This window comes from Intrasporangium sp. (assembly GCF_035280925.1).
Taxonomy (GTDB): Bacteria; Actinomycetota; Actinomycetes; order Actinomycetales; family Dermatophilaceae; genus Intrasporangium.
Genome location: NZ_DATEEY010000181.1, coordinates 56,340 through 107,964 on the forward strand (window position 1 = coordinate 56,340; position 51,625 = coordinate 107,964).

Genomic DNA, 51,625 nt, shown 5'->3' on the forward strand with positions numbered 1-51,625 from the left:
GCTGCGGAGACGAGCCCGCGATCCGAGCCGATCAGCCCCGTGGGTGGTGCCGGAGGCCCCGCGTCGGCCGCAGGCGGTCCCGGGCAGGCGGACCGTGAGCTCGAGGCGCTGAGGAGCGAGGTGCGCGCGCTGCGCGACGCGTCGCGGGCCACGCCGCAGCAGACTCGGGAGCTGGAGGCGCGCCTGAGCCACCTGCAGACCTCGCTGCAGTCCCTCTCCACGCAGAACGAGCGCCTCGTTCGCACGCTCAAGGAAGCCCGGGAGCAGATCGTCAACCTCAAGAAGGAGGTCGATCGGCTCGCGCAGCCGCCGAGCACCTACGGGCTCGTCCTCGACGAGCCAACGGAGGGGTCGGTCGACATCCTGACCGGGGGCCGCAAGATGCGCGTCGCCGTGAGCCCTTCGGTGGACTCGGCCGAGCTGGCCCTCGGGCGTGAGGTCATGCTCAATGAGGCGCTCAACGTGGTCTCCGTGCACGGGTACGAACGGGTCGGTGAGGTCGTCACGGTCAAGGAGAAGCTCGGCGACGACCGCGTCGTCGTCGTGACGCACGGCGACGAGGAGCGCGTCTGCCGGATCGCCACTCCTCTGCTGGGAGAGCGGATCCGGGTCGGTGACTCCCTGGCGCTCGACCCGCGTTCCAACTTCGTCCATGAGCTGATCCCCAAGCTCGAGATCGAGGAGCTCGTCCTCGAGGAGGTTCCGGACGTCGGCTACGAGGACATCGGCGGGCTCGCCGGACAGATCGAGCAGATCCGCGACGCGGTCGAGCTGCCGTTCCTGCACCCCGAGCTCTTCAAGGAGCATGCCCTCAAGCCGCCCAAGGGCGTGCTGCTCTACGGGCCGCCCGGGTGCGGCAAGACGCTCATCGCCAAGGCCGTGGCCGCCTCGCTGGCCAAGCAGGTGGCCGAGCGCTCCGGCCGTGAGACCGGGAAGGGCTACTTCCTCAACATCAAGGGTCCGGAGCTGCTCAACAAGTACGTCGGTGAGACGGAGCGGCACATCCGGCTGATCTTCCAGCGGGCCCGGGAGAAGGCGTCCGAGGGAAGCCCCGTCGTCGTCTTCTTCGACGAGATGGACTCGCTCTTCCGCACCCGCGGCTCCGGCATCTCGAGTGATGTCGAGACGACGATCGTGCCCCAGCTTCTGGCCGAGATCGACGGGGTCGAGCGGCTCGAGAACGTCATCGTCATCGGCGCCTCGAACCGTGAGGACATGATCGATCCGGCGATCCTGCGACCGGGCCGGCTCGACGCGAAGATCAAGATCGAGCGACCCGACGCCGAGAGCGCCCGCGACATCTTCAGCAAGTACCTCACGACATCGCTTCCGCTTCACCAGCACGACCTGGCCATCCACGGCGGGGACCGGGACGCGACGGTGGAGGCGATGATCACGGCAGCCGTCGAGCGGATGTACTCCGAGATGGAGGACAACCGCTTCCTCGAGGTGACCTACCAGGGTGGCGACAAGGAGATCCTCTACTTCAAGGACTTCAACTCCGGCGCGATGATCCAGAACATCGTCGACCGGGCCAAGAAGCTCGCGATCAAGGACTTCCTGACAACCGCGCAGAAGGGGATCCGGGTCGAGCACATCCTCGCCAGCTGTGTGGACGAGTTCAAGGAGAACGAAGACCTGCCCAACACGACCAACCCGGACGACTGGGCCCGCATCAGCGGCAAGAAGGGTGAGCGGATCGTCTACATCCGCACGCTCATCAAGGGCAAGGACGGCACCGAGCCCGGCCGGTCCATCGCCACGGCCAACACCGGTCAGTACCTGTGAGTTCCTCGTGGGCTGCCTTGGCACCCAGGCAGCCCACGATGTGAACCCGGCTCAGCGGCATACCTGAGTTGATGCCGTATGCCGCTGGGCTCGCTCTCAGGGTCGCCCTGAGCGGGTGCCCACCCGGCTCGCGAGCGCGCGCCACCCGATGAGCAGCACCGCGAGCACACCCGCGGCCACGGCGAGGAAGGGCCAGGCGAAGCTGCGCAGCACGATGGCGCGCAGCACCATCCCGATGACCAGGGTCGAGAACCAGACGGTGATCCCCGGGCCGACCTCGAGCGGCCACGAACCGCGGCGGCCGCGGACCACGAGCCACCCGATCGCCGTGCCCACGAGGAACGGGCTCGCCGTGGCGAGGACTCCTGCGAGGCTGAGGCTCTCGGCGTGCGAGGACCTGCCGATGGCCGCGAATGCGACGACGAGGACGACGTCGATGACGAAGGCGACGGCGGGGGTGCGCCAGACGGGCGCTCGCCGGCTCATGCCATCGTCTCGAAGGGCAACCTGGGCTGTGGGGGTGCGTAGGTGGGGTCGACGCCCTCGAAGAGGGAGGACACGGAGCGGCCATGGTGGATCCGGTCGATCGCCTCGGCGAACAGCGCCGAGACGGAGCGGACCCGAAGCTCTGGCCAACCGGGTGGTGCCGGGACCGTGTCGGTGGTCACGACGTCCGTGACGAAGGGATGCCCGCGGAGGCGCTCGACCGCCCGGCGGGCGAAGAGCCCGTGGGTGCACACGATGGTGGCTTCGGTGGCGCCCGCCTCGCGGAGGCGGTCCATCAGCTCGACCATGGACCCCCCGGTGGCGATCTCGTCGTCGAGGATGATGACCCGGCGTCCCGCCACGTCGCCGACGATGGAGTCGACGACGACCTGGTCATCGGAGATGCGCCGTTTCGAGCCCGCCGCCACTGGCAGGCCGAGCAGCCGCGCGAACTGGGTCGCGACCTTGGCGTTGCCCAGGTCCGGACTGACCACGATGCAGTCCGCGAGGTTGGATCCGCGGAAGTGGTCGGCGAGGACGCCGATGGCCGTCAGGTGGTCGACCGGCATGGAGAAGAAGCCGTGGACCTGCGGCGCGTGCAGGGCCATGGTCAGGACCCGATGGGCTCCGGCCGTGCCGATCATGTCGGCGACGAGACGCCCCCCGAGTGAGATCCGGGAGGCGTCCTTCTTGTCGGAGCGGGCGTAGGCATAGTGCGGCATCACTGCCGTGATCTGGGCCGCCGACGCGCCCCGAGCAGCGTCGATCATGAGGAGCAGCTCCATCAGGTGCTCCTGGGTCGGTGGCACGAGGGGCTGGACGATGTAGACGTCGCGGAGCCGGCAGTTCTCCAGGAGCTGCGCCTGGAGGCAGTCGTTGGCGAAGCGCTTGATGTCGACGGGGGACCGAGTGACACCCAGATGCGCGCAGATCCGGTCGGCGAGGGCTGGATGGGCGGAGCCGCTGAAGACGACCACATCTTTCACGGGTGATCCCCTCTCGAGGTTCGCGTCACTGTCGACGATAGTCGACCTGGTCGCTCACGTCCCGCCCCGTGTGGTTAGGGTCTCGACCATGACGGTTCGCCGGATCATGGGCCTCGAGACGGAGTTCGGCATCTCCGTGCCCGGCGACCCGCTGGCCAACCCCATGTTCCTGTCCGGTCAGGTCATCAGCGTCTATGCGGCGGCACATGGCGTGCGCTCCAACCAGTCGAGCTGGGACTACGCCTTCGAGGACCCCCTCCAGGACGCCCGCGGGTGGCACGTCGACCGGGATTCCGCGGACCCGAGCCAGCTGACTGACATCGAGGATCCGACGCTGGCCAACGTCGTCCTGCCCAACGGCGCCCGCTACTACGTCGACCATGCTCACCCGGAGTACAGCTCGCCCGAGGTCACCGTGCCCCGGGCAGCCATTCGCTGGGACCGCGCCGGGGACGCCATCGCGCTCGAGTCGGTGCGGCTGCTCGCCTCCCGTCCGGGGCAGGCTCCCGTCAACCTCTACAAGAACAACACGGACGGGAAAGGTCAGTCCTACGGGACCCACGAGAACTACCTCATGCCGCGCCGGACGCCGTTTCCCGAGATCGTCCGGCACCTCATCCCGTTCTTCGTCACCCGACAGGTCGTGGTGGGCGCCGGGCGGGTCGGGGTCGGGGTGGACTCCCGAGGAGCCGGGTACCAGATCTCGCAGCGCGCCGACTTCTTCGAGACCGAGGTGGGGCTCGAGACCACCCTGAAGCGCCCGATCATCAACACCCGCGACGAGCCGCATGCCGTGGCGGATCGCTATCGCCGGCTGCACGTCATCATCGGCGACGCCAACCAGCTCGACGTCGCGAACCTGCTCAAGGTCGGGACCACCTCGCTCGTCCTCGGCATGATCGAGGACGGGCACCTGCGGGAGGACTGGTCGATCCGTCGACCGGTCGCCGCGCTGCAGGCCGTCTCCCACGACGCCACGCTTCGGACGACCGTCGAGCTCCAGGACGGTCGCACGATGACCGCTCTCGACGTCCAGTGGCTCTACCTCGAGGCGGCCCGCGGGTGGCTCGACGGACGTGGCGACGACCCAGTGCCGGAGGCGACCGAGGAGGTCATGCGCTACTGGGAGGACGTGCTGACCCGCCTCGGCAGTGATGTCATGACGGCGAGCGGCCTCGTCGACTGGGTCGCGAAGCTGCAGCTCCTCGAGGGGTACCGGTCGCGCGACGGGCTGGAGTGGGACGACCACCGGCTGGCGGCGATCGACATCCAGTGGGCCGACGTCCGCCCCGAGAAGGGCCTGGTCCATCGACTCCGGGACCGCGGGCGGATCGTCGAGCTGACCACCCCCGAGGAGATCCGCACGGCGCAGTCGGCGCCACCGGAGGACACGAGGGCCTGGTTCCGGGGAACCTGCGTCAGCCGGTTCACGCCGCAGGTGTTCTCGGCGAGCTGGGACTCGGTGGTCTTCGACGTGCCGGGACGACCGAACCTGCAGCGGGTCCCCATCCTCGAACCGGAGCGGGGCACACGGGAGCAGGTCGGGCCGCTGCTCGACCAGAGTCACGACGTCGAGTCGTTGCTGCGGGCCCTGGCCACTCCGGAGTGAACCGGGCTCCGAGCGGGGCTTGGGCGACGCGCAGGCGGCCGCAGCGTGGAACGTCAACGCAGCGAACGGCGTGACGGGTTAGGGTCGATGTACACGTGATTCACGTTTTGGAGGTAGTCATGGCCGGCCAGGAACACGCCCGACCGCAGCGCAGGGACGAGGAGCCGCCGGAGGCCCCCGACACCCCACCCCCGACACCGTCAGGTGCCGCCGTCAAGGAGAACCTGGACGACGACATCGACAGCGTCCTGGATGAGATCGACGGAGTCCTCGAGTCGAATGCCGAGGAGTTCGTGCGAGGGTTCGTCCAGAAGGGCGGCCAGTGACCGTCAGACCCGGCTCGCGGGCGCCCAGACTCGACGACGCGTTCCTCGCGAGCGGGTCGTCGTCCTTCACCGAGTTCGTGGCTGGGTACCGGCCGGAGCTGCTGCCCTCCGGCCGGCCGCTTCCTGTCGGCGCGAGTATCGAGGCGCCGCACGGGACCACGATCGTGTCCCTCCTGCACGGGGACGGCGCCATCATGGCCGGCGACCGGCGCGCGACCATGGGCAACTTCATCGCGAACCGCGACATGGAGAAGGTCTTCGCCGCTGACGGCTACAGCGTCGTCGGCATCGCCGGGACGGCCGGGATCGCCGTCGAGCTCATCCGGCTCTACCAGGTCGAGCTCGAGCACTACGAGAAGATCGAGGGCGCCATCATGTCCCTCGAGGGCAAGGCAAATCGGCTGGCCTCCATGATCCGGGGCAACCTCGCCCTGGCGATGCAGGGCCTCACCGTCGTGCCGACCTACGCCGGATTCGACCTCGATGAGGGTGTCGGGCGCATCTACTCCTACGACGTGACCGGCGGCTGCTATCTCGAGGGCGGGCATCACTCGAGCGGCTCCGGCTCGGTGTTCGCCCGGGGCGCGCTGAAGAAGCTGTGGCGTCCCGGCCTGAGTGAGGATGTCGCTGTCGCCGTCGCGCTCGAGGCGCTCTACGACGCGGCCGACGACGACTCGGCGACCGGCGGCCCGGACCTCGGCCGACAGATCTGGCCGACCGTGGCTGTCGTCGACCAGTCGGGTGCCCGTTTCGTGCCGGAGGACGTCCTCGAGAGCCATGTCGCCGCCATCGTCGAGTCGCGCCGCGGCAACCCCGGAGGTGCGCGATGACCATGCCGTTCTACGTCCCGCCCGAGCAGGTCATGAAGGACCGCGCGGACTTCGCGCGCAAGGGCATCGCGCGCGGCCGCTCGGTCGTCGTGCTGGCCTACGACAAGGGCATCGCCTTCGTCGCCGAGAATCCGTCGCGGGCGCTGCACAAGGTCTCCGAGATCTACGACCGGATCGCGTTCGCCGCCGTCGGCCGGTACAACGAGTTCGAGTCGCTCCGAGTCGCGGGAATCCGCTACGCCGACCTGCGTGGTTACTCCTACGACCGCACGGACGTGACGGCGCGCGCGCTGGCCAACACCTACGCCCAGACGCTGGGCGCCGTCTTCACGCAGGAGTCCAAGCCCTTCGAGATCGAGATCGTCGTCGCCGAGGTCGGACAGACGCCAGACGATGACCAGATCTTCCGACTGACCTACGACGGTTCGGTCGCCGACGAGCGTGGCTTCGTCGCCATGGGTGGAGCGAGCGAGCAGGTCGAGGCGGGCCTCGCCGAGCGTTGGCGGCCCGGCCTCAGCCTGGGCGAGGCGCTCCGCCTCGCGGTCGACGTCCTGGCCGTGGCGCCGGAGGGCGGCGAGCCCCGTGAACTGGGCCCGGACCAGCTCGAGGTCGCCGTCCTGGACCGGGAGCGCCCGCGCCGGACATTCCGCCGCGTCCTGGGAGGCCTGCTCGGTCGGTTGCTCAGTCCCGAGGATCCCATCGCGGACGCACCCGTGGACGAGGCGCACCCCGGGCACCCCGAGGTGCTGAGCGGCGAGCCGAACGACAGGGCTGCCGGGCAGGCGACCCCCTCGGCCGGACCCGACCACGCCGGTCCGCCTCACGACGGTCAGGGACGTGACGACGGGCCGACACAGCCGACGTGATCGGCGGTCCACCTGCATGACGATGCCGTCCGGCCCCTTGGGGGCCGGACGGCATTCGTTCGCAATACGGCCGGGACCGTCAGTTGGTCCGCACGGGCTCCTTCGAGGACGAGCCCTGGTCGGCGCGGCCCTCGTCCGACGCGTCCGCCCGGTCATCGCCGTTGGCGGGAATCGCCTGCATCACGATGGTGGCATCGGACGCTGACGGCTCGACTGCGGCAGCCTGCTGGGCGGACTGCTCCGGTTCGGTCGGGTGAGGCGGTGCGTGCCGCGGCTCATGCGACGGGGCGGGCTGCTGGGCAACCGGCGGCTGCTGGGCGGGCAGCGCGTCGGCGATGGCGCCCCCACCCAGGGTGGCCAGCATCTGGCGGACGTTGGCCAGCTGCGAGGTGATGGCATCGCGCTGCGCGGTCGAGGCGGCCAGCTCGCGCTCGGACTCCTCGCGCACCCGCGCTGCGTGGTCGCGAGCCTCGGCGACGATGAGGTCGGCCTGGGACTGGGCGCCGTTGAGGATCGCCTGGGCGCGCCCTCGGCGCTCGGCAGCGTCCTTCTCCGACCGTTCGCGCAGCTCCCGGGCCCGCCGGTCGATCTCGGCCAGGGTCGCCTCGAGGGCTGCACGACGCGTCTCGAACTCCTTGTCGGCCTGCTCACGCCGGTTGGCCAGCGTCGTCTCGAGCTCAGCGGTCGCGGCGCCGGCCTTGGCCCGGTGGGACTCGTACTCGGCCTGGGACTCCTGCCGCTGTGCGGCGGCGACACTCTGTGCCTCGGCGATGATCGCCTGTGCCTCTCGGTTCGCCTGCGCGATGACGCGCTGCGCCTCCTCCTCGGCGCGCACCTTTGCCTGCTCCGCATAGGCGCTGGTGGTCGCCTTGAGCTCGCCGGCGGCGTTGTTGGCTCGCTCGCGGATGTGGTCCGCCTCCACGGCGGCGCGGTTGCGCATCTCGGCGGCCTCGGCGTCGGCGAGGGTCAGGATCTGGCCGACGCGCTCGCCCAGCTCGGTGTAGGTCTGCGCCTGCGAGGGAGCCGACTTCTTGAGGTCGGCCATCGCACGGGTCTGCTGGCCGAGCTGGCCGCGCAGGTCGGCCATCTGGGCGTTGAGCTTGGTCAGCTCGACACTGCGCTCGGAGGCGTCCTTCTTTGCGGCCTGGAGGGTACGGTTCTGCGATTCGATGAACGCATCGACCTCCTCCGGCTCGTAACCGCGGCGGGAGAACTTGAAGTTTGGTCTGTCGATCATGGCCATCCAAGGGAGAGATGTGGAGGAGTGCGTAGGAAGAAGGGGCGGGGCCATTGTTACAGGCTCCACCAAATCGAGACAGGGGTGTCCAGCCTCAATCGGGTATCGAAAGCCCCTGCGCTGCCAGCGACTCGATCACCGCGAGCTCGTCGCCCCGGTCGAGCCCCGCCTTCGACCGCTTCCGAGCGGTGCCCAGAGTCCGCTCCCACGCCAGCGAGTCCGCCATGGTGTCCTCGAGCGGGCGGGACGTGAGCCCGGCCCCCGCCGCCGCTGACCCGCTGCGGTCCATGAACGCCCGCCACTCGGGGTCGCGCAGCCACAGCGGGAGTGACCGCGGGCCCATGAACTCCTGAACCTGCATCCGGCCGAGGGTCTCGGCATCCGCCCGGACGACCTCGCCCGAGAAGCCCGCCACCCGAGCCGCAGTGTCGAGGACGTGCTCGAGCGGCGCGGCGGAACCGACGGCGTTGTGCACCCCTGTCGTCCCGGACAGCCCTGCGGTCACCAGCCACCTTGCCAGGTCCACGACGTCGACCCACTGGACGCTCTGGTCTGGATGGTTGGGGACGAGCACGGCACCACCGTCCTGTGCCGCCTGCGCGAAGCGCCCCGGCCAGTAGCCGAATCGATCGGACGGGTCCCCGCCACCGACGATGAGTCCGCTCCTTGCGATGAGAGCCGCGCCGGCACGTGCCGCGAGCACGGCCTGCTCACAGGCCACCTTGCCCTCGCCGTACTGCTCCGGCGCGGCCTCGTCCGACACCAGCGCGGGAAGGAGTGCCGCGGACTCGTCCGCTCCGGGCTCGTCATGCCGGGCATAGACCGAGCACGAGCTGACGAAGGCCCAGTGCGCGGAGCGCCCAGCCAGGGCCGCAACCGCGCCACGGACATGACCGGGCTGGCGGGCGAGGTCGACGACGAGGTCCCATGAGTCCCGGGCCGGCAGAGCAGCATAGGCCGTCGGGTCCGTGCGGTCCATCCGCACCAGCCTGGCTCCCCGGGGTACCTGCCCCGACTCACCCCGTGCAAGACAGGTCACGTCGTGCCCGAGCGCAAGGGCACGGGCGGCAACCGCACCGCCGAGCCAGCTGGTTCCGCCGAGGACGAGGATGGAGGCCATGGGGCCCAGCACAGCACGGCCACCGCGCCACCGTCACGCTCCTTCGCTCACGGCATGGAGAACGGTGCTTAGAGTTGGTGCATGGAGCGGCGGATCTTCGGGATCGAGAACGAGTACGGCGTCACCTGCACGACGCAGGGCCAGCGCAGGCTCACTCCCGACGAGGTCGCGCGCTACCTGTTCCGGCGGGTCGTCGCCTGGGGGCGGTCGAGCAACGTCTTCCTCGGCAACGGCGCGCGCCTCTACCTCGATGTCGGTTCCCACCCCGAGTACGCAACGGCGGAGTGCGACTCGGTCCGCGAGCTCGTCATCCAGGACAAGGCGGGGGAGCGGATCCTCGAGGGGCTCGTCGAGGACGCGCAGGCTCGCTTGCAGGACGACGGCGTCGATGGGGAGATCTTCGTCTTCAAGAACAACACCGACTCCGCCGGGAACTCCTACGGCTGCCACGAGAACTACCTCTACGGCCGCACCAGTGACTTCCAGCGGGTATCGGACATGTTCATCCCATTCCTCATCAGTCGCCAGATCACCAGTGGCGCAGGCAAGGTCGTGGCCACCGCGCACGGCGCCAGCTACGCGGTAAGCCAGCGCGCCGACCACATCTGGGAGGGCGTGTCGTCCGCCACGACGCGCTCCCGGCCGATCATCAACACCAGGGACGAGCCGCACGCGGACGCCGAGCGCTACCGCCGCCTCCACGTCATCGTCGGCGACTCGAACATGTCCGAGACCACCAACCTGCTCAAGGTCGGCTCCGCGGACCTCGTGCTGCGCCTCATCGAGCACGGCGTCGTGATGCGGGACCTGGCGCTGGAGAACCCGATCCGGGCCATCCGCACCATGAGCCACGACCCCACGGGACGCGCGACGGTGCGTCTTGCCAACGGCCGCGAGCTCTCCGCGCTCGACATGCAGCGCGAGTACCTCGAGAAGGCGTCCGACTTCGTGGACCGCGAGGGGATGCCCTCACCGGACACCAAGCAGGTCATCGACCTGTGGGGCCGGACCCTCGACGCGATCGGCTCCGGCGACCTCGACGCGATCGGTACCGAGATCGACTGGGTGATCAAGCTGCGGCTGATCGAGCGGTACCGCGCGCGGCATGGACTCGGCCTCTCGGACCCCAGGATCCTGCAGCTCGACCTGGCGTATCACGACATCAACCGGTCCCGCGGCCTGTTCTACCTTCTCCAGAAGCGCGGTCACGCTGCCCGCGTGGCCTCGGACATCGAGGTCTTCCGGGCCAAGGTCCGACCTCCCCAGACCACGAGGGCGAAGCTCCGCGGCGATTTCATCCGCGCCGCCCAGGCGCACGGGCGCGACTTCACCGTCGACTGGGTTCACCTCAAGCTCAACGACCAGGCACAGCGCACGGTCCTGTGCAAGGACCCGTTCCGGGCCGTCGACGAGCGTGTCGAGCGCCTCATGGACACGATCTCCCGGTCCCCGGCGGTGCCCCGCTCGCTCTGACCCCATCGGCGGCTGTGCGCGCCAGGGGGACAGCGGTCACAAGATGTGGGGTTACAGTGACCGGGGCCACCGGCGGGTGGCTCCTGCACCAGACCACGACCCGAAAGCCCTACTGTGCGAATTCGATCAGCCGCGACGGCCGCCGTCGCCGTCCTCGGCCTCTCCGTCCTGTCTGCGTGCGGGCAGGCCCCGTCCGGCGGCTCCGCGCCTACCGGCACGAGTGCCGACGGAACATCCACGGCGACCTCGGCGCCGGCTCCCGCACCGGCTGACGACCCGAAGGCGCTCGCCGACGTCACGGCCGCGGGTACGGTGGATCTCAAGACCGCACCCAAGGTCGACCTCGGCTCGTTGCCGATCTCGACGACCTCGGTCCAGCGCAAGGTGCTGGTCCCCGGCACCGGTCCTGCGGCGACGAAGGAGCACACGGTCCGGATCAAGACCCAGATCTACAACGGCACGTCGGGCAAGCTGCTGGACGACGGCTACACGAAGGCACGCGCCGCGGAGGGCTACCGGCTCGGACGCACCGACGTCATCGCCGGCTTCACCGAGGGCCTCGTCGGCGCGCAGAAGGGCGGCCGGATCGCCTTCACGATCCCGCCCGCCAAGGGCTTCGGCGACAGCGGCAACGCGCAGCTCGGTGTCGCACCGACCGACACCATCGTGGTCATCGCGGACGTGGCCGACGTGCACAAGGGACTCACCGTGCTCGAGAGAAACGGCACGCCGAGTCCGGCCGGCTTTCCGACGGTCGAGTTCCCCAATGGCAACGCCAAGGCACCGAAGGTGACGGTGCCCAAGGGAGACGCTCCGACCGACACCAGGCAGGCGACCCTCATCGAGGGTGATGGCCCGGTCGTCAAGGCGAACCAGTTCATCGCCGCCCACTACCACGGCGTTCTGTGGAAGGACGGCACGGTCTTCGACTCTTCGTGGGAGCGCGGAGCGGCAGCCGACTTCCCGATCGGTGCCGGCGCGGTCATTCCCGGGTGGGACAGCACGCTCGTGGGCAAGAAGGTCGGCAGCCGCGTGCTCCTCGTCATCCCGCCCAAGGACGGCTACGGCGAGCAGGGCAACCCGCAGGGCGGCATCAGCGGCACGGACACGCTCGTCTTCGTCGTCGACATCCTCGACACGTACTGAGGGCCGGCTTGGGGGCCGCCCGCCAGCCTCGATGAGCAGCTGCTGACAGACTGGAGCCCGTGCCGTCCGGCACGCTTCGACGAAGGGAATCCCCATGGCACTCGACCCCAACCGGACCAAGCCGGAGATCGACTTCCCCCAAGGTGAGACGCCCTCCGACCTGGTCGTCGAGGACCTCATCGAGGGCGACGGCCGCGAGGCCAGGACCGGGGACACGGTGAGCGCTCACTATGTCGGGGTCGCCCACTCGACCGGCGAGGAGTTCGACTCGTCATGGAACCGTGGCGCTCCACTCGACTTCCGGCTCGGTGTCGGCATGGTCATCCCCGGGTGGGACAAGGGCATCGAGGGCATGAAGGTCGGCGGACGACGCAAGCTGACCATTCCAGCGCACCTGGCGTACGGGGACCGCGGAGCGGGCTCGGCCATCGGGCCGGGGGAGACGCTGATCTTCGTGGTCGACCTCGACGAGGTGCGCTGACCACGACGTATGCCGCCGGGCCCGTCCAAGCCGAGCGCCGGCCCCCGCCGATGCCGGCACCCATGAGAAGGTGTGCGGTGCGGGAGGTCAGTGGGGCTGGATGAGCGACGCGGCGTGCCGGCCGGCAACGGCCGCGGTGAGGAACGACAGGCGGTCGTCGTCGAAACCGCGTCCCATCGTCGACAGCGGCACCGGCGTGGCGCGGAGGGCGTCGTCAAGACCGTCGCACCCGACCTCGACCAGGGTGAGCCGCCCCCCGGTCGAGTCGCACAGGGCTCGTGCCTGGCTGTGGACGTACAGGGCGAGATCCTCCGTGAGGTCCGGGACGGGGACCGCTGCCGGAACGAGGGCGACCCGCCCGTAGGCGGTCGCGCTGTGGTGCGACAGACCACGGTGCCTCGGGCGCCGATCCGCCTCGGACACCCGCAGCGATGCGATGGGGCGGCCACCGAGGACGCCGGCCGCGTTGACGGCCTCACCGGCCGAGGTGCCGGAGAAGCCCCATCGGGTGCCGGTCCCCAGATTGCCCGGTCCCTGCGCGACCACGGCGACGTCGGCGCCGACGACGAGGTGCGCGGCCAGCAGCCCCGTGTGCACGTTGACGGCCTCCAGGTCACCACCGTAGGCCTGGCCCACCGTGATGCACGCCTCGAGCCACTCCGACTCCCGCAGCCCGGACACGGTGCGCGAGAAGTCGGCGGGGAGAGCGCCGCCGTCCGTCATGACGTAGGCCACCCTGGCGTCCGGAGCCGACTCCCGCAGCCCCGCGATGATGGCCGGCAGGGCGGAGTGGAGGTCCGCGACGACCACGGGCATGCCACCGAGGTCATCGGCGTCACGAAGTAGCTCGTGGTTGGGACTGCCCTGCTCGTCGACCCCGAGCACCATGGTCTGGCCCGGGGTGTAGCGCGCCTTGACGAGGTGGCCGTCAAACGCACGGACGTCCACCGGCTCCGGGAGGTGCTCCGGAGCCGCCACGACGATGGCGACGCCACCCGTGCCCAGGCCACGCTCGAGCGCGGTCGTGTTGAGCAGCACCCGGGCACCGGCCGGGAGGTCCCCGACGATGTCGGAGTAGCCCAGCGCTCGGACGGTGTCCCCGGAAGCCAGCTCAGCGGCATACTCCACCGCCCCGGCCCACCGCGAACGCACTCCTTCGATGACTGCCGGACGCCACTGGATCATGGAGGCGACCCTACCGACGACACCCGCGCCCTGCTCATGGAAGGGCGCGCTCCAGAGGGCCCGTCGTCGGGTAGCGTCGGACTGCGCCCGCGCGGGCGAACCCGGAATGGGAGGAAGGCGGCCATGAGTGCATCATCCGCGTCGGCGGAGAAGACCGAGCGGCTGCTCAACCTGATCCTCGCCCTCAAGTCGACGCGTCGCCCCATCCCCAAGGACCAGCTGCGCAGGTCTCTGCCGGCCTATGCGGATGCACCCTCCGTCGAGGCGTTCGACCGGATGTTCGAGCGCGACAAGGACGAGCTTCGTGAGATGGGTATTCCCATCACGACCACCGTGGTCGACGTGCTCTTCGACGACGAGGTGGGCTACCGCATCGACCCCAGTGAGACGTCCCTGCCCGAGATCAGCTTCGAGCCGGACGAGGTGGCCGCCCTCGCGCTGGCGGCGCGCACGTGGTCCACGGCGAGCATCTCCGGCACGGCCACCGCGGGACTGCGCAAGCTCCGCCTCGCAGGCGTGGAGATCGACGAGTCCCTCGCGGCAGGCGTCGAGCCGCGGATCCGGACGACGGAGCCAGCCTTCGACCCGGTCCGCGCCGCCCTCTCGGCTCGTCAGCCGATCACCTTCGACTACCGGAAGAACGACGGCACCGTCAGCACGCGCCACGTCCGGCCCTGGGCCCTCAAGCACTGGCACGGCCGCTGGTACCTCACCGGCCACGACGTCGACCGCGGGGCCGAGCGCGCCTTCCGACTCGGCCGGGTCGTGGGCCCGGTGCGAAAGAAGGGGCGAGCGGGCTCCTACGAGGTCCCGGCGGACCACGTCCCCGAGGTGTCCCTGGCAGCGCAGGCGCCGGAGCCGCAGGGATCCGCCGTCGTCCGGGTGCGCCACGGCCGCGGTCACGTCCTGCGCCAGGCGGCAAGCAGGACGCAGGACCTCGACCACCGGTGGGCCGAGATCGAGGTGCCCTATGAGCGCGGGCGCACGGAGCGTGACATCGCCGCGCTGGGCAGCCACGCGGTCGCCGTCTCGCCCCCCGAGCTCGTCGAGGGCGTCCGCGCGGCCCTGCTGCGCACCATCGAGACGCATGCGCCGGCAGCACACCAGGGAGGCAGTGCCGATGAGTGACAAGCGGGTGGCTGGCGACCGGGTGGCCGCGCCGAGCGGCGCAAGGACTTCCACCCGGTCCACGGCACGGTCCACCGCCGAGACCGCGACCCAGCGGCTCGGTCGACTCCTCGACATGGTCCCCTGGCTGCTGCGCCACCAAGGGGTGAGCATCGAGGAGGCCGCGAGGGAGTTCGGCCTCACGTCGGCGCAGATCGAGTCCGACCTCGAGCTGCTCTTCGTGTGCGGCACGCCCGGCTACACGCACGCCGAGCTCATCGACGCCCAGTGGGACGACGGCCACATCTACCTGGCCAACGCGGACGACATCGCTGCGCCGATGCGTCTCACCCGCGACGAGGCGGTGACCCTCACGGCCGGGCTCCAGGCGCTGGGCTCGACGCTCGTCAACTCCGAGGTTGTCGAGCGGACCCTGGAGAAGCTGCGCAAGGCAACGACGGCCGCCGACCCGGGTGGAGGTCAGATCGCCCTCGACCTCGACGACGGCAGCCAGCACTCGGTCATGACCCAGCTCAAGGAGGCACTCGGGGCCCGACGGCGCGTCCACTTGTCGTACTACGTGGCGACGCGCGACGAGACGACGGAGCGGGACGTCGACATCATGCGGATCGTCAACCTCGACGGGCAGTGGTACCTCGAGGGCTGGTGCCACCGGGCCGACGCGGTGCGCTTCTTCCGGGTCGACCGGATCGAGGCTGCAACCGTGCTCGACGAGGACGGCACGCCCCCTCCGGAGGCGACGCCCCGCGACCTCGACGACGAGATCTTCGTCCCCAGCGAGGGCGACCTGACCGTGGTCCTGGAGGCCGCCCCGCAGGCGGCGTGGATCGCCGACTACTACCCCAACGAGGGGATCGTCCGGGGCGCCGACGGATGGGTGCGGGTCACGCTCAAGGTGGCCGACCCGGCCCTGGTCCGTCGCCTCGTGCTGCGGCTGGCCGGCGACGTCCGGGTCGCCTCGCCGTCCGAGCTGGCCAGTGCAGTGGCCGACGAGGCGCGAGCCGCGCTCACTCTCTACGAGAGGGGCTGACGCCCGGCGACGTGGGACGCGGTCGACCGGTGGACCCACGGCCGCCTCGTTGTTCACGTCCGGCACGTATGCTGGTCACCTGCAGCGTCGATGCTGCCAGCGAACGGCCCCCAATGAATGCGGGTCCCTGACGTCCGAGGAGACGACACATGCCCAACCTGGGTGCCCCCGAGCTCATCATCATCGCCATCATCGTCATTGCGCTGTTCGGGTGGAAGAAGCTTCCCGACATGGCGCGAAGCCTCGGCCGCTCGGCCCGGGTCTTCAAGTCCGAGGTCGACGAGATGAAGAAGGACGGCAAGTCCCCGAGCGAGGCCTCGCAGACAACCGTTGCCGGCGACGTCGTCGACGGCGATGCGCCGCGCCGCGCCGCCGATGCGGAGGCCGAGGCCAGGTCTGCGGAGGCTCGCGCCCAGGAGGCGGAGACCCGCGCTGCCCAGGCGCGCGCCGACGCCGACCGGTTCCGGAGCGATCCCTCGCTCTGAGCGCTCCCGCTGAGCGCTCTGCCCTGAGACACCGCCCGACCGACCGAAGCCCGAAGCCACCCAATGCCGTCGTTGTTGCGCAAACGCAATCCCGAGGGACGCATGTCCCTCGCCGACCACTTCCGCGAGCTCCGCAATCGCGTCGTCGTGGCCGGGCTGGCCATCCTCGCCGGTGCCGTCGTCGGCTGGATCTACTACGACCCGATCATCAACCGGCTCATCCAGCCGCTCAAGGATGTCGCCGCCCAGCGCGGTGACACCGGTCTGGTCAACATCAACTTCGGGACGATGACGGATGCGTTCGCGATCAAGCTCACCGTCGCGCTGTTCGTGGGGCTCATCCTGGCCTCGCCTGTCTGGCTGATGCAGATCTGGGGCTTCGTCGTCCCGGGGCTGACGAAGAAGGAGAAGCGGGTCACCCGCCTGTTCGTCGTCGCGGCCGTGCCGCTCTTCGTCGCCGGTTGCGCCGCGGCCTTCCTCATGGTGCCCAAGGCCGTCGCGGTCCTGCTCGACTTCACCCCGGTCGGCGCCTTCAACATCCAGGACGCGTCCCTCTACCTGTCGTTCGTCCTGAAGTTCATCATCGCCTTCGGGTGTGCCTTCCTGCTGCCCGTCTTCCTCGTCTGCTTCAACATCATCGGGCTGCTGTCCGGGCGTGCCATGCTCAAGGCGTGGCGGCCCGCAGTGATGGTGATCTTCCTCTTCGCCGCGATCATGACCCCGACCCCTGACGCGTTCACGATGCTCTTCATGGCCTCGCCGATGATCCTGCTCTACTTCGCGTCGGTCGGGATCGCCTTCCTCTTCGACCGCAGGAAGCGGGAGAGCCTGCCCGGCTGGCTCGACGTGCCCGACGACCAGGCGTCCGCCCTGTAGCGTTCGGGTGTGTCCGAGCGCGTCGCCCTGATCGTCAATCCCACTGCCGGAAAGGGAGCTGGGCGGGCACTCGGCGAGGCGACTCGTCGGCTCCTGCTGAGCCGCGGACGGGACGTCGTCGACGTGTCCGGCCAGACGTGGTCCGAGGCGGGCGCGCGCGCGACGGAGGAAGTCCGCCGCGGCGTCGACGCGCTCGTCGTCGTCGGGGGAGACGGCCTGGTGCACCTCGCGGTCAACCTCGTCGCCGGTTCCGCCACGCCGATCGGTGTCGTCGCCGCCGGCACGGGCAACGACTTCGCCCGCAACCTCGAGCTTCCCATCCGCGACGCGGCCCGCGCCGTGGACGTCATCACACAGGGCACCGTCCGCACCATCGACGCGGGCCGGGTGACCGGACCCGGCGGCGAGACGAAGTGGTTCGCCGGCGTCCTCGGAGCCGGTTTCGACGCGATCGTCAACGCCCGCGCGGCGCGCATGCGCTGGCCCAGGGGCCAGATGCGCTACAACCTCGCGGTGCTCCGCGAGCTCCCCGTCTTCAAGCCGATTCCCTACGTCGTCGTGCTCGACGGCCGACGCACCGAGACCAGCGCGATGCTCGTCGCGGTGGCCAACACGCCCTCCTTCGGAGGCGGCATGCGAGTCTGCCCCGACGCGGATCCCACGGACGGGCTCCTCGACGTCCTCGTCGTCAAGGCGATCTCGGTGCCGGCGTTCCTCCGCGTGTTTCCCAAGGTCTACCGGGGGGCACATGTCACCCACGAGGCGGTCGAGATCCACCGTGCGACTCGGGTGCGGTTGGAGGCACTGCACATCCCGTCACAGGCTGACGGCGAGCCGTTCACGGCTCTGCCCCTCGATATTGACATCGTGCCGCAGGCCGTGCGGGTGCTCGCGCCGGACAAGGATGAACAGCCATGACGTCGCCAGACGCGGAGAACCGCAGCGGGCAGGCGCTGCGTGAGTTCGCTGGGGAGCTCGACTTCCCGATGGACGACTTCCAGGTCGAGGCGTGCCGGGCCGTCGAGGACGGTCGCGGTGTTCTCGTGGCCGCACCCACAGGGGCCGGCAAGACCGTGGTGGGCGAGTTCGCCGTGCACCTCGCCCTGAAGGCGGGGCGGAAGGCCTTCTACACCACGCCGATCAAGGCGCTGTCGAACCAGAAGTATGCCGACCTCGTCCGACGGCACGGCGTCGGGCGCGTGGGGCTGCTCACCGGTGACGCGTCGATCAACGGAGAGGCGCCGGTCGTCGTCATGACGACCGAGGTCCTGCGCAACATGATGTATGCCGGCTCGAGCACGATGGACGGGCTCGGCTGGGTGGTCATGGACGAGGTCCACTACCTCGCGGACCGGTTCCGCGGAGCCGTCTGGGAGGAGGTCATCATCCACCTGCCACCCGATGTCAGCGTCGTCTCGTTGTCCGCCACCGTGTCCAACGCCGAGGAGTTCGGGGCGTGGCTGGAGGAGGTGCGCGGAGACACGGCTGTCATCGTCTCGGAGCACCGCCCCGTGCCGCTCTGGCAGCACATGATGGTCGGCCAGTCGCTCTTCGACCTGTTCGTCGAGGAGACGGTCGCGCGGCGCGGCAGCGCTGCGGCCGCACCGGAGTTGAGTGTCAACCCTGATCTGCTGCACGCCATCCGTGGCGCCGCGGGTCGAGGCGCGTGGGACTCGCACTGGTCGGGCGACGGCCGCGGCCGGTCGCGAGGTCGCCGGAACGGGAGGGGGAACGGCCGGGCTGACGACTGGGGAGGGCGGGGGCGGCGCGGTGAGTCGCGTGGGCCCGGCACCGGCGACCCGGCTCGAGGGTTTGCCCGTGGCGGGCGCCCCGGCGGTGGCGCGACCCGGGCCGAGGTCATCGACCGCCTGGACCGGGAGGGCCTCCTTCCGGCCATCACGTTCATCTTCAGCCGGGCCGGGTGCGAGGCGGCCGTCGGTCAGCTGCTCGCCACCGGGATGCGCCTCGTCACGGACGCGGAGGGTGGCGCCAACCGGCGGTTCGTCGAGGAGCGGGTCCAGGGCATCGCGGAGGAGGACCTCGCCGTCCTCGGCTACCGGGACTTCGTCGAGGGCATCTCGCGGGGCTTCGCCGCCCACCATGCGGGCATGCTGCCGACGTTCCGCGAGATCGTCGAGGAGCTGTTCACCCAGGGGCGGGTGCGCGCCGTCTTCGCAACCGAGACCCTGGCCCTCGGGATCAACATGCCGGCCCGCACCGTGGTGCTCGAGAAGCTGGTCAAGTTCAACGGCGAGAGCCACGTCGATGTCACTCCCGCCGAGTACACCCAGCTGACCGGGCGAGCCGGCCGCCGCGGCATCGACATCGAGGGACACGCCGTCGTCATCTGGAACCGGGGCCTCGACCCCGAGAGCGTTGCCGGCCTTGCCTCGACTCGGACGTATCCACTCCGTTCCAGCTTCCGACCCACGTACAACATGGCCGTGAACCTCGTGCGCCAGTTCGGACGGGGCAGTGCCCGGGAGATCCTCGAGACCTCCTTCGCGCAGTTCCAGGCCGATCGTGCCGTGGTCGGCCTGGTGCGGACCGTGCGACGCAACGAGGAGGCGCTGACCGGTTACGCGGAGGCGATGACCTGCCATCTGGGTGAGTTCTCCGAGTACGCCGCCATGCGCAACGAGATCCGCACCATCGAGAAGGAAGGCGCGAAGGCGCGCTCCGCCTCGATGCGCGCGGCGGCTGCGGTGTCGCTCGAGAACCTCAAGATCGGCGACATCATCCGCATCCCCAGCGGGCGCCACAGCGGCCTGGCCGTGGTCGTCCTGCCCAACCGTGGCGGCGGACGTGGCGACGCCCCGTCGCCGGCGGTCGTCACCGAGGACCACCACCTGCGGCGCCTGACCCTGCATGATGTCCCGTCGCCCGTCGAGCCGCTCGGCACCATGCGGGTTCCCAAGCACTTCAACGCCAAGAACCCGAAGGCTCGCCGCGACCTGGCGGCGACCCTCCGGTCGACCCTGCCGCACGACCCGCCACGCAGTCGCCGCATCGTGGAGGAGGACGCCGCGGACGAGCGCATCGACGAGCTGCGCCGTCGCCTCCGCGCACACCCGTGCCACCGGTGCCCCGACCGCGAGGACCATGCCCGCTGGGCGGAGCGATGGTGGCGGCTGCGTCGCGAGACGGACGGGCTCCAGCGGAAGATCGAGGGCCGCACCAACTCCGTCGCGAAGACGTTCGACCGGATCTGCGACCTCCTCGTCGACCTGGCCTATCTGGCTGACGGCGGGGAGCGCGTCACCGAGCACGGGGAGCGGCTGCGCCAGCTCTACACCGAGAAGGACCTGCTCGCCGCCGAGTGCCTCCGTGAGGACGTCTGGCGGACCCTCGACCCGCCGTCGCTCGCCGCCGTCGTGTCAACGCTCATCCACGAGCCGCGGCGCGAGGACGCCGGCCTGGCGCCTCGATGGCCGAACGACGACGTGCGCGAGGCCCACGACCGCATGCTCGCCATCTGGTCGGACCTCGAGGACGCCGAGGGTGCGCTCGCGCTCCCGACGACCGGCGCGCCGGATCCCGGGATCGCGTGGGCCGTCCACCGCTGGGCGAGCGGCCGCCCCCTCGAGGAGGTGCTGCGGGGCACCGAGCTCGCGGCCGGTGACTTCGTGCGACGGTGCAAGCAGGTCATCGACCTGCTGGGCCAGCTGACCGACGCCGGCGACCGCGACCTCCAGCGGGTCGCCAGGAAGGCGAGCGTCGCCGTCCTGCGTGGCGTCGTCGCGGCCGACCGACTGGACTGAGCCAAACGCCAAGATCACGTATGCCGCTCCGCCGGCTCAGCGGCATACGTCACCGTTTGTGGGTGGCTCAGCCCATACCGAGGGCATCAAAGGCACTGACGACCCGGTCGAACGGGTTCGTCAGGCCGTGGTCGACCGCGAGCCTTGACATGAGGGCCGGATCGGCCACCCGGGTCGGCGCGCTGAGGTCGATCTCTCCGATGGGTGCGTCCCGGACGACCTCGACGACCCTCGGCGCGGCGTCCAGGTACTCGGCCCCCGCCTCGAGCCGGGCCCGCTGGGCACCCTTGATCGCCGGGTCGCCCGCGTCGATCGCCGCCCGGAGCGCCTCGAGCGACCCGTAGGTCGTGATGAGCTTGGCGGCCGTCTTCTCACCGATGCCCGCGACGCCCGGCAGGCCGTCGCTCGAGTCGCCCCGGAGTACAGCCATGTCCGCGTAGGCAGCGCCGCTCGGGATGCCGTACTTGTCGAGCAGGAACGCCTCGTCGACGACGTCCGGGTTGCGCACGCCACCGCGCGCCGTGTACAGGACCCGGATCTCGTTGTCATCGTCCACGAGCTGGAACAGGTCGCGGTCCCCGGTGACGATGTCGATCGGGAGCCGGCCGCGGTACAGCGTCGCGAGCGTGCCGATGACGTCGTCGGCCTCGTGCCCGTCGACGCCGACCCGGGCGACGCCGAGCGCCGTGAGCGCGTCGACGATGATCGGCACCTGAACGGCCAAGGCGTCGGGCACCTGTTCCTCGACGACCCCGTCGACGGTGCCGGAGACGCGGTGCGTCTTGTACGTCGGGATCGCCTCCACACGGAAGGCCGGCCTCCAGTCGTTGTCCCAGCAGGCCGCGAGGTGCGACGGGCGCGAGCGCTCGACGAGCGTGGCGATCATGTCGAGCAGGCCCCGGACGGCGTTGGTCGGGACGCCGCGCGGTCCGATGACCTCTGGGACGCCGAAGAATGCCCGGAAGTAGAGCGATGCCGTGTCGAGCAGCAGGAGACGTCCGGTCGTATCGGTGATGCGGGCCATGCGGGCCATCGTGCCATCTCGCAGGGACGGTCCCCACCGTGGAACGCCCGCCGTCGTCGAGGTCCGTGCGACTAGGGTTTCGAGCATGGAAGACCTCGACCGTCGGCTCGTCGGGCTGCTCCTCGCCGACGGGCGCATGAGCTTCACGAATCTGGGCCGGGCGACCGGCCTGTCCACGTCGGCGGTGCACCAGCGGGTCCGGCGACTCGAGGAACGCGGCGTCATCACCGGCTACTCCGCGACCGTGTCGCCAGAGGCACTGTCGCTACCACTGACGGCCCTCATCTCGGTCACGCCGTTCGACCCGAGCGCGCCTGACGACGTCCCGGAGAGGCTCAGGGACATCGGCGAGATCGAGGCCTGCTACTCGGTCGCGGGCGTCGAGAGCTACATCCTCACTGTGCGCACCTCGACGCCCGGAGCTCTGGAGGACCTGCTCGCCAGGATCCGAACCGCGGCGAGCGTCTCCACGCGGACCACGGTCGTCCTGTCCACGCCGTGGGAGGGTCGCAGCAGCGCTGCCGAGCGCCCGGCTCCGTGAGGCCCCGTGAGAGTCAGGCCCGTCTGATGGCGGCCCAGGAGCCAGCTGTGGCCCGGAGCAGGTCGTCGGGGGCCAACTCGACCTGGAAGCCACGGCGACCGCCCGAGACGTACACGGTGTCGTGGCTGGAGGCCGAGTCGTCGACCACGGAGGGCAGCCGTCGGCGCTGGCCGATGGGGGAGATGCCGCCCAGGACGTATCCGGTGCTCCGGGCGGCATCCGCTGGGTCCGCCATGCGAACCGCCTTGACGCCCAACGCCGCCGCCGTCCCCTTGAGGTCCAGCTGACCAGCCACCGGGACGACGGCGACGGCGAGGCCGTCGCCGGTGTCGACGAGCAGGGTCTTGAAGATGCGGTCCGCAGGGACGCCGAGCGCACGGGCGGCCTCGTCCCCGTAGGCGATCGCGGCGGGGTCGTGCTGGTAGGTGTGCCCGGTGTAGGCGATGCCCAGGGCGTCCAGGGCGAGCGTCGCCGGCGTGGTGGGTCCCGCCCCGGACCGCTGGCCGTCCCTCCGTGGTGAGCGGGCCACGCGGCTCAGGCCCTGGCGAGCGAGGCCAGTCCGTCCCAGGTCGTCGTGACGACGATCTCGGCCGCCTCCTGCGCCGACATGCCGGGGCTCTCACTGCGGTAGGCCGCGAGCCGCTCGATGCCTCCGATGATGACTTCGACGAGCGGTACGAGGCGCCGCGATGGAACCTCCGCGAAGCCAGGCAGCATCGTGATGCCCTCAGCGAGCGCCTTGGCGGTCTGCTGCCTGATGCGCTCCACCGACGCGGCCGCCTCGCCGATGAGCGAGCCCTCGGTGCGCAGGAGCGCAAAGCCCCGGTCGTGCTCGTCGATGAAGTCGAAGAAGGCGGTGATGACCGCGCGGACGCGAAGGCGCGGCGTCGCGTCAGGGTTCGACTCCCACGCCGTGATGACCTCGGCGAGGAGCTGGTGTCTCGCCCGCTCGATGGTGGCCGCGAGCAGGCCCTCCTTCGAGCCGAAGTAGTCGTAGATGAGCGGTTTGGTCACCCCGACCTGCTCGGCGATCTCGTCCATCGTCGCCGCCTGGAACCCGCGTGCACCGAAGACTCGCTCCGCCACCTCGAGCATCTGCGTCTCGCGTTCGGCGCGAGGCATCCGGGTCCGGGCGGGCGGCTTGGCGGTCACGAGCGCAGTCTAGGGGTGACGCGGACGGGCACACGGACGCCGCCCAGTGCCTGAGCCGATGGCAGGCGAGCCGCGTCAGACGAGCTGGGACTCGGCGGTGGCACGGCTGGCAGCAGCCCGCTCGGCAGCGGCCGCCATGACCGTGTCGTGGTCGACCGCGTCGCGCCACCACTGCTGCCCCGACTGGGGAAGCGTGTAGATCGGGTCGTAGTAGACGTACTCACGGGAGAGCGCTGCCGTGTCCTCTCCCTCGATGGAGGTCCGGTAGTTCTTGCGCCAGTACGAGATTCCCCGCTCGGTGTCGTACTCGTCCTGCTGGTGGACCCAGCGCTTGCCGACGAACGGCACGTCGCAGACGATCCGAGGGGTCGCGAAGCCGGGCAGGTAGCCCAGGATCGAGTGCTGCAGGTGCTGTGCCTCCGCGAGCGACAGCCTCCAGTGTTCGGCGAACGGGATCATGTCGCACATGTAGAAGTAGTAAGGCGTGATCATGGCGCCGTCCGTCAGGGCGAAGCACAGGTCGAGCAGCTGCTCGGTGGTGTCGTTGACCCCTCGCATGAGCACGCCCTGGTTGCGCACGTCGCGGACGCCGGCCTCGAGCATCGCCTTCGACGCCCGGGCCACCGAGGGGGTGATCGACTGGGCGTTGTTGACGTGGGTGTGGATCGCGAGCGAGACGCCGCGGGCCCGGGCCTTCGTGGCGACCCGGGCGACGCCCTCGACGACGTCCTCGGCGAACCAGTGCTGGGGCAGGCCCATGAGCGCCTTGGTGGCCAGCCGGATGTCGCGGATGTTCTCGATCTCGAGCAGCCGGTCGAGGAACGCCTCGAGGTTCTTCCACGGCATGTTGGCGACGTCGCCACCCGAGACCACGACGTCCCGGACCGCCGGGGTGTCGCGCAGGTAGGTCAGCATCGCGTCGTAGCGGTCGACCGGCTTGAGGTCGAACTTCAGCTTGTTCACCTGCGGCGTCGAGTTGCCGACGAGGTCCATGCGGGTGCAGTGGCCGCAGTACTGCGGGCACGTCGGCAGCAGCTCGGCGAGGACCTTGGTGGGATAGCGGTGCGTCAGGCCCTCGGCGACCCACATGTCGTGCTCGTGCAGCGAGTCACGGGAGGCATGCGGGTGCGACGGCCAGTCGGTGCGCCGGTCCGAGAAGACCGGCAGCATGTAGCGCCGGATCGGGTCGGCGTAGAACGCCTCCGTGAAGTCGTGGCCCGCCGCCGGCATCGGCGTGTCGGTGGAGGGGACCATGGTGTTGAGCATCTGCGGCGGCACGAGCATCGACATCGTCGCGCGCTCGGCCTGGTCCCTCTCGAGGTCGGCGTAGAACCGGTCGTCGAGCAGGTCGCCCATGAGCGCCCGGAGCTGCTTGAGGTTGCGTACGCAGTTGACCCGCTGCCACTGGGCGTTGTCCCAGTCCGCCTGGGTCACGCCCCGCCAGCCGGGGAGGCGCGTCCAGTCGGGCTCCACGAGCTCACGCTGCTGGTACACGTAGGGCTGTTCAACCATCGTCATGCCCTCACGATACCGAAATTTCGTTATCGAATCTTCTATGCTGCCGGAGGATCTTCTGTTCAAGCCGCTTCAGACCGAAGGATCGATCGTGAATCGTGACCTGCCCTCCTCGCCCGTCGGCCTGCACCGGGTGCTCGCCCCGAGTGGCGACGCGATCACGCTCCCGCAGGCGGCGCGACGGCTCGACACGCGACCCGAGCTGTGGCCGGACGAGGTCCGGATCGACGTGGACACCCTCAACCTCGACGCGGCCTCCTTCCGCCAGCTCGCCGAGAAGCACACCACGGAGGGCGTTCTCGACGGCGACGCGGTCCGGTCGGAGGTGCTCGCGATCATCGCCGACCGCGGGAAGATGCAGAACCCGGTCACCGGCTCCGGCGGCATGCTCATCGGCACCGTGGCGGAGGTGGGTCCCGAGAGTCGAGCCGGTCTGCAGGTGGGGGACCGCGTCGCGACGCTGGTCTCGCTCTCGCTCACGCCGCTCAGCATCGCTGACGGCCTTGCCCGATGGGACGGGCGCTCGGAGCAGGTCCCGGCCGAGGGCCACGCCATCCTCTTCGGCCGCACCATCGCGGCGCGCCTTCCCGATGACCTCGACCCGCGGCTCGCCCTCATGGTGATGGACGTGTGCGGAGCGCCGGCCCTCGTCGAGCGCGTGGTGGGGGAGTACATGCAGTCGTATGCCGCTGGGCCCCGACCGCTCACCGTCGCCGTTCTCGGCGGGGCGGGCAAGTCGGGCTCGTTGTCGCTCGCGGCGGCACGTCGCGCCGGTGCCGGGCGCCTGATCGCGGTCGTGCCCAGCGACCGGGAACATGAGCTGCTCGAGCCGACGGGGCTGGCCGACGAGGTCGTCGTGGCTGATGCCCGGTCCCCGCTCGGGTTGAGCCGTGCCGTGGAGGCCGCGGGCGGGCCGGCCGACGTGACGGTCGTGTGCGTCGACGTACCCGGGTGTGAGCAGCCCGCGATCCTGGCCACCGCACAGGGCGGGACGATCATCTTCTTCAGCATGGCGACCAACTTCGCGGCGGCGGCCCTGGGCGCCGAGGGCCTCGCGTCGGACGTGCGCATGCTGATCGGCAATGGCTTCGTACCCGGGCACGCCGAGCTGGCCCTTGACCTGGTCCGCCAGAACGCGGCCGTCCGCGACCTCTTCGAGCGGCGGCTCGCAGTCGACTAGTGGACGGCGCACCGGTGATGATCTTGCGGTCGGGAGGCATCGTGGCAGGAGGAACTTCGGCGTTGGCTAGGCTGACACCGTGACTTCTCCCGCCCGTCTCGAACTCGATCCCGCCGTCGTCCGCAGGGCCCGCCAGCTGGCCCGTCGGGCGGCAGGCCCGGTCGTCTCGATCGCGAAGCGGCACACCACGGTGTCCGTCGAACGGGCCACGCTCCGGCTCGCCGGGCTGGCGGGGGCGGACCACGAGCGAGTGCCCTGGGTCAACCACCTCGTCGAGGCAGTCCGCGACCAGGTCGGCCTCGAGCACGGCGTGACGACTCCGGTCCACGACGCGTTGCTGCGGGGGCAGGCCCCGGACCTGCCGACGCTCGCCCAGAAGGCCTCCAGCGGCAACGTCTCCTTCCGGCTCCCCGCCGGGCGCGAGGAGACGGCCGCCCGACGCGCCGCAGCCCGCGGCGTCTCCGTCGGCCTGAAGCGGATCGATGCGGCCCGACGGACCCGCGAGCGTCTCGTCGCCCGGCTCGGCGACCCGAAGCAGAACCCGTGGATCTACCTCATCGTCGCGACCGGGGACATCCACGAGGACATCCCACAGGCCCAGGCGGCCGCCCGGGAGGGGGCCGACGTCATCGCGGTGATCCGGTCCACCGGACAGTCGCTGCTCGACTACGTCCCGGAGGGTGCGACCCGGGAGGGCTTCGCCGGCACCTACGCCACGCAGGAGAACTTCCGGCTCATGCGCGCCGCCCTCGACGACGTGAGCAAGGAGCTGGGCCGGTACGTGCGCCTCACGAACTACGCCTCCGGCCTGTGCATGCCCGAGATCGCAGCGCTCGCCGGCATGGAGCGGCTCGACATGATGCTCAACGACTCCATGTACGGCATCCTCTTCCGCGACATCAACCCGATCCGGACCTTCGTCGACCAGCGCTTCTCCCGCCAGATCCACGCGCGGGCCGGGATCATCATCAACACGGGTGAGGACAACTACCTGACGACAGCGGATGCCGTGGAGGCCGCGCACACCGTCACCGTCAGCCAGCTGCTCAACGAACGGTTCGCCAAGGAGGCCGGCCTCGAGGACTGGCAGCTCGGCCTGGGCCACGCCTTCGAGATCAACCCGGACCTGCCCGACAGCTTCCGCCTCGAGCTCGCCCACGCCCTCCTGGCTCGCGAGCTGTTCCCCAGGGCTCCGCTGAAGTGGATGCCCCCGACGAAGCACATGACCGGGGACATCTTCCGGGGCTACCTGCTCGACGGCTTCTTCAACCTCGTCGGCGCGATGACCGGCCAGGGCATTCTCCTCGTCGGCATGATGACCGAGGCCGTCGTCACGCCCTTCCTCTCGGACCGGGACCTGGCCCTGCAGAACGTCCGGTACGTCATGAACGCCGCGGGCGGCCTGGCCGAGGACTTCCACCCGCCCCGTGACGGTTTCATCCAGACCCGGGCGAGGCAGGTCCTCGACGAGGCGGTCGACCTGCTCGAGCGCATCGTCCACGACTCCGACGCCGCCGGCGACCCAGCCCTCCTCGCCGCCATCGCGGACGGCACGTTCGGCCTGATGAAGCGTCCCGCGAACGGCGGCAAGGGCCTGGACGGGGTGGTCGAGCGAGCTCCCGGGTATGACAACCCCGCCATCTCAGCCCTCGATGCGGGCACGCCCAAGCCCGCCCAGCGGCATACGGCAGCGTCGGCAGTTCCCGCCAAGGAGGTCGTGAACCGTTGAGCGGCACCATCATTCGTCCCTACGGCGACACGACCGGCGATGGCATGGTCCAGCTGTCGTTCACCCTGCCCGTCCCGCACGACAAGCGCGCCGAGGGGGCCGCCCTGCAGCTGGCCCGGAAGATGGGCCTCGACCCGGCCCTCATCGTCCACACCAAGGCGATGGGCCCGGACTTCACCTTCTTCGTCGTCTATGGCAGCGTCCACCACCTCGTCAACCTCGACGACGTCCACGTCGTCGAGCGTGAGTACCCGCTGCTCACCGCCAAGGAGGCGAACGCGGCGATCAAGCGCACGCTGCGCCGCCCGCTCGTCGTGGTCGGGGCCTGCATCGGCACCGACGCGCACACCGTCGGCATCGACGCGATCCTCAACATCAAGGGGTTCGCGGGGGAGAAGGGCCTCGAGTCCTACTCCGAGATCACGGTGGTCAACCTCGGAGCCCAGGTGCTCGTCCCGGAGCTCGTCGCCCGTGCGAAGGAGGAGAAGGCCGACGCCGTCCTCGTCAGCCAGGTCGTCACCCAGAAGGACGCGCACATCCACAACACGATGCAGATGTCGGCCGCGTTCCGCGAGGCGTCCCCCGCCGGGACGGTGCCCATCCTCGTCGCCGGCGGTCCCCGGTTCGAGGAGGGTTCGGAGGCTCCCTTGGGCATCGATCGGATCTTCGGGCGGGGGACCACGCCCTCGGAGGTCGCGAGCTACCTCGTCCACGAGATGACGACCCGAAAGGCAGGCAGGACATGAGCGAGCCAGCACGATCTTCACGGGCCGAGGTGGGCAGGCGGGTCACGCACCGGCGCTATGTGCCCTACAGCCACGCCCACTATGCCGGCAACCTCGTCGACGGCGCCTACTCGCTCGCGGCGTTCGGCGACGTCGCAACCGAGATGTGCATCATGACCGACGGGGACGAGGGGCTCTTCGCCTCCTACAGTGACGTCCAGTTCAAGGCCCCGGTGCGAGCCGGCGACGTCATCGAGATCTCGGCGGAGATCGTCCGGGTCGGCAGCCGCAGTCGCGAGATGGCCTTCGAGGTCCGGGTGGTGGGACGGGGCAGCTCCGACCGGGGCCCGTCGGCCGCCGACCTGCTGGACCCGCCCATCGTGGCAACCACGGCGCGTGGCGTGGTCGTCGTCCCCTGAGACCCAGCCCAGCGGCATACGGTAACCCCGTGCTGCGTCGCGTCGTGGGTGCCCTCGTCAGTGGGGGAGTGCTGTGCCTCGCCTTCCCGACCTTCGACGTCTGGGTCGCCGCGCCCGTGTCCTTGGCCCTGCTGGCGCTGGTCATCACCGGGGTCCGTCCCCGTGCCGGCTTTGGCCTGGGTTTCCTGGCCGGTCTCGCGTTCTTCCTGCCAACCCTGCACTGGGCAGGGGTCTACGTCGGCAACCTGCCGTGGATCGCCCTCGCGGCGCTCCAGGCGCTCTTCTTCGGCCTCGTCGGCGTCCTGTATGCCTGGCTGTCCCGGCCGGGCCACTCGGGCACGGTCCGACCTGTCGCGTTCGCAGTGGTCTGGGTCGTCGTCGAGGGCCTGCGTGCGAGGGCGCCCTATGGCGGCTTCCCGTGGGTCAAGCTCGCGTTCTCACAGGCGGACTCGCCCTTCGGGCACCTCGCGTCGCTCGGCGGAGCCCCCTTCGTCGGGTTCGCCCTCGCGCTCGCCGGTGCCCTTCTCGCCGTGGTCGCGTCTCGCGCCCTTGGCCGTATGCCGCTCAGCTCGCTCGCGCTCCCCGCTGCCCTCGCCGTGGGGCTGGCTCTGTCGGGGTTGCTGGTACCGCTGCCGACCGAGGGGCCGACGGCGCAGTTCGTCGGTGTCCAGGGCAACGTGCCCCGCCCCGGCCTCGACTTCAACGCCGAGCGGCGCGCGGTGCTCGACAACCACGTCAACGCGACGCTCGCCGCGGCTGGCGAGGGCGCAGGCGGGCAGCCGACCCCCGACCTCTACGTGTGGCCCGAGAACGCGTCCGACATCGACCCGCTGCGCAACCTGGACGCCAACCAGCTGATCCGCAACACCGTGGACCGGATCGGCGTCCCCCTCATCGTCGGTGGCCTGCTGGAGGAGCCGGAGGGCTACGTCTCCAACGTCTCCCTCCTCTTCGAGCCGGGCAAGGGCGAGACGGACCGGTACGTCAAGCGCCACCCGGTGCCGTTCGGCGAGTACATCCCCAACCGTGCCTTCTGGCGCCTCTTCAGCGACCAGGTGGACCTGGTACGGCGCGACTTCTACCCCGGTTCGGAGGTCGGTCTCTTCACCGTCCCGACGGCGTCCGGCCAGACGATCCGGACCGGTCTGTCGATCTGCTTCGAGGTCGCCTATGACGACATCATGCGTGACGTCGTCGACGCCGGCGCCAACGTCCTCGTCGTCCAGACGAACAATGCCACCTTCGGTTACACGGCCGAGTCGCCGCAGCAGCTGGCGATCAGCCGACTGCGGGCGATGGAGTTCGGTCGGTCCGTCGTCCACGTGTCCACCGTCGGCCAGAGTGCCCTCATCACCCCCGACGGGACCGCACACCAGGTCACCTCCTTGTTCACCCGGGCCGTCGTCCGCGGCGACCTCCCACTGCGGGACTCGAAGACGCTCGCCACCCGGTTGGGCGAGGGCCCCGAATGGGCGGCCCTGCTGGCGCTCATCGTGATGCTCGGGCTGAGACAGCGATGGAACGCCCCCGGCCGGATGCGCGTTGACTCGACACGGGGACGCGACGGGGTCCGCCACGGTGGTGCGAGTGACGGGCGGGTGCGGCCCTACGATGACTGAGCCCCCGCTCCCGCGCTGCGGGTGGGGCACACCGAATCGAGCTTGGGAAGATCAAGCCAAGGAAGATCGAGCCAAGGAAATGGGATGACCTCGACGACACGTGAGCCGATTGGGCGAGTCGCGGTGCTCATCCCGACGTACAACGAGCGGGAGAACCTGCCGCGGATCGTCTCCCGCCTGCGCACCAGCGTGCCGGACGCCGACCTCGTCATCCTCGACGACAACTCGCCCGACGGCACGGGCGATGTCGCCGACACGCTCGCCGCCGCGGACCCGAGGATCCGGGTCCTGCACCGGGAGGGCAAGGAGGGTCTCGGGCGCGCGTATCTCGCTGGGTTCGCCCTGGCGATGGACGAGGGCTACGACGCTGCCGTCGAGATCGACGCCGACGGGTCGCACCAGCCGGAACAGCTGCCCGCGCTGCTCGCCGCGCTCCATGACGCGGACCTCGTCATCGGGGCTCGCTGGGTGCGTGGGGGAGCGGTCCGCAACTGGCCGGCCCGCCGCAAGGCCCTCTCGGTCGGCGCCAACGCCTACACGAAGGTGCTGCTCGGCATGCGGGTCAACGACGCGACAGCCGGCTTCCGCGCCTACCGCACCAGCGCGTTGCGGGCGATGGACCTCGAAGGCGTCGAGTCACAGGGGTACTGCTTCCAGATCGACCTGACGCTGCGCGCCGTCCGAGCCGGGCTCACGGTCGTGGAGGTGCCGATCACCTTCGTCGAGCGCGAGGTCGGCGTCTCGAAGATGGGCAAGGACATCGTTCGCGAAGCCCTCACCAACGTCACGAGGTGGGGCCTCGAGTACCGGACCGGGCAGGCCCGCTCGCTCGCGCAACGCGCCCTCGGACGGCCCGTCGAGCCGACATTGGGCGCGGAGCGGCAGCGATGAGCACCGCGCCGCGCCGAGGACGCCTGCGACCGACCCGGATCGCGGCACTGCTCCTGCTCATCGTCCCGATTCTGGAGGTCATGACCCTCATCGCGGTCGGGCAGGCCATTGGTGGCTGGCAGACGTTCTTCCTCCTCGTCGCCATCTCGCTCCTCGGCGCCTGGCTCATCCGGCTCGAGGGGGCGCGCGCCTGGGTCGCCCTGACGCAGGCGTTGCAGAGCGGGCGCATGCCGGCCCGTGAGCTGGCCGACGGCATGCTCATCCTCATCGGCGGCACCCTGCTCCTGACGCCGGGATTCCTCACGGACATCGTCGGGTTCGTCCTCGTCCTGCCGTTCACGCGGCCCGTGGCACGCCGGCTGCTGGAGACGGTCATCAGCCGTCGGCTCATCGCGCAGTCGCCCTACCTCGGCATGGTCTCCGGTTTCGGTGACCCGGGCGTCGGGCCCGAGTCAGGTCGCCCCGATGCACCTCGTCGTTCGCCCCCCTCCGGCGGCGACATCGTCGAGGGCGAGATCATCGACGAGTAGCGCAAAGCGTCGAGTGTGCAGACTCACCGTGGGGCGCACGAGCCGGCCCAGCGGCATACGGGGCGATAAAACGCCACGAGCCCACCCCCACGAACGGGGCGGGCTCGTCTGGCGACGCGGTGAGGGTCAGGCCGACTTCTTGCGGCGCGGCTTCTCACCGCGGGACTCGCGAAGGAGCGTCAGGCGCTCCTCGAGGAGCTCCTCGAGCTCGGGGATGGAACGACGCTCGAGCAGCATGTCCCAGTGGGTGCGCTGGTGCTTGACCGGCTTGGACTCCGGCTCCGGGCCACCCTGCAGACGGGCCTCGAGGCCGCAGCGGCACTCCCACGTCGCGGGCACCTCCGCCTCGACGGAGAAGGGCAGCTCGGTCCGGTGGCCATCGGGGCAGACGTAGACGGTGAGCATCCGCTCACTGGGGACGACGTTCTCGTCACTCTCGAAGCTGCGTGTGCCGAGGTTGGAACCTCGTAGTGCTCGATCTGCCATCTGGACCCCTCCCAAGAAGTCTGTTCTTGGCCTGTACCCCGCAGGTACCTACCCTCACAGACGCTTGAACGAGCCAGACGGTTGCGTTGTTCCCGCAATGTGATATCAGACGATGACCGGGACGGGGTTGCCGGCCTCCTCGATGCCACGGCGCATGTCCACCTTGGCGAGCAGCAGACCGCCCACGACAAAGAAGAAGATGAGCACGACGATCGCCCAGCGGTAGCTGTGAGTGAACTGGTAGACCAGCCCGAAGGCCAGTGTCCCGAGCCAGCTCGTGCCGCGTTCCATGGCCTGGTAGAAGCCGAAGAACTCGGCCTCCTTGCCGCGCGGGATGAGCTGGCTGTAGAGGGACCGGGAGAGAGCCTGGGTCCCGCCGAGCACGATGCCGATGAGGAAGCCGAGCGCGAAGAAGAGCGCAATGGCCTGGGCGGGGACGAAGAAGGCGATGATGACGACCAGGCTCCACAGGGCGATCCCGGCCAGCACCGACCGCCACGCACCGACCCGGGCGGCGGCGGCACCGAAGAGCCGCGCACCGAAGAACGCGACGAACTGGACGAAGAGGAACAGACCGAGCACCGTCTCCTGGGTGAACCCGAGCTCCCTCTGTCCATAGAGGCTGGAGTTGCCGATGACCGTCTGGATGCCGTCGTTGAAGAAGAGGTAGGCGAGCAGGAAGAGCATCGTCTGCGGGTAGAGGCGCAGCTCGCGGAAGGTGGTCGCGAGCTGCTTGAAGCTGCCGCCGACGACACCGGCCTTGCGGTCGACGGGCGTGCCGACCGTTCCGGTGAGGTGGGCCAGGCCGCGCACCGGGATGATCGTGAAGCCGGCCCACCACAGGCCCGCCATGAGCAGGCTGATCCGCGTCGCCATGACCGTGTCGAGGCCGAGCTGCTCCTTGAAGGTCAGCATCGCGAAGTTGATCGCCAGCAGGAGTCCGCCGCCGAGGTAGCCCAGGGCCCAGCCCTTGGAGGAGACCCGGTCCCGCTCGTTCTCGTTCGCGATGCGGTTGAGGATCGAGTCATAGATGACCAGGGAAGCGCCGAGGCAGAGGCTCGCCCCGATGGTCAGGACGACACCGAGCTGCCAGTTCGTCCCGGCGATGAAGAACATGAGGCTGCCGGCGAGGGCCCCCGCCCAGGCGAAGCCCGCGAAGAGCCGGGTGGGCCGAGGGCTGCGGTCGGCGACGGCTCCGATGAGCACGAGGAAGAGGGCGGACACAATCGTCGCGAGGGTCACGGTGTACGCGTAGACCGAGCCGGGGGAGATCGGGATGCCCAGGACGTCGAGGTTGGTGGTGCAGGCGGTGTCGTCCTCGATGCCCGGGCACACGCTCTGGGTGGCGACGTGGGTGAGGTAGGGGCCCATGAGGACCGTCGCGGTCGTCGTGACGTAGGCCGAGTTGGCCCAGTCGTACCAGTACCAGGCCCGCTGTTCCCTGGTCTCGGGGCGGGCCGCGTTGACGGGCTCGTTGACGGCGACGTCGGTCATGCGACGCACTCTCGCACACCGTCGCCCGGGCCTGGATGCCGGACACGTCACGTTTGCGCGACTGGGTCAGACCGTGACCAACGAGACGACCGCGACGACCAGCGTCGACACGACCTCGCCGATGCCGAGCTGCTTGGGAGTGAACCCCAGCCCGGGCACGACGGCGGCACGGACGGTCAGCAGGAGGAAGACCAGAGCGAGCCACGGGGAGAAGGTGAGGACGACCACGGTGGCCACCGCATGGGCGGCGATGCTGACACCGAGGAAACGCCGGTTGCCCCGCTCACGGATCGCCGACTTGACGTAGAAGACCGTTCCGGCGAAGTACAGGAACTGGGTCAGGGCCAGCAGCCAGGCGCGCTGCAGGTCGGTGCCGGGTCCCGCCGCGTAGGCGACGACCGTCATCAGTCCCGAGCCCACGACGGTCACCAGACCCGAGAGCAGCTCCCGCTCACGTCGAGCCGCCGCAGCCCACAGGCCCACGCCGAGAGGCACGATGAACAGCGGGGCCCAGGCGATGAGACTCGGCTGCACGGCCAACGTCACGAGGCCGAGCAGCGCCGCACCGGTGCCGTAGGCCCGAACCGGTGGCCAGTAGCGCGGACGTCGGCGTGCCTTGAGCCACAGGCTGGTCGCGAAGAAGGCGAAGTAGCCGACGAACCACAAGGCCGTGAGCGGCACGTGCACCCACGCCGGTCCGCCGGCGAGGATGCCGACGGCCAGGGGAGAGGCGAGCATGGCCCACGCGCCGTGCTGGTTGGGCACCCAGCCGGGACTGCGCGACCTGCTCACGCTTCGAGCCTAATCGTGGCGCGGACGGCTCCTGGCGCCGGTTACCCGTGAGTTTCGCCACCGCACGGCCGGCATCTCCCGTCGCGCTTGACACCGCGTCGTACGGTGGTGGCGCATGCCGTTTCACCAGTCCCGTCAGGTCAAGGTCCTCGGCGCCGTCGTCGCGCTCGTGGCCCTTCTCAGTGCGTGCGCTGCTGCCACGCCTGCGCCCCTCTCATCGAGCGACCGACGGACGTCCAGCCCGCCGGCCATGATGGCGACCACGGAGCCGACTCCCGCGCCGACGGTGACGACGCCATCCTCAGTCAGGCCCTCGAAGCGGATCGCCCGACCGTTCGATGCCTCCGCCGCCCGCGACCTTGTCGAGCGCCTGGCCGAGATCGGCCCCAGGGACGCCGTGAGCAAGGCCTACCGACGCGCTGCCAGCCTCGTGGCGGACGAGTTCACCGACCTGGGCTACACGGTGCGCCGGCAGGAGGTGCCCGTGCCTGCGGGCGTGTCCTGGGGCGTCAGGGTTGCGGGGGGCAAGACGGTGAACGTCATCGCGGATCCGCCCGGCTTCGATGCCCGGCGACCGCACGTCGTGCTCGGCGCGCACCTCGACACCGTGCCGCGGGCCCCGGGCGCCGAGGACAACGCGTCGGGCGTGGCGGTCATCGTGGAGCTCGCCAGAATGCTCCGCGAGCAGCCCGCGAGGCTCCCGGTGCGCCTCGTCGCGTTCGGTGCCGAGGAGTCCCGGGGATCGGGCTGGCAGTGGTATGCCTTCGGGTCGCGCCACTTCGTGGGCACTCTCGATGCCGCGCAGCGCAAGGCGGTCAGGGCGATGGTGTCCCTGGACCGCGTCGGGCGGGCCGCCACGGCCGTCCCGGTGTGCCACGGTGGCCGAGGGTCGACCGCGGTGGCCGACGACCTGCGGGACGCGGCGACCATCCGGACGAAGGCGTGCGTCAACCGGGCGAGCGACCACGTGTCGTTCGAGCGGGTCGGCATCGCCGCAGCCCGGATCGGGAGTGTCCCGTACGACCAGTACCACTCGTCGCGGGACGTCGCGGGCGTCGTCGACCCGGGCCAGCTCGGCCGGTCCGGCAGCGTCGTGTGGACTTGGCTGCACGTACTGTGACGGCCGTAGGGAGGTGCAGAGCCGGCCTCTGCACCTGTTGGACCTCGCATGGCCTGGCGCCGATAATCGACATTATGTCACTTCGGTGATCCGAGCGCGCTCATTCGCTCCCCTGATCGCGCCGGTCAGAGGTGCCGGAGGCTGCGCTTGCGGGCCAGCACGTCCGCAGGCATGCCCGGGCCGGGCTGGGCCCGCACCTCGGCGGGGTCCTCGACGACGCCGCACCGGGTGCAGCTGAGCCGGCTCGTGACTGCCTCGCCGCACGCCGTGTGGCGGTACTCGATCGGCGGTCCGTCCGGAGCGGACCACCGGTCGCCCCACTGCGTCAACGCGACGATCGCCGGGACCAGGTCGCGTCCCTTGGCCGTCACGACGTACTGCGGCGTCCCCGGATGGCCGGCGCCCGGCCGACGCTCCATGATCCCGGCCCCGACGAATCCCTCGAGCCGTGCCGCCAGGACGTTCGTCGCGATCCCGAGCGTGCGCTGGAAGTCGCCGAATCGCGTCGATCCCGCGAACAGCGCGTCTCGCAGGATGAGCAGGCTCCAGCGCTCCCCCACGACCTCCAGGGCGCGCGCCATCGAACACACTTCCGAGTCATACGTCTTGCCGAGCATGCGCCCAGTCTAGGCGCGCGACTTGCATGACGAAATCGCCTCGGGGCTACCCTTGGGCGCGATGCAGTGTGACTACTTCGACCGTGGCCGATGCCGCTCCTGCACGTTCATGGGCATGCCGTATGCCGCTCAGCTCGCTTCCAAGCAGGAGCGCTGCGCTGCCGCCCTGGCCGGGGTCGCCCCCGCCCTGACGTGGTTGGCTGCCGTGGCGGGACCCGACTCCGCTTTCCGGAACAAGGCCAAGCTCGTCATTGCGGGACGGGCCGGAGCCGTCACCCTCGGCATCCTCGACCATGCCGGGCGAGGCGTCGACCTCCGCGAGTGCGGCCTCTACGAGCCCGGCCTGACCCGGACCTTCCCCGTTCTGGCCGACCTCATCGACTCGCTCCGCCTCGAGCCCTACGACGTGGCCGCGCGTCGCGGCCAGCTCAAGCACCTGATCGTCACGCACTCACCCGACGACGAGCTGATGATCCGCTTCGTCCTGCGGACCGCCCACGAGATCCCCAGGATCCGCAAGGCCCTGCCGCGGCTGGTGGAGGCCCTGCCGGGCATCGCTGTCGTCTCGGTGAACCTCCAGCCCGAGCCCAAGGCCATCCTCGAGGGCGAGACGGAGCTCGTCCTGACCGAACGCTCCACCCTGCCCATGCGCGTCAACGACGTCGTGCTCGGCCTGCGACCGAACAGCTTCTTCCAGACGAACACCGCTGTGGCGGCCGCGCTCTACCGTCAGGCGCGCGAGTGGGTCGAGGACCGCTCCCCCGGCTCCGTGTGGGATCTCTACTGCGGTGTCGGCGGGTTCGCTCTCCACGTCGCCGGCCCAGGTCGTGTGGTCGTCGGGATCGAGCTGGCCCCTGACGCCGTCGACAGCGCCGTGGCCAGTGCGAGTGACCTGCGGGGGCAGCACCCGGACCTCGGGCCGATCCGCTTCGCGACGGCGGATGCCACGGCCCAGGTCGGCGCCGATCTGGCAGGGGTCGACCTGGTCATCGTCAATCCGCCTCGCCGGGGCATCGGGCCGGACCTGGCCGGTCGGCTGGAGGAGTCGGACGTGCGGGACGTCGTCTACTCCAGCTGCAACGTCGACTCACTGGCGCGGGACCTCGCCGCGATGCCCTCGTTCCGCGCGCACGAGGCTCGGCTCTTCGACATGTTCCCGCAGAGCAACCACCACGAGGTCATGGTTCGCCTCCACCGGACCTGAGACCCCAGTTCAACCCAATCGAGTGAACAGAAATCGGGCCACAAGTCCCCAGTTCTTGTTCACTCGATCGGGTGGTTGGGGTTGAGCCAGTCAGGAGTCACAGGGAGTCACCGGCTGCGACGTCCGAGGCCCGCTGCGTAACCGTCCAGGGCCTCGAGCACCTCAGGCGATCGGTAGACGCGATTGCGTTTCCACCCCGTCGATTCCACGAGGACACCGGCGTCCACGAGACGGGACAGCGCTGCGTGTGCGGTGGGCGCGGACACGTCGAGGTCGGCCATGACGAGCTTCGCCGTGACGACTGGCTGGCGCAGCAGCAGGTCGGCGATGGGCCACACGGCGGAGTCCGACCGGGCCTCCACGCGCCGGTCCCAGTCGCCCCGCACCTCCCGGAGGCGGTCGACGAGCGCCTCGCCCACCATGACCCCGGCGCGGGCGGCGTCTGCTACGCACCGAAGGATCGGCTCGGCATCGCCGGCTCGGTAGGAGCCGAGCGCCGCGAAGTACCGGTCCTTGGCCACGAGGAGGCCGGCCGAGATCGGGACGGTGACCCGGTGGATCACGCCGGTGCTGAGCAGGGACGCGTGGAGCAGGGCTCGGCCGGTCCTGCCGTTGCCATCCGCGAAGGGGTGGATCGTCTCGAACTGCGCATGGGCGAGTGCCCCGAGGGCCAGCGGCGGCACGTCGTCGCGGTCCAGGAACGCCACGAGATCGTTCATCAGGTCCGGGACCTCTGCGGCCAACGGAGGCACGAACTCGGCGTCACCGGGATGCAGGCCGGTCCCGCCGACCCAGACCTGCTCCTCTCGCCAGCGCCCGGGCCGGAGCCGCTGCTGACCGGTCATCAGGGCGCGGTGCATCGACAGGATGGATGCCACGTCCAGATCCCCCGCCAGGTCCATCGCAGCCTGCATGGTGCGGACGTTCGCGAGGATGGCGACCGCGTTGGTCCGGTCGCCTGCTCCGATCGCCGCCTCGGCCAGGGCTCGTGCCGACGAGGTGAGGTTCTCGATGTGCGAGCTGGCCGCGCTCTCCGAGCGGAGCAGGATCGCGGCAAACGGTGCCACCTCACCCGCTCCCCCGGCATCGAAGGCGGTGAGGAGTCTGGTCGCGTCGTCGAGGTCGGCCGCCACGTCCCCCGGCAGCTCGACCGCCACCGTGGCGATCTCCGGCACGACCGCCGGCTGGTAGTCCGTCGGAATGCTGCGCCGCGCGCGCCTCGAGGTCGTCGCGATGCCCTCGGGCTGCGATGCCCACGGGATCACCTGTGAACTGGTCGCCGGCCACTGCAATGGGAGGCCTCCTGATTAAGGTTACGTATCTATCCTTAACCAAGGTTACAGGAAGTCGGCTGGGTCGCCTGCCCCGACGCGGGCGATCTCCGGGTAGCTGCCGGAGTAGTCGACGACCGTGGTCGGCTCGAGACCGCACTCGCCGGAGTCGATGACGGCGTCGATGACATGGTCAAGTCGGTCCTTGATCTGCCACCCGTCCGTCATCGGCTCCTCGTCGCCGGGGAGCAGCAGCGTGCTCGAGAGGATCGGCTCGCCCAGGGCACGCAACAGCTCCCGGACGACGGGGTGGTTCGGGATGCGCACCCCGACCGTCCGCTTCTTCGGATGGAGCAGCCGGCGCGGCACCTCCCTGGTCGCCGGCAGGATGAACGTGTAGGGCCCGGGCGTGTGTGCCTTGACCGCTCGGAAGACGGCGTTGTCGAGTTGGGCAAGTTGCCCCAGCTGGGCGAAGTCGGCGCACACGAGCGTGAAGTGGTGCCGCTCGTCGAGGCCCCGGATCCGCAGGATCCGATCCTTCCCCTCCTGGTTGTCGAGCGAGCATCCGAGCGCGAAGCACGAGTCCGTCGGGTACGCGACGAGCCCACCGTCACGGAGGATCTGGACGGCTTGGGCGATCGCCCTCGGCTGCGGGTCGACCGGGTGGACATCGAAGTACTTCGCCATGACGCAACCCTGCCACGTCGACCTCTCGGCACGTGCTCCCGCGGGGGCTCAACCAGCGGTGCTCAACCGGCGAGGGCCTCCGCGAGGCGCTCGATGCCGAAGTCGAAGGCGGCGTCGACGTCTCCGCCCATCCGGAACGCGTCAGCGAGCTCCATCGACACGAACCCGCTGGCCCAGGCGGTGAGCGTCCGGGCAGCCTCCAGCGCACGCTCGGGGCCCGCGAGCTCCGTGCTGATCCGCAACACCGTGGCGGCCGCCCGGCGCAGGATCTCCGGGTCGGGCCGAGCCTCCTCATCGCCGGGGCTGAAGACGAGCCGAAACGCCGCAGGGCGCTCCCTTCCGAAGCTTCGGAGGGCGCGCACGGCGGCTCCGAGCGCAGCTCGGGGCGGCATCCCCGGCGGAGCGGCCGCGTCGACCCGACTCCCGATGTCCCGTGCCGCATCCGCGGCGACGAGGCGCACGAGCGCGGCGCGCCCCGGCACGTGCTTGTACAGCGACGGCGCCCGCACCCCGACCGTGGCCCCAACCGCCTGCATGGACAGGCCGTCGGGGCCGTTGGCCTCGAGCAGCTCCGCAGCGGCGCGGACGATGGCGTCGATGGACGTGCGTCCCGGTGCTGGCATCGGACCCCTCAACTATTGCCATTAGCCTTGATGGCTAAGTATCGTAGCCATCATTACATCCACGTTCATCGGGAGGCAACCCATGCAGATCGCCCCATCCGTGCACCGCGTCGGCAACGACGTCATCGCGTCCTACCTCGTCGTGGGCGACGACGGCGTGACCGTGGTGGACGCTGGACTCGGTGGACACTGGCGGGAGTTCGTGCGGGAGCTGACCCGGCTCGGCCGCAGCGTCGACGACGTGAAGGGCATCGTGTTGACGCACGGCGACACCGACCACCTCGGCTTCGCCGAGCGGCTCCGGGCCGAACGGGACGTCCCCGTGCACGTGCACGCTGCCGACGCGTCGCGGGCGAGAGGGGAGGAGAAGGCGCACGCCAGCTTCGGGCCATGGCGCCCTGGCGCGACCGCGCGGTTCTTCGCCTACGCCGCCATGCACGGCGGCTTGCGCACCAGGTATGTGCGGGAGGTCCGCGAGGTGGCGGACGGCGACGTCCTGGACCTGCCCGGGTCGCCACGCATCGTCGGCCTCCCCGGCCACTCGCCCGGCAGCGTCGCAGTTCACTTCCCGGCCCTCGACGCCGTGATGGTCGGAGATGCGCTCACCACTCGCCACGTCCTCACCGGACGAACCGGCCCGCAGCCGGCCCCCTTCACCGACGACGAGGCGGTGGCCCTGCGCAGTCTGGACCGGCTCGCTCGCCTGGACGCGCGATGGGTCCTGCCCGGCCACGGTGCGCCCTCCGACGCAGGGACGACGGAGGTCGTTCGACGGGTGCGTGCGGCGGCGGGCGCACTCCCGCGCTGAACGGCCAGCCTCGTGCCCGCACCGGCTGCGCCCGGTGGCTCACTGGGCGAGGCTCGTGGCCGGCACCCACAGGGCGCACGGCTTCGTCGAGCCCGCCCTCACGCCGCCGCAGGGTGGCAGCTCCTTCGGCGGCTCGAGGTCGTCCGTTGCCTCATCGCGCCTCCAGAGGGCGATGCTGGGTCGCCAGAGCTCCGTGACGACTGCACAGTCGCACGTCACCCCTTGGCCACACAGGCGCTTCGTCAGGCTCACGGCACGCCGCGCGCGAACGAGACGGTAGTGCTCGGCCCAGCCGAGCGAGTCACTGCAGCGCGCCGCTGCCGTCATCCGGTGGACAAAGCAGGCCAAGCACTCACCGGGTGTGGGCAGGACGCCGATGTGGGGATCGATCGGGCTGCCGGTGAAGATGTGGGTGACGTTGGACATGGTCCTCCCTTTCGCGGCCAGCCTGTGGCGAGCCGACTACTGCCGCCAGGAGCCCGGGCCGGTCCTGTGGACCCTCTGAGTCAGCGCGCTGGGATGTGGACAAACCCGCATCATGCCCCAGCGCCGTCCCGGCGCCGCACGACCAGGGCCCGACCTGCGACCCCTACCAGCAGGACGAGGACGCCCGCAATGAGGGACGTGATGGGCACCCGGAACGCCAGCACGACACATCCCACCAGGCCGACCACCTGAAGAACACGCGGGTAGATCCTGTCCGGGCCGGTCTGGGTCAACGCCGCCGCGTTCGCGATGGCGTAGTAGATCAGCACCCCGAAGGACGAGAAGCCGATGACCCCGCGCAGGTCGACGACGAGCACGAGCACGGAGACGACGCCGGCGAGTGCGACCTCGGCGACGTGGGGCACGGCGTAACGGTCGTGGACCCGCGCCAGGGGACTGGGCAGGTCGCCCTCCCGTGCCATGGCGAGCGAGGTCCGTCCGACCCCGGCGATGAGGGAGAGCAGGGCGCCCAGGGCGGCGACGGCAGCGGCCACGATGACGACGGGAGTGAGCCACGCCGCATACGGCGTCCTCTCTGCGGCCTCGCGCAGGGGCGCCTCGGCCGCTGCGAGTGCGGGAGCACCCAGTCGATCGAGCAGGACCCACCCGGTGACGGTGTACAACGGGACCACGATGGCGAAGGCGATGATGATGGCGCGCGGGATGCTCCGACGCGGGCTCGAGACCTCCTCGCCCATCGTCGCGATCCGGGCGTACCCGGCGAAAGCGAAGAACAGCAGTGCCGCGCCCTGGGCGACCCCCGCCCAGCCGACCGGGGCCTCGAGCGTGACCGGCGCCGGTGGCGCCCCGGACGCCACCGCGACGAGGGTCACCACGAGGAGGGAGAGGACGACGGCCACGAGGATCCGCGCGAGGCGCGCCGTGCGGGTGACGCCGTGGTAGTTGACCGTGGCGAGAACGATGACGGCCGCGATCGCAACGGGGCGCTGCCAGGCACCCGGGACGACGTAGGCGGCGAAGGTCATCGCCATGGCGGCGCAGCTGGCGGTCTTGCCGATGACGAATCCCCAACCCGCGACGAACCCCCACCCCGGTCCCAGCCTCTCGCGGCCGTAGACGTAGGTGCCCCCGGACGTCGGATACTGGGCGGCGAGCTGCGCGGACGACGTCGCGTTGCAGAACGCCACCACCGCGGCCAGGCCCAGGGCGAGGAGGAGCAACGTGCCTGCGGCAGCGGCCGCGGGGGCGAAGGCGGTGAACAGGCCCGCCCCGACCATGGAGCCGACGCCGATGTGCACCGCGTCGGCCGTGGTCAGCCGACGGGCCAGAGCTGGCTGCGAGGCCACGCCCTGCAGTGTGTCAGGTCGCGACAAACACCAGGTTCGCGTCAGCTGCGCGAGGCGTCAGCCAGCAGCGACTCGAACGGCGTGACGTCCTCGAACGGATCGACGGGTCGCGGAGCGGGCGACCCGGCGACGACCCGGGCGAAGTCCGCGCCGGCCCGCTCGATCCGGGCACCGAGGCGCCCCGCCTCGACGCTCCCCCAGTCCTCGGACGCCGCGAAGACGGCGACGGGTGCGACGAGGGCACCGAGGTAGGCGAACAACGGCCGGAGCGCGTGGTCGATCGCCAGCGAGTGGCGGGCCGTGCCTCCGGTGGCGCCGAGCAGCACGGGCTTGCCACGCAAGGAGTCCGCCGGCAGGACGTCGATGAGCATCTTGAACAGCCCGCTGTAGGAGGCGCTGTAGATCGGCGTCGACACGACGAGTGCGTCCGCCCCCACGACGGCGTCGAGGCGCTCCTGCAGTGCGGGCGACGCGAAACCGGTGAGCACGTTGTTGGTCAGGTCGTGCGCGATGTCGCGCACCTCGATGACCTCCACATGGGCATCGCCGCCGGGGAGTGCCTTGACGACGGCCTCGGTGAGCCGGTCCGCCAACAGGCGCGTCGAGGAGGGCTCGGTGATCCCAGCGGTGATGACGGTCAGGCGGGTGGTCATCAGATGGCTCCTTGGGCGGCAGGAATGCGGGACTCGTCGGGCGAGGCACCCGTGACGTCGTCGGCGGCGGCGTAGACGGTCGCGTCGTGCGCCCCGCCGGCCGCCGAGACGAGCGACGCGTGGGTGGGGGCGTCCGGCACGTGGGCCGGCTTGAGGGCGGCGAACTCCTTGCGCAGCACGGGGACGACCTCCTCGCCGAGGATGTCGAGCTGCTCGAGCACCATCTTCAGAGGAAGCCCGGCGTGGTCCATCAGCCACAGCTGACGCTGGTAGTCGCCGACGTAGTCGCGATAGCCCAGCGTGGCCTCGATGACCTGCTGGGGGCTGCCGACGAGGAGCGGAGTCTGGGCCATGAAGTCCTCGAGCGACGGGCCGTGGCCGTAGACCGGCGCGTTGTCGAAGTACGGCCGGAACTCGCGGATCGCCTCCTGGGAGCTGCTCCGCATGAAGACCTGCCCACCCAGGCCGACGATCGCCTGGTCAGCGGACCCGTGGCCGTAGTGCTCGAACCGGCGGCGGTAGAGCTGGACCATCTGCCGGGTGTGGCTGGCCGGCCAGAAGATGTGGTTGGAGAAGAACCCGTCACCGTAGTAAGCCGCCTGCTCCGCGATCTCCGGGCTGCGGATCGAGCCGTGCCAGACGAAGGGCGGCACGCCCTCGAGCGGGCGCGGGGTCGACGTGAAGCCCTGGAGCGGCGTGCGGTACGTGCCCTGCCAGTCGACCACGTCCTCGCGCCACAGGCGGTGGAGCAGGGCGTAGTTCTCGATGGCGAGGGGGACGCCGTCGCGGATGTCCTTGCCGAACCACGGGTAGACCGGACCGGTGTTGCCTCGGCCCATCATGAGGTCGATCCGCCCGTCGGCCAGGTGCTGCAGGTAGGCGTAGTCCTCGGCGAGCCGCACGGGGTCGTTCGTCGTGATCAGGGTCGTCGAGGTCGTCAGGATGATCCGCTCGGTCACGGCGGCCAGGTGCGCGAGCAGCACGGTCGGGTTCGCGGGTGCCACGAACGGTGGGTTGTGGTGCTCCCCCGTGGCGAAGACGTCGAGGCCGACCTCTTCGGCCTTCTTGGCGATCTCGATCGTGGCCTTGATCCGCTCGTGCTCGGTGGGCGCGCGACCCGTCGTGGCGTCGGTCGTGACGTCGCCCACGGTGAAGATCCCGAACTGCATGTGTCCCAGCTCCCTCATTAATTGACGATTCAAGCATACCAACAGCCAGCCGCGGCCGCACATTCCCGGTGCCTCCGGCACGAGGCCGTATGCCGCTGAGCCGCGCTCTCCGGTCACCCGGCCGCCCAGCACGGCCGGCTTCCCCGGGCGCATCGCGTGGCGTGCGATCCTGACCGGGTGACCCCTGAGATCTCCCCGAAGGACCGGTTCATCACGGTCTACGGCCGCAACCCCGTGCACGAGGTCCTCCTCGATGCCGACCTGCACGTCGACAAGGTCGTCATCGCGGAGGGTGCTCGCGGCGCAGGCCTGGCGGAGATCAGGAAGGCTGCTGGTCGGCGTGGCGTCACGGTCCAGTCCGCATCCGCGGAGCGGGTCAAGAAGCTCGCCGGCAACGGCCGTCAGGACCAGGGCGTCCTCGCCGACGTCGTCGCCCCGCGGATGCTCCCGCTCGCCGTAGCGCTCGACCATGCCGACCTGCGGACCGTTCTTGTCCTCGACGGCATCACGACCCCGGCAAACGTCGGGATGATCCTCCGTTCGGCCACGGCCGCCGGTGTCGGCGGCGTCGTCGTGCCGCGACGCGGTGTCGCGTCCATCGACCCGCTCGTGGTCAAGGCCTCGGCCGGAGTCGCCTTCCGGGCCCCGATCCTCAAGGCCTTCACCGCCGCGGAGGCGGTCTCCACCCTCAAGGAGCACGGGTTCCACGTCGTCGGACTCGACGCCGAGGGCGAGGACGACCTGTTCACCGCGCACCTTCCGGAGCCGGTCGCCTTCGTGCTCGGCAGCGAGACGTCCGGCCACGGCCCCGAGGTCGCCCACCTCGTCGACACGTGGGTGTCGATCCCCATGGCGGGCGGCGTCGAGTCGCTCAATGTCGCGGCGGCCGCTGCGGTGGTGTGCTTCGAGCTGGTGCGACGGGCCCGAGCCTGACCGTGGCGGGGCTCACCCGTGCGCCGCACGGACCGTCCCGCTGCCGACTTCGGCGACCCGCCCGCCGACGAGGACGGTGCCCCCATCATCGATGCGCACCACCACACGTGAAGGTCTGCCAATCTCGTCCCCCTGCCAGATGGTGATGAGCTCGTCGCGCCGTCCGGTCAGGGCGAGCCAGCTCCCGAGGTTGGCGGCGGCCGAGCCGGTTGCCGGGTCCTCCTCCAGCGCACTGCGGCTCACCGCGAAGAACCGCGCCGTGATCACCGAGTCCGCAGTCCGTGCCCAGACATAGACCTGGGGCTCTGGGCCAGGTACCGACAGGCGCTCGCGCATGCCGCGCGGGTCCGGCTGGCAGGCGTGCACCGCATCCCCGTCGGCGAGCTCGACGAGGAGCTGCTCGACCCCTGAGTCGACCCAGTGCGCGCCGTCGGGGACGACCGCCTCGGGCGGTATCCCGAGAACCTCGGCGATCTCCGACTCCGTGGTCCGGGCAGATCGGGCCCTCCCCGGATTGGCGCGCAGCCGCCAGGCGTCGCCCACCCGGCGCACCGGTATGCGTCCCGCCGGCATGGACAGCACCACCTCGTCGACGCCACCTGCCAGCGCCGCCACGACGTGTGCTGTCCCGAGGGTCGGGTGGCCGGCGAAGGGCATCTCGTAGGACGCAGTGAAGATGCGCACGTCCGCCCCGGCCACGTCGGCTGACTGAGCGCGCGTCGCGGTCACGAAGGCGGTCTCACTCAGGTTGAACTGCCTCGCCCACGACTGCATCTGCTGATCCGTGAGGGCGGCGGCGTCCTCGAAGACGCAGAGCGGGTTGCCGGAGAACGGATCGCCATCGATCGAGAAGACATTGAGCAGCCGGAATCGCAGGTCCACGAGGAGAGTCTGCCGGGCACTAGATTGACCGCATGGCCAAGCCAGACGGTGTCGTGCCCGGAAGCATCTACCTGTTCCGCCACGGCGAGACGGAGTGGTCGCTCAGCGGGCAGCACACCGGCACGACCGATCTGCCTCTGCTGCCCGAGGGCGAGGAGGCGGCCCGCGAGCTCGGGGAGATCCTGCAGAACCGGGCGTTCGAGCGCGTCCTCTCCTCACCCCTGCAGCGGGCCCGACGCACCGCCGAGCTGGCCGGGCTGACGCACGTCGAGGTCGAGCCGCTCCTCCGGGAGTGGGACTACGGTGCCTACGAGGGCATCACGACCACGGACATCTCGGCCGGGCTCGGCCGGCCCTGGGAGGTCTTCGTCGACGGGGTCGTCCCCGGGGACACCCCCGGTGAGACGCTCGAGGAGGTGGCCGCCAGGGCCCAGCAGGTCATCGACACGATCTGGCCGAGCCTCGAGCGGGGCGACGTCGCGCTCTTCGGGCACGGGCACGCCCTGCGGGTCCTGACAGCGGTCTGGCTGGGCCGCAGCCCCCGCCTGGGGCAACAGCTCATCCTCGACCCCGGGTCGATGAGCATCCTGACCCACCACCGCTCCACCCGCTGCCTCGGCACCTACAACCTGTCCCCGTGGCGTCTGCTCCGGAACTCCACCACGCGGTGAGCGCGCGGGCCCAACCAAGCCAGCTCAGCGGCATACGGCTCGAACATCATTGTGCCCCAGTAGGACTCAGGCCTCCTTGGGGAGCTCCCACGTGTGGACCGGCTCGTTGGCGTTCATGCCCTCGATGTACTTCGCCAGCATCTCGCGCAACGCCTCGTCCCGGGCGAGCCCTCGCGACTCGAGCCTGGCCACGCACTCCGCCTGCCAGCAGGCACCGTTCATGCTCGTCAGGCAGCGCTGCTCGATGACCGACAGGTACCGGTCCCGCACGGCCTGCGACACGCCCCACCGCTCGAGCCCCTCGTGCGCCATCGGCAGCAACCGACGCAGGATCAGCTCGGTCGCCGGTACCTCGCCCATCCCGGGCCAGTACGTCCTTGCGTCGATCCCAAGTCGAGCCCCCTCCTCGAAGTTGGCCTCCGCCGCGGAGAAGCTCATCCGCGTCCACACCGGGCGGTCCTCCGCATCGAGGACCCGCATCGTCCCGTAGTAGAAGGCGGCGTTGGCCAGGACGTCGATGATGCTCGGGCCCGCGGGCAGGACGCGGTTCTCGACCCGCAGGTGCGGTCGGCCGTGGACGATGTCGTAGATGGGGCGGTTCCAGCGGTAGACCGTCCCGTTGTGGAGGCGCAGCTCCTTCAGCTGCGGGACCTCACCGCGCTCGAAGACGTCCTCCGGCTCCTCGTCCGAGATCTCGGGAAGCAGCGACGGGAAGTACCGAACGTTCTCCTCGAAGAGGTCGAAGATCGAGGTGATCCACCGCTCGCCGAACCAGACACGCGGCCGGACCCCCTGGTTCCTCAGCTCGACGGAGCGGGTGTCGGTCGACTGGGTGAACAAGGGGATGCGGGTCTCCGCCCAGAGCCGCTGGCCGAGGAAGAAGGGCGAGTTCGCGCCCACGGCGAGCTGGGGGCCGGCGAGGACCTGGGCGGCGTTCCAGTGGTCGGCAAAGCGCTCCGGCTCCACCTGCAGGTGCAGCTGCATCGACGTGCACGCCGACTCGGGAGCGAGGGAGTCCGAGTACCGCGCGATGCGCTCCCCGGTCGGGCCCTCGAGCTCGAGCCAGACGTCCTCGCCGCGGGCGTCGAGGACCGCGATGTTGAGCGCCGCGTAGCGGATGTTCTCGCTGATCCAGTCGCCCTCGAAGTGCTCGGGCATGATCGTCGGCAGGATGCCGATCGCGACGATGCCGGTGTTCAGCTCGGCGGCCCGCTCCGAGGCATGGTTGAGGGACGCACGTAGGTCCTGCTCCAGCTCGAGGGCGGCGTCACCGGGCAGCGGTCGCGGGCGGACGTTGAGCTCGATGTTGAAGCGCGCCAGCTCGGTCTGGTAGTCGGGGTCGGCGATCTGCTCGAGGATTGTCTTGTTGTCGAGCTTCGGACCGAGGTCGCCGTTGACGAGGTTGAGCTCGATCTCCAGCCCAGTCATGGGCCGGTCGAACTCGAACTGGCTGTGGCCCAGCATCCGCTCGAACACGTCAAGGTCGCGGCGCACCTTCTCGCGGTAGCGCTGCCGCTGTTCTCGGGTGTACCTGGCCTGTTCGACTTCGGCTCCCACGAACCCGAGACAACCACACAAGCGGCCTCTGCGCGAGGGTTTGGGGTCGGGTGTCGCCCGCTCTCGGCCGTCAGCCCTCGAACGCCTCCGGCGGCGGGCAGGAGCACACGAGGTGCCGGTCGCCATGGGCACCGTCGATGCGCCCTACCGGTGGCCAGTACTTGTCTGCCGCCTCCACACCCACCGGGAAGGCCGCACCAGCGCGCTCGTACTCATGCACCCAGTCCCCGCTCGCGATGGCGTGCGCGGTGTGGGGAGCGTTGCGCAGCATGCTCTCGGCGAGGGCGACGTCGCCCTTGTGGATCGCCTCGATCTCGTCCCGGATCGCGGTCATCGCGTCGCAGAACCGGTCCAGCTCGTGCTTGTCCTCGGACTCGGTCGGCTCCACCATGAGCGTGCCCGCGACGGGGAAGCTCATCGTGGGCGCGTGGAACCCGTAGTCGATGAGGCGCTTGGCGATGTCGTCGACGGTCACGCCGGTGTCCGTGGTGATCTTGCGAACGTCGAGGATGCACTCGTGCGCCACGAGGCCGTCACGCCCTGAGTAGAGCACCGGGTAGTGCTCCCGCAGCCGCGCCGCGACGTAGTTCGCGTTGAGCACGGCCAGCTGTGTCGCGTGGCGCAGCCCGTCGCCGCCCATGAGCCGGATGTATGCCCAGGAGATCGGGAGGATGCTCGCGGAGCCATAGGGGGCCGCGCTCACCGGCCCGACGCCCGACTCGGGCCCGGCCTCGGGAGCCAACGGGTGGTTGGGCAGGTGCGGTGCCAGGTGCGCACGCACCGCGACCGGGCCGACGCCCGGACCGCCGCCCCCGTGCGGGATGCAGAACGTCTTGTGCAGGTTGAGGTGCGACACGTCGGCCCCGAACTTGCCCGGTTGCGCAAGCCCGACGAGCGCGTTGAGGTTGGCACCGTCCACGTAGACCTGTCCGCCCGCGTCATGGACGAGCTCGCACAGCTCGGTGATGGTGTCCTCGTAGACCCCGTGGGTCGACGGGTAGGTCACCATGATGGCCGCGAGGTCGTCGCGGTGCTGGTCGACCTTGGCGCGCAGGTCCCCCATGTCGACCGTGCCGTCTGGAGCCGTCTTGACGACGACGACCTTGAGGCCGGCCATGACGGCCGACGCGGCATTGGTGCCGTGGGCGCTGGCCGGGATGAGGCAGATCCGGCGGTGACCTTCACCGCGGGCCTGGTGGTAGGCGTGAATGGCGAGCAGGCCCGAGAACTCCCCCTGCGACCCGGCGTTGGGCTGGAGTGAGACGGCGTCGTAGCCGGTGATCTGGCACAGCCAGCTGCCGAGCTCGTCGATGAGCCGGCGGATGCCCTCGGACTGGTCCGCGGGCGCGAAGGGGTGCAGGTTCGCGAACTCCGGCCAGCTGACGGACTCCATCTCCGTGGTGGCGTTGAGCTTCATGGTGCACGAGCCGAGGGGGATCATGCCCCGGTCGAGTGCGAAGTCCCGGTCGGCGAGACGGCGCAGGTAGCGGAGCATGGCCGTCTCGGAGCGGTGGCTGTGGAAGACGGGATGCGTCATGAAGTCGGACGTCCGGGCGAGGTGGGTCGGCAGCTCCAGCCCGGCGCTGACGGCGGTGGCGGAGTCGTCTGGCTGGGGAGGCGCATCCAGACCGAACCCCTGGAGGACTGCCGCCACCGTCCGCGACGTCGTCGTCTCGTCGAGACTGAGCGAGACCCGGTCCGCGTCGACGCGGTTGAGGTTGATGCCCCGGTCGACGAAACCCCGGACGACCTCGTCGGCCCGGCCGGGAACCGAGATCGTCAGGGTGTCGAAGCAGATCTCCGTGGTGACCTCGATCCCACTGGCCACCAACGCTTCTCGCAGGTTCACGGCGTGGGAGCGGATCCGCTGAGCAATTCGCGTCAGGCCGTCTGGCCCGTGCCAGACGGCGTACATCGACGCCATGACGGCGAGGAGCACCTGTGCGGTGCAGATGTTGGAGGTGGCCTTCTCGCGGCGGATGTGCTGCTCGCGGGTCTGGAGCGCCATGCGGAGTGCAGGCTTGCCGCGGGCATCGACCGAGACGCCGATGATCCGGCCGGGCATGGCGCGCTTGTGGGCGTCCTTGGTGGCGAAGAAGGCGGCGTGCGGGCCGCCATAGCCGATCGGCACGCCGAAGCGCTGAGCCGAGCCCAGGGCGATGTCGGCACCCAGCTCGCCGGGCGGGGTCAGGAGGGTGAGGGCCAGGAGGTCGGTGGCGACGGCGGCGAGGCCGCCTTTCGCCTGGACGGCACGGATGGCGGGGCGGAGGTCGCGGATGCTGCCGTCGGTGGCGGGGTACTGGAAGACGGCGCCGAAGACGTCCTGGGACTCGATCTGGTCGAGCGGGTCGCCGACGACGAGGTGGATGCCCAGATGCGCGGCACGGGTGCGGATGACGGCGATGGTCTGCGGATGGCACAAGGCGTCGACGAAGAAGGCGGAGGCTTTGCCGCGGCTGATCCGGCGGGCCATGGTCATGGCCTCGGCGGCGGCGGTGGCCTCGTCGAGGAGCGAGGCGTTGGCGAGCGGCAGGCCGGTCAGGTCGGCCACCATGGTCTGGAAGGCGAGCAGCATCTCGAGCCGCCCCTGCGCGATCTCGGCCTGGTAGGGCGTGTACTGCGTGTACCAGCCCGGGTTCTCGAGCACGTTCCTCTGGATCACGGGCGGCGTGAACGTCGCGTGGTAGCCGAGGCCGAGGAACGACCGCCACGGGCGGTTCTTCCGAG

At 70.2% G+C, this 51,625-nt stretch carries 50 protein-coding genes (1 of these 50 running past the window's edge); 27 read left to right on the forward strand and 23 right to left on the reverse strand.

Annotation, left to right across the window (positions count from 1 at the left end):
- Positions 1-1,788 carry the 3' portion of a proteasome ATPase gene (gene arc, locus VJN29_RS16745; RefSeq protein ID WP_324144771.1) on the forward strand. The gene continues 60 nt to the left of window position 1, outside the view, so the window shows 1,788 of its 1,848 coding nt (coding positions 61-1,848); the start codon falls outside the window, past its left edge; the stop codon is at positions 1,786-1,788.
- A gap of 96 nt (positions 1,789-1,884) precedes the next feature.
- Here arc and VJN29_RS16750 read toward each other — a convergent pair whose 3' ends face one another.
- Positions 1,885-2,274: a DUF3054 domain-containing protein gene (locus VJN29_RS16750; RefSeq protein WP_324144772.1), complete on the reverse strand. Its 390-nt coding sequence runs from the start codon at positions 2,272-2,274 to the stop codon at positions 1,885-1,887.
- Complete coding sequence (locus tag VJN29_RS16755; RefSeq protein WP_324144773.1) at positions 2,271-3,260, reverse strand: ribose-phosphate pyrophosphokinase; 990 nt, start codon at positions 3,258-3,260, stop codon at positions 2,271-2,273. The genes VJN29_RS16750 and VJN29_RS16755 overlap by 4 nt, the downstream gene beginning before the upstream one ends.
- Before the next feature lie 88 nt (positions 3,261-3,348).
- Between VJN29_RS16755 and dop the strand changes: the two genes are divergently transcribed.
- From dop to prcA, 4 genes are all read left to right on the forward strand, one after another.
- Positions 3,349-4,869, forward strand: a complete 1,521-nt coding sequence (dop, locus tag VJN29_RS16760) for a depupylase/deamidase Dop (RefSeq protein ID WP_324144774.1) — start codon at positions 3,349-3,351, stop codon at positions 4,867-4,869.
- A gap of 119 nt (positions 4,870-4,988) precedes the next feature.
- Positions 4,989-5,195, forward strand: a complete 207-nt coding sequence (locus VJN29_RS16765; protein ID WP_324144775.1) for a ubiquitin-like protein Pup — start codon at positions 4,989-4,991, stop codon at positions 5,193-5,195.
- Positions 5,192-6,025, forward strand: coding sequence for a proteasome subunit beta (gene prcB, locus VJN29_RS16770; RefSeq protein WP_324144776.1), 834 nt, complete (start codon positions 5,192-5,194; stop codon positions 6,023-6,025). Before VJN29_RS16765 ends, prcB begins: the two co-directional genes overlap by 4 nt.
- Positions 6,022-6,891, forward strand: a complete 870-nt coding sequence (prcA, locus tag VJN29_RS16775) for a proteasome subunit alpha (protein ID WP_324144777.1) — start codon at positions 6,022-6,024, stop codon at positions 6,889-6,891. Before prcB ends, prcA begins: the two co-directional genes overlap by 4 nt.
- Positions 6,892-6,970: 79 nt before the next feature.
- Here prcA and VJN29_RS16780 read toward each other — a convergent pair whose 3' ends face one another.
- Both VJN29_RS16780 and VJN29_RS16785 read right to left on the reverse strand, forming a co-directional pair.
- Positions 6,971-8,128, reverse strand: coding sequence for a hypothetical protein (locus tag VJN29_RS16780; protein ID WP_324144778.1), 1,158 nt, complete (start codon positions 8,126-8,128; stop codon positions 6,971-6,973).
- A 94-nt stretch (positions 8,129-8,222) separates the two neighbouring features.
- Positions 8,223-9,248, reverse strand: coding sequence for an NAD-dependent epimerase/dehydratase family protein (locus VJN29_RS16785; RefSeq protein ID WP_324144779.1), 1,026 nt, complete (start codon positions 9,246-9,248; stop codon positions 8,223-8,225).
- Positions 9,249-9,329: 81 nt separating this feature from the next.
- On the opposite strand from VJN29_RS16785, the gene pafA reads away from it, so the two are divergent.
- The 3 genes from pafA (at position 9,330) to VJN29_RS16800 (ending at position 12,348) form a co-directional block, all read left to right on the forward strand.
- A complete protein-coding gene (gene pafA / locus VJN29_RS16790; protein WP_324144780.1) occupies positions 9,330-10,721 on the forward strand; it encodes a Pup--protein ligase in 1,392 nt (463 codons plus the stop codon).
- A gap of 114 nt (positions 10,722-10,835) precedes the next feature.
- Positions 10,836-11,867 carry an FKBP-type peptidyl-prolyl cis-trans isomerase gene (locus VJN29_RS16795; protein ID WP_324144781.1) on the forward strand — a complete coding sequence of 344 codons (1,032 nt, stop codon included), beginning with the start codon at positions 10,836-10,838 and terminating at the stop codon, positions 11,865-11,867.
- Positions 11,868-11,961: 94 nt separating this feature from the next.
- Positions 11,962-12,348: an FKBP-type peptidyl-prolyl cis-trans isomerase gene (locus VJN29_RS16800; protein WP_324144782.1), complete on the forward strand. Its 387-nt coding sequence runs from the start codon at positions 11,962-11,964 to the stop codon at positions 12,346-12,348.
- Between the two features lie 87 nt (positions 12,349-12,435).
- On the opposite strand, the gene VJN29_RS16805 is transcribed toward VJN29_RS16800, so the two are convergent.
- Complete coding sequence (locus VJN29_RS16805; RefSeq protein WP_324144783.1) at positions 12,436-13,533, reverse strand: DUF3866 family protein; 1,098 nt, start codon at positions 13,531-13,533, stop codon at positions 12,436-12,438.
- Positions 13,534-13,656: 123 nt separating this feature from the next.
- On the opposite strand from VJN29_RS16805, the gene VJN29_RS16810 reads away from it, so the two are divergent.
- The 6 genes from VJN29_RS16810 (at position 13,657) to VJN29_RS16835 (ending at position 20,813) form a co-directional block, all read left to right on the forward strand.
- Complete coding sequence (locus tag VJN29_RS16810; RefSeq protein WP_324144784.1) at positions 13,657-14,661, forward strand: helix-turn-helix transcriptional regulator; 1,005 nt, start codon at positions 13,657-13,659, stop codon at positions 14,659-14,661.
- On the forward strand, positions 14,654-15,691 hold the full coding sequence (locus VJN29_RS16815; RefSeq protein ID WP_324144785.1) for a WYL domain-containing protein: 1,038 nt from the start codon (positions 14,654-14,656) through the stop codon (positions 15,689-15,691). Before VJN29_RS16810 ends, VJN29_RS16815 begins: the two co-directional genes overlap by 8 nt.
- Positions 15,692-15,840: 149 nt before the next feature.
- Positions 15,841-16,176 (forward strand): Sec-independent protein translocase subunit TatA, encoded by a 336-nt coding sequence (gene tatA / locus VJN29_RS16820; protein WP_324144786.1) that lies wholly within the window; start codon positions 15,841-15,843, stop codon positions 16,174-16,176.
- Positions 16,177-16,278: 102 nt separating this feature from the next.
- Complete coding sequence (gene tatC / locus VJN29_RS16825; protein ID WP_324144787.1) at positions 16,279-17,052, forward strand: twin-arginine translocase subunit TatC; 774 nt, start codon at positions 16,279-16,281, stop codon at positions 17,050-17,052.
- A 9-nt stretch (positions 17,053-17,061) separates the two neighbouring features.
- Complete coding sequence (locus VJN29_RS16830; protein ID WP_324144788.1) at positions 17,062-17,970, forward strand: diacylglycerol/lipid kinase family protein; 909 nt, start codon at positions 17,062-17,064, stop codon at positions 17,968-17,970.
- Positions 17,967-20,813 (forward strand): DEAD/DEAH box helicase, encoded by a 2,847-nt coding sequence (locus VJN29_RS16835; protein WP_324144789.1) that lies wholly within the window; start codon positions 17,967-17,969, stop codon positions 20,811-20,813. The genes VJN29_RS16830 and VJN29_RS16835 overlap by 4 nt, the downstream gene beginning before the upstream one ends.
- A gap of 67 nt (positions 20,814-20,880) precedes the next feature.
- On the opposite strand, the gene VJN29_RS16840 is transcribed toward VJN29_RS16835, so the two are convergent.
- A complete protein-coding gene (locus VJN29_RS16840) occupies positions 20,881-21,837 on the reverse strand; it encodes a 5'-3' exonuclease (protein ID WP_324144790.1) in 957 nt (318 codons plus the stop codon).
- Positions 21,838-21,922: 85 nt separating this feature from the next.
- On the opposite strand from VJN29_RS16840, the gene VJN29_RS16845 reads away from it, so the two are divergent.
- The gene (locus VJN29_RS16845) at positions 21,923-22,378 is read left to right on the forward strand and encodes an Lrp/AsnC family transcriptional regulator (RefSeq protein ID WP_324144791.1); all 456 of its coding nucleotides are present in this window, start codon (positions 21,923-21,925) and stop codon (positions 22,376-22,378) included.
- 13 nt (positions 22,379-22,391) lie between these two features.
- Here the strand turns inward: VJN29_RS16845 and ybaK are convergent, their stop codons facing one another.
- The 3 genes from ybaK to VJN29_RS16860 all read right to left on the reverse strand — a co-directional run bounded on the left by ybaK (position 22,392) and on the right by VJN29_RS16860 (position 25,048).
- Complete coding sequence (gene ybaK / locus VJN29_RS16850) at positions 22,392-22,907, reverse strand: Cys-tRNA(Pro) deacylase (protein WP_324144792.1); 516 nt, start codon at positions 22,905-22,907, stop codon at positions 22,392-22,394.
- 5 nt (positions 22,908-22,912) lie between these two features.
- Entirely contained in the window at positions 22,913-23,530 is a 618-nt protein-coding gene (locus tag VJN29_RS16855; protein ID WP_324144793.1) for a TetR/AcrR family transcriptional regulator, read from the reverse strand.
- Between the two features lie 75 nt (positions 23,531-23,605).
- The gene (locus tag VJN29_RS16860) at positions 23,606-25,048 is read right to left on the reverse strand and encodes a lysine 2,3-aminomutase (RefSeq protein ID WP_324144794.1); all 1,443 of its coding nucleotides are present in this window, start codon (positions 25,046-25,048) and stop codon (positions 23,606-23,608) included.
- 88 nt (positions 25,049-25,136) lie between these two features.
- Here VJN29_RS16860 and VJN29_RS16865 point away from each other — a divergent pair, with 88 nt between their 5' ends.
- The 7 genes from VJN29_RS16865 (at position 25,137) to VJN29_RS16895 (ending at position 32,138) form a co-directional block, all read left to right on the forward strand.
- Positions 25,137-26,225, forward strand: a complete 1,089-nt coding sequence (locus VJN29_RS16865) for an L-erythro-3,5-diaminohexanoate dehydrogenase (protein WP_324144795.1) — start codon at positions 25,137-25,139, stop codon at positions 26,223-26,225.
- 79 nt (positions 26,226-26,304) lie between these two features.
- Positions 26,305-27,954 carry a lysine 5,6-aminomutase subunit alpha gene (locus VJN29_RS16870; RefSeq protein ID WP_324144796.1) on the forward strand — a complete coding sequence of 550 codons (1,650 nt, stop codon included), beginning with the start codon at positions 26,305-26,307 and terminating at the stop codon, positions 27,952-27,954.
- On the forward strand, positions 27,951-28,700 hold the full coding sequence (locus VJN29_RS16875; protein ID WP_324144797.1) for an OAM dimerization domain-containing protein: 750 nt from the start codon (positions 27,951-27,953) through the stop codon (positions 28,698-28,700). The genes VJN29_RS16870 and VJN29_RS16875 overlap by 4 nt, the downstream gene beginning before the upstream one ends.
- Positions 28,697-29,098, forward strand: coding sequence for a hotdog domain-containing protein (locus VJN29_RS16880; protein ID WP_324144798.1), 402 nt, complete (start codon positions 28,697-28,699; stop codon positions 29,096-29,098). Before VJN29_RS16875 ends, VJN29_RS16880 begins: the two co-directional genes overlap by 4 nt.
- 29 nt (positions 29,099-29,127) lie before the next feature.
- Complete coding sequence (lnt, locus tag VJN29_RS16885) at positions 29,128-30,717, forward strand: apolipoprotein N-acyltransferase (RefSeq protein WP_324144799.1); 1,590 nt, start codon at positions 29,128-29,130, stop codon at positions 30,715-30,717.
- An 84-nt stretch (positions 30,718-30,801) separates the two neighbouring features.
- Positions 30,802-31,608, forward strand: coding sequence for a polyprenol monophosphomannose synthase (locus VJN29_RS16890; protein ID WP_324144800.1), 807 nt, complete (start codon positions 30,802-30,804; stop codon positions 31,606-31,608).
- Positions 31,605-32,138 carry an FxsA family protein gene (locus VJN29_RS16895; protein ID WP_324144801.1) on the forward strand — a complete coding sequence of 178 codons (534 nt, stop codon included), beginning with the start codon at positions 31,605-31,607 and terminating at the stop codon, positions 32,136-32,138. The genes VJN29_RS16890 and VJN29_RS16895 overlap by 4 nt, the downstream gene beginning before the upstream one ends.
- Before the next feature lie 126 nt (positions 32,139-32,264).
- Here VJN29_RS16895 and VJN29_RS16900 read toward each other — a convergent pair whose 3' ends face one another.
- From VJN29_RS16900 to VJN29_RS16910, 3 genes are all read right to left on the reverse strand, one after another.
- Complete coding sequence (locus VJN29_RS16900; RefSeq protein WP_324144802.1) at positions 32,265-32,624, reverse strand: RNA polymerase-binding protein RbpA; 360 nt, start codon at positions 32,622-32,624, stop codon at positions 32,265-32,267.
- A 105-nt stretch (positions 32,625-32,729) separates the two neighbouring features.
- Positions 32,730-34,118 (reverse strand): MFS transporter, encoded by a 1,389-nt coding sequence (locus tag VJN29_RS16905; protein WP_324144803.1) that lies wholly within the window; start codon positions 34,116-34,118, stop codon positions 32,730-32,732.
- Positions 34,119-34,184: 66 nt separating this feature from the next.
- Positions 34,185-34,910, reverse strand: coding sequence for a YwiC-like family protein (locus VJN29_RS16910; protein WP_324144804.1), 726 nt, complete (start codon positions 34,908-34,910; stop codon positions 34,185-34,187).
- A gap of 115 nt (positions 34,911-35,025) precedes the next feature.
- On the opposite strand from VJN29_RS16910, the gene VJN29_RS16915 reads away from it, so the two are divergent.
- Complete coding sequence (locus tag VJN29_RS16915) at positions 35,026-36,030, forward strand: M28 family metallopeptidase (protein ID WP_324144805.1); 1,005 nt, start codon at positions 35,026-35,028, stop codon at positions 36,028-36,030.
- 125 nt (positions 36,031-36,155) lie between these two features.
- Here VJN29_RS16915 and VJN29_RS16920 read toward each other — a convergent pair whose 3' ends face one another.
- Positions 36,156-36,647: a helix-turn-helix domain-containing protein gene (locus tag VJN29_RS16920; protein ID WP_324144806.1), complete on the reverse strand. Its 492-nt coding sequence runs from the start codon at positions 36,645-36,647 to the stop codon at positions 36,156-36,158.
- A gap of 61 nt (positions 36,648-36,708) precedes the next feature.
- Here VJN29_RS16920 and VJN29_RS16925 point away from each other — a divergent pair, with 61 nt between their 5' ends.
- Positions 36,709-37,851 carry a methyltransferase domain-containing protein gene (locus tag VJN29_RS16925; protein ID WP_324144807.1) on the forward strand — a complete coding sequence of 381 codons (1,143 nt, stop codon included), beginning with the start codon at positions 36,709-36,711 and terminating at the stop codon, positions 37,849-37,851.
- Positions 37,852-37,958: 107 nt separating this feature from the next.
- Here the strand turns inward: VJN29_RS16925 and VJN29_RS16930 are convergent, their stop codons facing one another.
- The 3 genes from VJN29_RS16930 to VJN29_RS16940 all read right to left on the reverse strand — a co-directional run bounded on the left by VJN29_RS16930 (position 37,959) and on the right by VJN29_RS16940 (position 40,432).
- On the reverse strand, positions 37,959-39,116 hold the full coding sequence (locus tag VJN29_RS16930) for a Fic family protein (protein ID WP_324144808.1): 1,158 nt from the start codon (positions 39,114-39,116) through the stop codon (positions 37,959-37,961).
- Between the two features lie 72 nt (positions 39,117-39,188).
- Positions 39,189-39,809 (reverse strand): L-threonylcarbamoyladenylate synthase, encoded by a 621-nt coding sequence (locus VJN29_RS16935; protein ID WP_324144809.1) that lies wholly within the window; start codon positions 39,807-39,809, stop codon positions 39,189-39,191.
- A gap of 62 nt (positions 39,810-39,871) precedes the next feature.
- Positions 39,872-40,432 carry a TetR/AcrR family transcriptional regulator gene (locus VJN29_RS16940; RefSeq protein ID WP_324144810.1) on the reverse strand — a complete coding sequence of 187 codons (561 nt, stop codon included), beginning with the start codon at positions 40,430-40,432 and terminating at the stop codon, positions 39,872-39,874.
- A gap of 82 nt (positions 40,433-40,514) precedes the next feature.
- Here VJN29_RS16940 and VJN29_RS16945 point away from each other — a divergent pair, with 82 nt between their 5' ends.
- Positions 40,515-41,240: an MBL fold metallo-hydrolase gene (locus tag VJN29_RS16945; RefSeq protein ID WP_324144811.1), complete on the forward strand. Its 726-nt coding sequence runs from the start codon at positions 40,515-40,517 to the stop codon at positions 41,238-41,240.
- Between the two features lie 39 nt (positions 41,241-41,279).
- Here the strand turns inward: VJN29_RS16945 and VJN29_RS16950 are convergent, their stop codons facing one another.
- The 4 genes from VJN29_RS16950 to VJN29_RS16965 all read right to left on the reverse strand — a co-directional run bounded on the left by VJN29_RS16950 (position 41,280) and on the right by VJN29_RS16965 (position 44,855).
- Positions 41,280-41,666 carry a DUF2695 domain-containing protein gene (locus VJN29_RS16950; protein ID WP_324144812.1) on the reverse strand — a complete coding sequence of 129 codons (387 nt, stop codon included), beginning with the start codon at positions 41,664-41,666 and terminating at the stop codon, positions 41,280-41,282.
- 110 nt (positions 41,667-41,776) lie between these two features.
- The gene (locus VJN29_RS16955; protein WP_324144813.1) at positions 41,777-43,033 is read right to left on the reverse strand and encodes an APC family permease; all 1,257 of its coding nucleotides are present in this window, start codon (positions 43,031-43,033) and stop codon (positions 41,777-41,779) included.
- A 41-nt stretch (positions 43,034-43,074) separates the two neighbouring features.
- On the reverse strand, positions 43,075-43,686 hold the full coding sequence (locus VJN29_RS16960; protein ID WP_324144814.1) for an FMN reductase: 612 nt from the start codon (positions 43,684-43,686) through the stop codon (positions 43,075-43,077).
- On the reverse strand, positions 43,686-44,855 hold the full coding sequence (locus VJN29_RS16965) for an LLM class flavin-dependent oxidoreductase (protein ID WP_324144826.1): 1,170 nt from the start codon (positions 44,853-44,855) through the stop codon (positions 43,686-43,688). Before VJN29_RS16965 ends, VJN29_RS16960 begins: the two co-directional genes overlap by 1 nt.
- Positions 44,856-45,032: 177 nt before the next feature.
- Between VJN29_RS16965 and VJN29_RS16970 the strand changes: the two genes are divergently transcribed.
- Positions 45,033-45,788, forward strand: coding sequence for an RNA methyltransferase (locus tag VJN29_RS16970; protein WP_324144815.1), 756 nt, complete (start codon positions 45,033-45,035; stop codon positions 45,786-45,788).
- A 12-nt stretch (positions 45,789-45,800) separates the two neighbouring features.
- Here the strand turns inward: VJN29_RS16970 and VJN29_RS16975 are convergent, their stop codons facing one another.
- Entirely contained in the window at positions 45,801-46,670 is an 870-nt protein-coding gene (locus tag VJN29_RS16975) for a PhzF family phenazine biosynthesis protein (protein WP_324144816.1), read from the reverse strand.
- 32 nt (positions 46,671-46,702) lie between these two features.
- Between VJN29_RS16975 and VJN29_RS16980 the strand changes: the two genes are divergently transcribed.
- Positions 46,703-47,341 (forward strand): histidine phosphatase family protein, encoded by a 639-nt coding sequence (locus tag VJN29_RS16980; protein ID WP_324144817.1) that lies wholly within the window; start codon positions 46,703-46,705, stop codon positions 47,339-47,341.
- A 66-nt stretch (positions 47,342-47,407) separates the two neighbouring features.
- Here VJN29_RS16980 and VJN29_RS16985 read toward each other — a convergent pair whose 3' ends face one another.
- The gene (locus VJN29_RS16985; protein ID WP_324144818.1) at positions 47,408-48,898 is read right to left on the reverse strand and encodes a glutamate--cysteine ligase; all 1,491 of its coding nucleotides are present in this window, start codon (positions 48,896-48,898) and stop codon (positions 47,408-47,410) included.
- Between the two features lie 70 nt (positions 48,899-48,968).
- Positions 48,969-51,625: aminomethyl-transferring glycine dehydrogenase (gene gcvP, locus VJN29_RS16990; RefSeq protein ID WP_324144819.1), on the reverse strand; the 2,657-nt coding region annotated here is incomplete at its 5' end.

Bases quoted from the DNA above. Each gene is read 5' to 3' on its own strand.
- VJN29_RS16905 (WP_324144803.1), bottom strand. From the start codon at position 34,118: ATGACCGACGTCGCCGTCAACGAGCCCGTCAACGCGGCCCGCCCCGAG.
- VJN29_RS16780 (WP_324144778.1), bottom strand. From the start codon at position 8,128: ATGATCGACAGACCAAACTTCAAGTTCTCCCGCCGCGGTTACGAGCCG.
- VJN29_RS16810 (WP_324144784.1), top strand. From the start codon at position 13,657: ATGAGTGCATCATCCGCGTCGGCGGAGAAGACCGAGCGGCTGCTCAAC.
- dop (WP_324144774.1), top strand. From the start codon at position 3,349: ATGACGGTTCGCCGGATCATGGGCCTCGAGACGGAGTTCGGCATCTCC.
- tatA (WP_324144786.1), top strand. From the start codon at position 15,841: ATGCCCAACCTGGGTGCCCCCGAGCTCATCATCATCGCCATCATCGTC.
- pafA (WP_324144780.1), top strand. From the start codon at position 9,330: ATGGAGCGGCGGATCTTCGGGATCGAGAACGAGTACGGCGTCACCTGC.
- VJN29_RS16920 (WP_324144806.1), bottom strand. From the start codon at position 36,647: ATGCTCGGCAAGACGTATGACTCGGAAGTGTGTTCGATGGCGCGCGCC.
- VJN29_RS16965 (WP_324144826.1), bottom strand. From the start codon at position 44,855: ATGCAGTTCGGGATCTTCACCGTGGGCGACGTCACGACCGACGCCACG.
- VJN29_RS16940 (WP_324144810.1), bottom strand. From the start codon at position 40,432: ATGCCAGCACCGGGACGCACGTCCATCGACGCCATCGTCCGCGCCGCT.
- prcA (WP_324144777.1), top strand. From the start codon at position 6,022: ATGACCATGCCGTTCTACGTCCCGCCCGAGCAGGTCATGAAGGACCGC.
- VJN29_RS16805 (WP_324144783.1), bottom strand. From the start codon at position 13,533: ATGATCCAGTGGCGTCCGGCAGTCATCGAAGGAGTGCGTTCGCGGTGG.
- VJN29_RS16785 (WP_324144779.1), bottom strand. From the start codon at position 9,248: ATGGCCTCCATCCTCGTCCTCGGCGGAACCAGCTGGCTCGGCGGTGCG.
- VJN29_RS16895 (WP_324144801.1), top strand. From the start codon at position 31,605: ATGAGCACCGCGCCGCGCCGAGGACGCCTGCGACCGACCCGGATCGCG.
- VJN29_RS16835 (WP_324144789.1), top strand. From the start codon at position 17,967: ATGACGTCGCCAGACGCGGAGAACCGCAGCGGGCAGGCGCTGCGTGAG.
- VJN29_RS16915 (WP_324144805.1), top strand. From the start codon at position 35,026: ATGCCGTTTCACCAGTCCCGTCAGGTCAAGGTCCTCGGCGCCGTCGTC.
- VJN29_RS16815 (WP_324144785.1), top strand. From the start codon at position 14,654: ATGAGTGACAAGCGGGTGGCTGGCGACCGGGTGGCCGCGCCGAGCGGC.
- VJN29_RS16845 (WP_324144791.1), top strand. From the start codon at position 21,923: ATGGAAGACCTCGACCGTCGGCTCGTCGGGCTGCTCCTCGCCGACGGG.
- VJN29_RS16980 (WP_324144817.1), top strand. From the start codon at position 46,703: ATGGCCAAGCCAGACGGTGTCGTGCCCGGAAGCATCTACCTGTTCCGC.
- VJN29_RS16800 (WP_324144782.1), top strand. From the start codon at position 11,962: ATGGCACTCGACCCCAACCGGACCAAGCCGGAGATCGACTTCCCCCAA.
- VJN29_RS16945 (WP_324144811.1), top strand. From the start codon at position 40,515: ATGCAGATCGCCCCATCCGTGCACCGCGTCGGCAACGACGTCATCGCG.
- tatC (WP_324144787.1), top strand. From the start codon at position 16,279: ATGTCCCTCGCCGACCACTTCCGCGAGCTCCGCAATCGCGTCGTCGTG.
- VJN29_RS16860 (WP_324144794.1), bottom strand. From the start codon at position 25,048: ATGACGATGGTTGAACAGCCCTACGTGTACCAGCAGCGTGAGCTCGTG.
- VJN29_RS16900 (WP_324144802.1), bottom strand. From the start codon at position 32,624: ATGGCAGATCGAGCACTACGAGGTTCCAACCTCGGCACACGCAGCTTC.
- VJN29_RS16765 (WP_324144775.1), top strand. From the start codon at position 4,989: ATGGCCGGCCAGGAACACGCCCGACCGCAGCGCAGGGACGAGGAGCCG.
- VJN29_RS16750 (WP_324144772.1), bottom strand. From the start codon at position 2,274: ATGAGCCGGCGAGCGCCCGTCTGGCGCACCCCCGCCGTCGCCTTCGTC.
- VJN29_RS16880 (WP_324144798.1), top strand. From the start codon at position 28,697: ATGAGCGAGCCAGCACGATCTTCACGGGCCGAGGTGGGCAGGCGGGTC.
- VJN29_RS16960 (WP_324144814.1), bottom strand. From the start codon at position 43,686: ATGACCACCCGCCTGACCGTCATCACCGCTGGGATCACCGAGCCCTCC.
- VJN29_RS16950 (WP_324144812.1), bottom strand. From the start codon at position 41,666: ATGTCCAACGTCACCCACATCTTCACCGGCAGCCCGATCGATCCCCAC.
- VJN29_RS16935 (WP_324144809.1), bottom strand. From the start codon at position 39,809: ATGGCGAAGTACTTCGATGTCCACCCGGTCGACCCGCAGCCGAGGGCG.
- VJN29_RS16890 (WP_324144800.1), top strand. From the start codon at position 30,802: ATGACCTCGACGACACGTGAGCCGATTGGGCGAGTCGCGGTGCTCATC.
- VJN29_RS16925 (WP_324144807.1), top strand. From the start codon at position 36,709: ATGCAGTGTGACTACTTCGACCGTGGCCGATGCCGCTCCTGCACGTTC.
- VJN29_RS16840 (WP_324144790.1), bottom strand. From the start codon at position 21,837: ATGGCCCGCATCACCGATACGACCGGACGTCTCCTGCTGCTCGACACG.